General features: G+C 39.8%; 50 protein-coding genes and 7 tRNA genes (2 of these 57 only partly in view). 11 read left to right on the forward strand and 46 right to left on the reverse strand.

The features are described from left to right. From rnr to tsaE, 12 genes are all read right to left on the reverse strand, one after another. Nucleotides 1-612 carry the start of a ribonuclease R gene (gene rnr, locus NBG71_RS16740; protein ID WP_219495390.1) on the reverse strand. It extends 1,884 nt beyond the left edge of the window, so only the first 612 of its 2,496 coding nucleotides appear in the window; the start codon lies at nucleotides 610-612; its stop codon lies off the left edge, out of view. Between the two features lie 39 nt (nucleotides 613-651). Then, nucleotides 652-1,080: a nitric oxide-sensing transcriptional repressor NsrR gene (nsrR, locus tag NBG71_RS16745; protein WP_036914714.1), complete on the reverse strand. Its 429-nt coding sequence runs from the start codon at nucleotides 1,078-1,080 to the stop codon at nucleotides 652-654. Between the two features lie 428 nt (nucleotides 1,081-1,508). After that, nucleotides 1,509-2,807 carry an adenylosuccinate synthase gene (locus tag NBG71_RS16750; protein WP_072069601.1) on the reverse strand — a complete coding sequence of 433 codons (1,299 nt, stop codon included), beginning with the start codon at nucleotides 2,805-2,807 and terminating at the stop codon, nucleotides 1,509-1,511. A 102-nt stretch (nucleotides 2,808-2,909) separates the two neighbouring features. Next, a complete protein-coding gene (locus NBG71_RS16755; RefSeq protein ID WP_164530206.1) occupies nucleotides 2,910-3,080 on the reverse strand; it encodes a hypothetical protein in 171 nt (56 codons plus the stop codon). 183 nt (nucleotides 3,081-3,263) lie between these two features. Next, entirely contained in the window at nucleotides 3,264-4,268 is a 1,005-nt protein-coding gene (gene hflC, locus NBG71_RS16760; RefSeq protein ID WP_075672791.1) for a protease modulator HflC, read from the reverse strand. Between the two features lie 2 nt (nucleotides 4,269-4,270). After that, complete coding sequence (gene hflK, locus NBG71_RS16765; RefSeq protein WP_075672790.1) at nucleotides 4,271-5,545, reverse strand: FtsH protease activity modulator HflK; 1,275 nt, start codon at nucleotides 5,543-5,545, stop codon at nucleotides 4,271-4,273. 92 nt (nucleotides 5,546-5,637) lie between these two features. Then, complete coding sequence (hflX, locus tag NBG71_RS16770) at nucleotides 5,638-6,921, reverse strand: ribosome rescue GTPase HflX (RefSeq protein WP_075672789.1); 1,284 nt, start codon at nucleotides 6,919-6,921, stop codon at nucleotides 5,638-5,640. 94 nt (nucleotides 6,922-7,015) lie between these two features. Beyond that, the gene (hfq, locus tag NBG71_RS16775) at nucleotides 7,016-7,303 is read right to left on the reverse strand and encodes an RNA chaperone Hfq (protein ID WP_075672788.1); all 288 of its coding nucleotides are present in this window, start codon (nucleotides 7,301-7,303) and stop codon (nucleotides 7,016-7,018) included. A 109-nt stretch (nucleotides 7,304-7,412) separates the two neighbouring features. Further along, complete coding sequence (gene miaA / locus NBG71_RS16780; RefSeq protein ID WP_069369879.1) at nucleotides 7,413-8,354, reverse strand: tRNA (adenosine(37)-N6)-dimethylallyltransferase MiaA; 942 nt, start codon at nucleotides 8,352-8,354, stop codon at nucleotides 7,413-7,415. Next, on the reverse strand, nucleotides 8,323-10,335 hold the full coding sequence (gene mutL / locus NBG71_RS16785; RefSeq protein WP_250917031.1) for a DNA mismatch repair endonuclease MutL: 2,013 nt from the start codon (nucleotides 10,333-10,335) through the stop codon (nucleotides 8,323-8,325). The genes miaA and mutL overlap by 32 nt, the downstream gene beginning before the upstream one ends. A 23-nt stretch (nucleotides 10,336-10,358) precedes the next feature. Further along, nucleotides 10,359-11,684: an N-acetylmuramoyl-L-alanine amidase gene (locus tag NBG71_RS16790; RefSeq protein ID WP_250917032.1), complete on the reverse strand. Its 1,326-nt coding sequence runs from the start codon at nucleotides 11,682-11,684 to the stop codon at nucleotides 10,359-10,361. A 13-nt stretch (nucleotides 11,685-11,697) separates the two neighbouring features. Next, nucleotides 11,698-12,165, reverse strand: coding sequence for a tRNA (adenosine(37)-N6)-threonylcarbamoyltransferase complex ATPase subunit type 1 TsaE (gene tsaE, locus NBG71_RS16795; protein WP_250917033.1), 468 nt, complete (start codon nucleotides 12,163-12,165; stop codon nucleotides 11,698-11,700). A 225-nt stretch (nucleotides 12,166-12,390) separates the two neighbouring features. On the opposite strand from tsaE, the gene queG reads away from it, so the two are divergent. Beyond that, nucleotides 12,391-13,545 carry a tRNA epoxyqueuosine(34) reductase QueG gene (gene queG, locus NBG71_RS16800; RefSeq protein WP_075672784.1) on the forward strand — a complete coding sequence of 385 codons (1,155 nt, stop codon included), beginning with the start codon at nucleotides 12,391-12,393 and terminating at the stop codon, nucleotides 13,543-13,545. A gap of 717 nt (nucleotides 13,546-14,262) precedes the next feature. Here queG and NBG71_RS16805 read toward each other — a convergent pair. The 4 genes from NBG71_RS16805 to orn all read right to left on the reverse strand — a co-directional run bounded on the left by NBG71_RS16805 (nucleotide 14,263) and on the right by orn (nucleotide 15,273). Beyond that, nucleotides 14,263-14,338, reverse strand: a tRNA-Gly gene (locus tag NBG71_RS16805). A gap of 35 nt (nucleotides 14,339-14,373) precedes the next feature. Further along, nucleotides 14,374-14,449 (reverse strand) — tRNA-Gly (locus tag NBG71_RS16810). 36 nt (nucleotides 14,450-14,485) lie between these two features. Continuing rightward, nucleotides 14,486-14,561 (reverse strand) — tRNA-Gly (locus NBG71_RS16815). Nucleotides 14,562-14,727: 166 nt separating this feature from the next. Continuing rightward, entirely contained in the window at nucleotides 14,728-15,273 is a 546-nt protein-coding gene (orn, locus tag NBG71_RS16820) for an oligoribonuclease (RefSeq protein ID WP_006535770.1), read from the reverse strand. 115 nt (nucleotides 15,274-15,388) lie between these two features. Here orn and rsgA point away from each other — a divergent pair, with 115 nt between their 5' ends. The 3 genes from rsgA (at nucleotide 15,389) to mscM (ending at nucleotide 20,790) form a co-directional block, all read left to right on the forward strand. After that, nucleotides 15,389-16,447 carry a small ribosomal subunit biogenesis GTPase RsgA gene (rsgA, locus tag NBG71_RS16825; RefSeq protein ID WP_075672783.1) on the forward strand — a complete coding sequence of 353 codons (1,059 nt, stop codon included), beginning with the start codon at nucleotides 15,389-15,391 and terminating at the stop codon, nucleotides 16,445-16,447. An 88-nt stretch (nucleotides 16,448-16,535) separates the two neighbouring features. After that, nucleotides 16,536-17,432 (forward strand): archaetidylserine decarboxylase, encoded by an 897-nt coding sequence (gene asd, locus NBG71_RS16830; protein WP_099660287.1) that lies wholly within the window; start codon nucleotides 16,536-16,538, stop codon nucleotides 17,430-17,432. 22 nt (nucleotides 17,433-17,454) lie between these two features. Continuing rightward, nucleotides 17,455-20,790 (forward strand): miniconductance mechanosensitive channel MscM, encoded by a 3,336-nt coding sequence (gene mscM, locus NBG71_RS16835; RefSeq protein WP_099660288.1) that lies wholly within the window; start codon nucleotides 17,455-17,457, stop codon nucleotides 20,788-20,790. A 71-nt stretch (nucleotides 20,791-20,861) separates the two neighbouring features. On the opposite strand, the gene yigL is transcribed toward mscM, so the two are convergent. The 4 genes from yigL to pldA form a co-directional block, all read right to left on the reverse strand. Next, nucleotides 20,862-21,662, reverse strand: a complete 801-nt coding sequence (gene yigL, locus NBG71_RS16840) for a sugar/pyridoxal phosphate phosphatase YigL (protein WP_075672781.1) — start codon at nucleotides 21,660-21,662, stop codon at nucleotides 20,862-20,864. A gap of 12 nt (nucleotides 21,663-21,674) precedes the next feature. Then, nucleotides 21,675-22,679 (reverse strand): lysophospholipase L2, encoded by a 1,005-nt coding sequence (gene pldB, locus NBG71_RS16845; protein WP_099660289.1) that lies wholly within the window; start codon nucleotides 22,677-22,679, stop codon nucleotides 21,675-21,677. An 18-nt stretch (nucleotides 22,680-22,697) separates the two neighbouring features. Further along, a complete protein-coding gene (gene recQ / locus NBG71_RS16850; RefSeq protein WP_075672779.1) occupies nucleotides 22,698-24,527 on the reverse strand; it encodes an ATP-dependent DNA helicase RecQ in 1,830 nt (609 codons plus the stop codon). Nucleotides 24,528-24,641: 114 nt separating this feature from the next. Continuing rightward, a complete protein-coding gene (gene pldA / locus NBG71_RS16855; RefSeq protein ID WP_075672778.1) occupies nucleotides 24,642-25,517 on the reverse strand; it encodes a phospholipase A in 876 nt (291 codons plus the stop codon). Nucleotides 25,518-25,749: 232 nt separating this feature from the next. Here pldA and NBG71_RS16860 point away from each other — a divergent pair, with 232 nt between their 5' ends. Beyond that, nucleotides 25,750-26,217, forward strand: coding sequence for a thioesterase family protein (locus NBG71_RS16860; protein WP_075672777.1), 468 nt, complete (start codon nucleotides 25,750-25,752; stop codon nucleotides 26,215-26,217). Between the two features lie 145 nt (nucleotides 26,218-26,362). Then, on the forward strand, nucleotides 26,363-27,256 hold the full coding sequence (gene rarD / locus NBG71_RS16865) for an EamA family transporter RarD (protein ID WP_075672776.1): 894 nt from the start codon (nucleotides 26,363-26,365) through the stop codon (nucleotides 27,254-27,256). Here the strand turns inward: rarD and NBG71_RS16870 are convergent. The 7 genes from NBG71_RS16870 to lptM all read right to left on the reverse strand — a co-directional run bounded on the left by NBG71_RS16870 (nucleotide 27,253) and on the right by lptM (nucleotide 33,518). Next, on the reverse strand, nucleotides 27,253-27,663 hold the full coding sequence (locus NBG71_RS16870) for a hypothetical protein (protein WP_143484147.1): 411 nt from the start codon (nucleotides 27,661-27,663) through the stop codon (nucleotides 27,253-27,255). The two genes, rarD and NBG71_RS16870, sit on opposite strands and share 4 nt — an antisense overlap. Nucleotides 27,664-27,811: 148 nt before the next feature. After that, nucleotides 27,812-29,968: a DNA helicase II gene (uvrD, locus tag NBG71_RS16875; RefSeq protein WP_250917034.1), complete on the reverse strand. Its 2,157-nt coding sequence runs from the start codon at nucleotides 29,966-29,968 to the stop codon at nucleotides 27,812-27,814. Between the two features lie 144 nt (nucleotides 29,969-30,112). After that, nucleotides 30,113-30,829, reverse strand: coding sequence for a 5-amino-6-(5-phospho-D-ribitylamino)uracil phosphatase YigB (gene yigB, locus NBG71_RS16880; RefSeq protein ID WP_075674322.1), 717 nt, complete (start codon nucleotides 30,827-30,829; stop codon nucleotides 30,113-30,115). Continuing rightward, nucleotides 30,829-31,752, reverse strand: a complete 924-nt coding sequence (gene xerC / locus NBG71_RS16885) for a tyrosine recombinase XerC (RefSeq protein ID WP_075674323.1) — start codon at nucleotides 31,750-31,752, stop codon at nucleotides 30,829-30,831. The genes yigB and xerC overlap by 1 nt, the downstream gene beginning before the upstream one ends. Then, complete coding sequence (locus NBG71_RS16890; RefSeq protein WP_250917035.1) at nucleotides 31,749-32,459, reverse strand: DUF484 domain-containing protein; 711 nt, start codon at nucleotides 32,457-32,459, stop codon at nucleotides 31,749-31,751. Before NBG71_RS16890 ends, xerC begins: the two co-directional genes overlap by 4 nt. 25 nt (nucleotides 32,460-32,484) lie before the next feature. After that, complete coding sequence (dapF, locus tag NBG71_RS16895) at nucleotides 32,485-33,309, reverse strand: diaminopimelate epimerase (RefSeq protein WP_075674325.1); 825 nt, start codon at nucleotides 33,307-33,309, stop codon at nucleotides 32,485-32,487. 41 nt (nucleotides 33,310-33,350) lie between these two features. After that, complete coding sequence (gene lptM, locus NBG71_RS16900; RefSeq protein WP_075674326.1) at nucleotides 33,351-33,518, reverse strand: LPS translocon maturation chaperone LptM; 168 nt, start codon at nucleotides 33,516-33,518, stop codon at nucleotides 33,351-33,353. A 79-nt stretch (nucleotides 33,519-33,597) separates the two neighbouring features. On the opposite strand from lptM, the gene cyaY reads away from it, so the two are divergent. After that, nucleotides 33,598-33,915, forward strand: coding sequence for an iron donor protein CyaY (cyaY, locus tag NBG71_RS16905; protein WP_088494024.1), 318 nt, complete (start codon nucleotides 33,598-33,600; stop codon nucleotides 33,913-33,915). An 81-nt stretch (nucleotides 33,916-33,996) separates the two neighbouring features. Here the strand turns inward: cyaY and NBG71_RS16910 are convergent, their stop codons facing one another. Beyond that, complete coding sequence (locus NBG71_RS16910; protein ID WP_075674328.1) at nucleotides 33,997-36,591, reverse strand: class I adenylate cyclase; 2,595 nt, start codon at nucleotides 36,589-36,591, stop codon at nucleotides 33,997-33,999. A 996-nt stretch (nucleotides 36,592-37,587) separates the two neighbouring features. Between NBG71_RS16910 and hemC the strand changes: the two genes are divergently transcribed. The 4 genes from hemC to hemY are packed head-to-tail and all read left to right on the forward strand — an operon-like array spanning nucleotide 37,588 to nucleotide 41,777. After that, a complete protein-coding gene (hemC, locus tag NBG71_RS16915; RefSeq protein ID WP_075674239.1) occupies nucleotides 37,588-38,529 on the forward strand; it encodes a hydroxymethylbilane synthase in 942 nt (313 codons plus the stop codon). Then, nucleotides 38,526-39,263 (forward strand): uroporphyrinogen-III synthase, encoded by a 738-nt coding sequence (hemD, locus tag NBG71_RS16920; protein WP_075674238.1) that lies wholly within the window; start codon nucleotides 38,526-38,528, stop codon nucleotides 39,261-39,263. Before hemC ends, hemD begins: the two co-directional genes overlap by 4 nt. 20 nt (nucleotides 39,264-39,283) lie before the next feature. After that, on the forward strand, nucleotides 39,284-40,552 hold the full coding sequence (hemX, locus tag NBG71_RS16925) for a uroporphyrinogen-III C-methyltransferase (protein WP_075674237.1): 1,269 nt from the start codon (nucleotides 39,284-39,286) through the stop codon (nucleotides 40,550-40,552). Between the two features lie 4 nt (nucleotides 40,553-40,556). After that, the gene (gene hemY, locus NBG71_RS16930; RefSeq protein WP_075674236.1) at nucleotides 40,557-41,777 is read left to right on the forward strand and encodes a protoheme IX biogenesis protein HemY; all 1,221 of its coding nucleotides are present in this window, start codon (nucleotides 40,557-40,559) and stop codon (nucleotides 41,775-41,777) included. 82 nt (nucleotides 41,778-41,859) lie between these two features. Here the strand turns inward: hemY and NBG71_RS16935 are convergent, their stop codons facing one another. From NBG71_RS16935 to rho, 18 genes are all read right to left on the reverse strand, one after another. Then, nucleotides 41,860-42,177, reverse strand: coding sequence for a hypothetical protein (locus NBG71_RS16935; protein ID WP_075674235.1), 318 nt, complete (start codon nucleotides 42,175-42,177; stop codon nucleotides 41,860-41,862). A 909-nt stretch (nucleotides 42,178-43,086) separates the two neighbouring features. Beyond that, nucleotides 43,087-43,163, reverse strand: a tRNA-Pro gene (locus NBG71_RS16940). 28 nt (nucleotides 43,164-43,191) lie between these two features. Next, a tRNA-Leu gene (locus tag NBG71_RS16945) sits at nucleotides 43,192-43,278 on the reverse strand. A 22-nt stretch (nucleotides 43,279-43,300) separates the two neighbouring features. Next, nucleotides 43,301-43,376: transfer RNA gene (locus tag NBG71_RS16950), tRNA-His, on the reverse strand. Between the two features lie 64 nt (nucleotides 43,377-43,440). Further along, a tRNA-Arg gene (locus NBG71_RS16955) sits at nucleotides 43,441-43,517 on the reverse strand. A 227-nt stretch (nucleotides 43,518-43,744) separates the two neighbouring features. Beyond that, nucleotides 43,745-44,482, reverse strand: a complete 738-nt coding sequence (wecG, locus tag NBG71_RS16960; RefSeq protein WP_250917036.1) for a lipopolysaccharide N-acetylmannosaminouronosyltransferase — start codon at nucleotides 44,480-44,482, stop codon at nucleotides 43,745-43,747. After that, nucleotides 44,482-45,849 (reverse strand): ECA oligosaccharide polymerase, encoded by a 1,368-nt coding sequence (gene wzyE / locus NBG71_RS16965; RefSeq protein ID WP_250917037.1) that lies wholly within the window; start codon nucleotides 45,847-45,849, stop codon nucleotides 44,482-44,484. The genes wecG and wzyE overlap by 1 nt, the downstream gene beginning before the upstream one ends. Further along, entirely contained in the window at nucleotides 45,846-46,931 is a 1,086-nt protein-coding gene (locus tag NBG71_RS16970) for a TDP-N-acetylfucosamine:lipid II N-acetylfucosaminyltransferase (RefSeq protein WP_219410451.1), read from the reverse strand. Before NBG71_RS16970 ends, wzyE begins: the two co-directional genes overlap by 4 nt. Continuing rightward, a complete protein-coding gene (wzxE, locus tag NBG71_RS16975; RefSeq protein WP_250917038.1) occupies nucleotides 46,928-48,184 on the reverse strand; it encodes a lipid III flippase WzxE in 1,257 nt (418 codons plus the stop codon). Before wzxE ends, NBG71_RS16970 begins: the two co-directional genes overlap by 4 nt. A 2-nt stretch (nucleotides 48,185-48,186) precedes the next feature. After that, nucleotides 48,187-49,317, reverse strand: a complete 1,131-nt coding sequence (rffA, locus tag NBG71_RS16980) for a dTDP-4-amino-4,6-dideoxygalactose transaminase (protein WP_075674230.1) — start codon at nucleotides 49,315-49,317, stop codon at nucleotides 48,187-48,189. 1 nt (nucleotide 49,318) lies between these two features. Next, the gene (gene rffC, locus NBG71_RS16985) at nucleotides 49,319-50,032 is read right to left on the reverse strand and encodes a dTDP-4-amino-4,6-dideoxy-D-galactose acyltransferase (RefSeq protein WP_159242208.1); all 714 of its coding nucleotides are present in this window, start codon (nucleotides 50,030-50,032) and stop codon (nucleotides 49,319-49,321) included. Next, the gene (rfbA, locus tag NBG71_RS16990; protein WP_075674228.1) at nucleotides 50,010-50,891 is read right to left on the reverse strand and encodes a glucose-1-phosphate thymidylyltransferase RfbA; all 882 of its coding nucleotides are present in this window, start codon (nucleotides 50,889-50,891) and stop codon (nucleotides 50,010-50,012) included. The genes rffC and rfbA overlap by 23 nt, the downstream gene beginning before the upstream one ends. Before the next feature lie 21 nt (nucleotides 50,892-50,912). Beyond that, nucleotides 50,913-51,980: a dTDP-glucose 4,6-dehydratase gene (rffG, locus tag NBG71_RS16995; protein ID WP_098944023.1), complete on the reverse strand. Its 1,068-nt coding sequence runs from the start codon at nucleotides 51,978-51,980 to the stop codon at nucleotides 50,913-50,915. Continuing rightward, nucleotides 51,977-53,239 (reverse strand): UDP-N-acetyl-D-mannosamine dehydrogenase, encoded by a 1,263-nt coding sequence (gene wecC / locus NBG71_RS17000; protein WP_099660299.1) that lies wholly within the window; start codon nucleotides 53,237-53,239, stop codon nucleotides 51,977-51,979. The genes rffG and wecC overlap by 4 nt, the downstream gene beginning before the upstream one ends. Next, nucleotides 53,236-54,366, reverse strand: a complete 1,131-nt coding sequence (gene wecB, locus NBG71_RS17005) for a non-hydrolyzing UDP-N-acetylglucosamine 2-epimerase (protein ID WP_069369918.1) — start codon at nucleotides 54,364-54,366, stop codon at nucleotides 53,236-53,238. The genes wecC and wecB overlap by 4 nt, the downstream gene beginning before the upstream one ends. 126 nt (nucleotides 54,367-54,492) lie before the next feature. Then, a complete protein-coding gene (gene wzzE, locus NBG71_RS17010) occupies nucleotides 54,493-55,551 on the reverse strand; it encodes an ECA polysaccharide chain length modulation protein (protein WP_250917043.1) in 1,059 nt (352 codons plus the stop codon). A 24-nt stretch (nucleotides 55,552-55,575) separates the two neighbouring features. After that, complete coding sequence (wecA, locus tag NBG71_RS17015) at nucleotides 55,576-56,664, reverse strand: UDP-N-acetylglucosamine--undecaprenyl-phosphate N-acetylglucosaminephosphotransferase (RefSeq protein WP_036939595.1); 1,089 nt, start codon at nucleotides 56,662-56,664, stop codon at nucleotides 55,576-55,578. Between the two features lie 407 nt (nucleotides 56,665-57,071). Beyond that, nucleotides 57,072-57,671 carry the end of a transcription termination factor Rho gene (rho, locus tag NBG71_RS17020; RefSeq protein WP_023583649.1) on the reverse strand. 660 nt of this gene lie beyond the right edge of the window, so only the last 600 of its 1,260 coding nucleotides appear in the window; its start codon lies beyond the right edge, outside the window; its stop codon occupies nucleotides 57,072-57,074.

Below are 57,671 nucleotides of genomic sequence, written 5' to 3' on the forward strand. Positions count from 1 at the left end.
CGTGCGTCGAGTTGGTCTTGTCGTGATCTCAACCACCACCACATTTCCCATACGCGCGCCCATGATATCCTCTTTAGGGATAAGAATATCAAAGCTTAAACGACTATCATCAGGTACAACAAATCCCATACCTGACTCAATAAAATAACGACCTACAATTTGGTTATTTCTTGGTTCAATAACACGAACAACACGACCTTCACGACGACCTTTTCTATCCATACCTAAAGGTTGGGCAAGGATAACATCACCATGCATGGTTTTTTTCATTTCATCTTGTGAAAGATAAAGGTCATCTTTTTGACCTTCTGCACGTAAAAAACCATAACCATCGCGGTGACCGATTACCTTACCTTTCCATAAATCAAGACGTTCAGGTAATGCATAGCACTGGCGACGGGTAAAAACTAATTGACCATCACGCTCCATCGCCCTTAAACGGCGACGTAACGCTTCTAAGTCTTCTTCACCTGAAATTTTTAACGCCTGTGCTAAATCGTCACGGCTCATTGGTGCCGTGCGTTTTTTCATTTCTTCTAAAATATATTCGCGACTAGCAATTGGAGAGGCGTATTTTTCTGCTTCTCTATCCTGAAAAGGATCTTTTGACATTATGACCTCCAAGCTATCAGATTTGATGAAATAGTAGACTCAAACATCTTCTAATAACAATTTATATAAGGAGCTATTATTCTCAACTAGCTCTGCGAGTGTGTGACGGTCTAACTCTTTCAAAAACTGCTCGATTGCCTGATTCAACACCAGTTTTAGTCGACAAGCTGGGGTAATGTGGCAAAACTCAGCACTACAGTTTACTAATGAAAGTGGCTCTAAAGCACGAACAACCTCACCCACAATGATATCTGTTGCAGGCTTGCCTAAACGGATCCCTCCATTTTTACCGCGAATAGCCTCAACAAAACCTAAATGGCTAAGTTGATTAATAATTTTCACCATATGGTTACGTGAGACGCCATAGACTTGTGTCACTTCAGTGATACTTGTCATCTTGCCTTCTGGCAATGAAGCCATATATATCAATGCCCGCAATCCATAATCTGTAAAACTGGTTAATTGCACAATGACCTCTGAAAAGTGGTTTTCCCTATTAAAGTCGTTAAGGGATAAGTAATTATTAATGAGAATATCATTTTATTAAGCAATATTATGTTTAATTTTTGGACATTTAGCAAAGATATGCTCAAAAGTGGGTTATTTCCATATCTCACTTGACTATTAGCAAAATAATAGCGACATCGCAGGCAAAGAAAAAGCGATACTGTCGATTTTCAACAGATCGCTTTTCTATTTCTGACTCTACAACAATAACATTGTCTTATTGTTTTTTACGCGTTACCGATAAAACAGAAGCAAAACCGAGTGTAAAGCTGTCTTATCTTGTATGTGTAACACGTATTTTTATCTCAATTTAACCAACAAACAGATACGAAAAAATCGCCCCTGTCATTTTCAGGGACGATTTTCACATCAAACCAATTTAATGCAGATTATGCATCAAATGGATGACGGAGAATGATGGTTTCTGAACGGTCTGGGCCTGTAGAAACGATATCAACAGGAACACCTGTTAACTCTTCTACGCGCTTGATGTAGTTCAGCGCTGCTTGTGGCAGTTGAGCGTGATCTTTCACACCAAACGTCGTTTCGTTCCAGCCTGGCATTGATTCATAGATAGGCTCGATACCTTCCCAATCATCAGCAGCTAAAGGTGTTGTATCAATCACTTCACCGTTTGGTAAGCGATAGCCTACACACAATTTCACTTCTTTCAGACCATCTAACACATCCAGTTTAGTCATGCAGAAACCAGACAGTGAGTTGATTTGAACAGCGCGGCGAATAGCGATGATATCTAGCCAGCCAGTACGACGACTACGGCCTGTAGTTGCACCAAATTCTTGGCCTTTCTCACGTAAGAAGTCACCCACTTCATCAAATAATTCAGTTGGGAATGGACCTGCACCTACACGAGTAGAGTAAGCTTTGATGATCCCTAATACATAACCAACATAGCGAGGGCCTAGACCTGAACCTGTTGCCACACCACCAGCGGTTGTGTTTGAAGAGGTTACATACGGATAAGTACCGTGGTCGATGTCTAATAAAGTACCTTGTGCACCTTCAAACATCACTAACTCACCGTTTTGTGTTGCTTTGTACAGTAAGTCAGAAACATCAACAACCATACCAGTCAGAATATCAGCGATTGCCATGATATCGTCTAAGGTTTTTTGGTAATCAACAGGTTCAACTTTGTAGTAGTTCACCAGTTGGAAGTTATGGTATTCGATGATTTCTTTGAGCTTTTGTGCAAACGCTTTTTTATCAAACAGATCGCCAACACGTAAACCGCGACGAGCAACTTTATCTTCGTAAGCAGGACCGATACCACGGCCTGTTGTACCGATAGCTTTTTCGCCACGAGCTTTCTCACGCGCATTGTCTAATGCGATGTGATAAGGAAGGATTAATGGGCAAGCTTCAGACAGAAGTAAACGAGAACGAACAGGAATACCACGATCTTCAAGTTGGGTCATTTCCTTCATCAGCGCTTCCGGTGATAAAACGACACCGTTTGCTATGATGCTAACAACATTTTCACGGAGAATGCCTGATGGGATTAAATGAAGAACGGTTTTTTCACCGTCGATGACTAGAGTGTGACCCGCGTTATGGCCACCTTGGTAGCGAACAACATATTTAGCGCGTTCTGTCAGCAAATCGACTATCTTGCCTTTGCCTTCGTCACCCCACTGGGTGCCCAATACGACAACGTTATTACTCATTTCAAAATACACTCGGTTGCTTAAAAAAGGATTCTACCATCTCAATTCAAGAGTTACAGTAGATTTTATCTAATTATGTCATCCCCGCTTTTAAGCAATAGATTATCTTGCCATTGTCAATATTTTTGCCCGAAAAATCCGCATCACAAACGTATTGTGATTTTTATCAACAGTTTTGATCGCAAAAACAGGAAGCAGAGTGACATAAAAGTGAAAACGGCGAAGAAGACGCTTCGGAATTGCCGAAGGTTTATCTTGAAATGCAATTTTCACTTTATACTATCCCAGCTAAAACCATTTTGGAAACCATTAAGCGTAAATTTTCATCTTTTTATGCACAATTATTTATTTCTTAGCTTGATTGCTATCTTTATCTTATTGATATCAAAAAAAATCCCCCACTTTTTAAGGTGGAGGATTTTATTATTTACTCAAACGGTTTAACACGTTTAGAAATTACTCTTCAATCGCTCGCGCTTTTGTTGGTGCTTTCATATAGCGTAAGAAGTCGCTATCAGGGCTTAACACCATGACGTCATTGCCGTCTTGGTTAAAGCTCTTCTCATAAGCACGTAAGCTACGAATGAAGGCATAGAAGTCTGGATCTTGGTTGAATGCATCAGCAAATAGTTTAGTTGCTTGTGCATCACCTTCACCGCGAAGACGTAATGATTCACGCTCAGACTCAGCCAGTGTCTCTGTTACAGTCTTATCAGCAGCTGCACGAATTTTCACCGCTTGCTCTTGACCTTGTGAACGGTGACGACGAGCAACGGCCTCACGCTCTGCACGCATACGCTGGTAAATCGCTTCAGAAACTTCCATAGGTAAGTTGATTTGTTTGATTCGAACGTCAATCACTTCAATACCTAAAGCCGCCATACTGTTCATATTGATAGCTGGAGCTTGGCCTTTAGTTTCTTCGGCCACTTTTTTAGCTGCAATCGCAATTGCATCATCAGCAGCGCTTGAATCACGAGAAGGAGTACCTTCATTCAGTGCATTACGAACATCAATGGTTAAACGACCACGAGAATCCGTAATAATTTGGTTTACGCTCATACGACCAATCTCAGAACGTAAACGGTCACTGAACTTACGACGCAGTAAAGTTTCAGCTTGCGTTGTATTACCACCACCTGTTGCCAGATAGTAAGTACTGAAATCACTGATACGCCATTTTAGATAAGAATCGACTAATAAGTCTTTGTTCTCACCTGATAAGAAACGGTCTTGCTGGATATTCATAGTTTGAATACGCGCATCCAGTTTTTTCACATTCTCAATGAATGGAATTTTAAAATGAAGACCTGGTTCATAAACAACAGGTTTATTTTCAGCATCACGCACAACTTTCGCAAAGCGTAAAATGATACCACGCTCATATTGTTGAACGACAAATACAGAGGAGTACAACAACGCTAAAATAATAACTGCAACAACAGCGATAACTTTACGCATGATTATTGTCCTCCTTGATTATTGCCGTAAGGCTGACCATAACCGCCATTATTACTACCATATCCACCATTACCATAAGTCGTTGTTGCTGGTTTTTGTGCCGGTGCTGGATTTACAGTTGGAGCGGGTGTGTTGATACGAGCAGGTGCCTCAAATGTATTTGATGGTGCAGATTGAGATTGCTGACGTAACATTTGCTCTAAAGGCAGCACTAACATGCTATTGCCTTTATCATTAGCGATGACTTTACGTGTTTTTGATAACACTTTTTCCATCGTTTCAATGTAAAGACGCTCGCGAGTAATTTCAGGAGCAGCACGATATTCAGGTAAGATTTTAGCAAAGCTCGCTACCTCACCTTCTGCTTTCATCACCACACTAGTTTTATAAGCGGTTGCTTCTTCAATCATACGTTGCGCGTTACCTTTTGCTAACGGTAACACTTCGTTTTTATAAGCTTCAGCTTGGCGAATTGTTTTTTGTTCTTCTTCACGAGCAGCAATTACGTCATCGAATGCCGCTTTTACCGCTTCTGGTGGGCGAGCCACTTGGAAGTTGACGTCCACAATCGAGATACCCATGTTATAAGGGCGGATAGTCTCTTCTAATTCTTGACGTGTTTGGTCACGAATTTCTGAACGGTTAGAAGTCAGAATTTTTTCCATTTCTGAACGACCAATAACGCCACGTACTGCGCTGTCAGTTGCCTGACCTAAGCTGTTAATTGGTGTTGTCAGGTTAAATAGGAATGTTTCTGGATCAGAGACAACATACTGTACGTTTATCTCGACTTGAACCATATTTTCATCTGACGTTAACATCATGCCACCCGTGGTTAAATCACGGATAGTTTTTACGTTAACAGGCTGAACTTCATCAATAAAAGTCGGTTTCCAGTTCAGACCAGGTTCAACGATTTGGTAAAATTTACCAAAACGAGTCACAACGCCTTGTTCTGCCTCTTTGATGGTATAAAAACCACTTGCAGCCCAAACCACGACAACCGCACCTAATGCAAGAGAAATCAAAAGATTTCCAGCATTGCCACGAGGACCGCCATTTTGCCCAGAAGAGGAGTTTCCACCTTTTTTACCGCCGAAACCACCAAGCTTTTCACTCAGTTTACGGAACATATCATCGAGATCTGATGCTCCACGATTCCGACCTCCTTGATTACCGTTGGAGTTACCGTTGCCATCGCCATTATTATTGCCGCTGTTTCGGTTACCCCACGGGTCGCGGTCTTGTCCGTTGTTACCGGGCTGATTCCACGCCATGTTCTAGCTCCATTATTATGATTAGATTTATCAGGCTTAAGAGCCGATTTCGTCGCCAGCTCTCAGTTAATGTTCATTATTATGGCCGAATATCAGACCACGTAATCCAATAAATTTGGTTCCTGCTTGCAAAGGCGGCGCCAGTCTACCATAGGCATACGTATGATTAGCCCAACTTTACCGTCTTTTTCAATCCATTCACGTTCTATTGACTGTAATTGATAAAAACGACTACGTAAGCGCCCTGTATTTTCTGGCGGTAAACGTAATTCAAAGTGTGCGATCTCACCTGAAAGACGTTCTGTCAACGCCTGATACAACAGAGGAATACCTTCGCCTGTTTGTGCAGAAACCCAAACCCTAACGGGTAAGTTTTCTTCATTTCGATCAATTCTTGGGGTGAAGTCTTCAAGAAGATCAATTTTGTTCATAATATGCAGTGTTGGTATTTCTTGAGCATCAATCTCTTCTAATACACTTTCAACTGCATGAATATTTTCCTCAAAACGGCTATCTGCTGCATCAATCACATGAAGAAGTAGGGTAGCTTCTCGTGTTTCTTGCAAAGTGGCTTTAAAAGCAGCAACAAGATCATGAGGTAAATGTCGAATAAATCCAACCGTATCAGCTAATACAACGGTTCCCACATCATCGACCTGAATACGTCTTAATGTCGGATCTAGTGTTGCAAAGAGCTGATCTGCTGCATACACATCAGAACAGGTAATATGATTAAATAAACTCGACTTCCCTGCATTTGTGTAACCAACAAGGGATAATGTTGGAATATCAGCTTTACTCCGCGCTTGCCGTCCTTGTTCGCGCTGACGCTCAACCCTACCCAATCGCATTAGAATTTGACTAATTTTACCTCGGAGTAAGCGACGGTCTGTTTCTAGCTGAGTTTCACCTGGTCCTCGTAACCCAATCCCCCCTTTTTGTCTTTCTAGGTGAGTCCACCCTCTGACTAAGCGAGTTGATAAGTGACGTAACTGGGCGAGTTCTACCTGTAGCTTTCCTTCATGGGTTCTTGCTCTTTGAGCAAAAATATCAAGGATAACTCCCGTGCGATCAACCACACGGCATTCACAAAGTCTTTCCAGATTTCGTTCTTGTGCAGGTGTTAGTGCATGATTAAATAAAACAACATCTGCACCACTTGCTTTTACAGCTTCGGCAATTTCTTCTGCCTTACCTTCACCCACATAATATTTAGGATGAGGCGCTTTGCGATTTCCTGTAATAATCTGAACTGGTTTAACACCCGCAGATGTCACCAAAGATTCAAATTCTTGCAAATCATCAACGTTCTTTTCTTGAGAAAAGAAGACGTGCACTAAAACGGCTAATTCGCCACCTTCATAACGATCAAACAAAGGCGAAACCTCTTGGACTTTATAAAAACAGGAAAAAACATAGGTAAAGTCTCCCTACCTATGTTTTTCTTATATCTAGAATAATATTAGATTATTATTCTGCAACATCATCCTGCTGAGCAGCGCCACCATTGTAGCCTGTACCAGTTTGGTTCGTGCCTGTGTTGCTATGATGAGAAACAGGACGCGAAGGTACCACGGTAGAGATAGCATGTTTGTATACCATCTGACTTACTGTGTTTTTCAGCAAAATAACAAATTGGTCAAAAGATTCGATCTGACCCTGCAATTTAATGCCGTTTACCAAATAGATAGAAACGGGAACCCTTTCACGACGTAATGCGTTCAGGAAAGGATCTTGCAAAGATTGCCCCTTAGCCATTCTATGTTTTCCTTATTTTGTTGTTTTATATTAGAACCCAATTGGTTCGAAAAATGAACTACTCAAAAATTGCACTTTGGCAACTATCAATTTTACACAAACCTACCATCTATGCACTAACTACCTGCAAAACAGTGTCAAGAGATTGTTTTGGATCTTCACTATCAAGCCAGTGAATGTCATTCCAGCCTCTTAACCAGGTGATTTGTCGCTTCGCTAATTGCCGGGTAGCGCAGATCCCTCGATAAACCATCTCATCATAATCTATTTCGCCTGATAAATATGACCACATCTGGCGATAACCGACACAACGTACAGAAGGTAGATCTTCATGCAGATCGCCCCGTTCATATAACGATTTTACTTCATCTTCAAATCCACACGTTAACATCTGTTTAAAACGGGCTTCAATGCGTTGGTGAAGAACATTTCTATCTTTCGGAGCAATCGCAAACTGATAAACATCATAGGGCAAAGACTCGCCTGATATTTTTGTCAATTCCGTCATTGTCTTACCTGAAATCAGGTAAACTTCTAGCGCGCGAGAAAGTCGTTGAGGATCATTAGGGTGGATCCGTTGTGCTGCTACGGGATCAACCAATGCTAACTCTTTATGTATTGCCTCCCACCCTTGTTCTGCTGCTTTTTTTTCTATTTCAGCACGAACATCCGAATTGGCACTGGGTAAAGGCGATAGACCTTCAAGTAACGCTTTAAAATATAGCATAGTCCCACCCACTAATAGTGGAATTCGCCCAGCCGCAGTAATTTCTTCCATTGCATTTAGTGCATCACGTCGAAAATCTGCAGCTGAATAGGGAAATGCGGGATCTAGAATATCAATTAATCGATGTGGAGCAAGCGATTGCTCATTCGCATCCGGCTTCGCTGTACCGATATCCATACCACGATAGATAAGAGCTGAATCCACGCTAATAATATCTACAGGCAGTTTCTGTCTCAGTGCAATTGCTAATGCTGTTTTACCTGACGCTGTAGGTCCCATTAGAAAAATTGCTTTAGGTTTTATTTGCGTGTTCACATCGCTCATTATTTAATGCCACTACCACCGGTTGTAAATCAATTAATTGTAATAAGTTTTTTGCTGGCTGTCTGACATATTGAGGGCAGAGTCTTTCAATATCAGCCAATAATCCTACTGCTTGAGCTTGCGACCATTGCGCCTGCTCTGCCCCTAATTGTTTTGCCAACCATTGCCCAAGTTGTTGCTCAGTACAAGATTTTTCTGCTGACAAATAGGCTAATAATTCGGTCAGCAACACAGGTAAATTTTGCTGGCGCAAAGGTAACGACACCGCATGTATTGTTGCTTTACCGTGAGAAATTTCGATAACGATCCCGAAATGACTAATTAGCGATTGAAACTGATTGAATACACTAATTTCTTCTTTGTTCAATACCAATTTTAAAGGCACTAACAAAGGTTGTGGCTTCAATATTTCATCTTTAGGCAGTAATTGCGCACATTTTAACAGAAAATCAGCTTCTTCCAATGATAACAGCCCAAGACCTTGTGAAGATTCTATTAACGCATATTTGTGCTGATAAATTGCCAATACTCGCCCAAAAGTATAATCAGTTTCTCCATCTTTCGCATTGACGGAACGAGGCATCACCGAAATAACATTTTCTTCGATATTATTAGTTGTATGAACGATTTCACCTAAATTCAATGGGGCACGATCAGGAAATAGTGGTATTTTTTCTTTATCTTTTGATGTGGATACACTTTCTTGCATCATTTTTTGATAAAGCTCACCTTGTGTCCGTTGGTAACTTTCACCAAATTGACGATGATCTCCAAATTGAGAGCCCTGTTTTTTTTGATGAAGGTTATTGTTGTTCTCTCGTTCATTGGCGTTGTGTGATGATGTATTTGGTGGAGTTTGAGCCACTGGTACTTGATAAGGCTGAGAAAATACGTTTTCGCCTGCAACTTGACGGTTTTCAGGAAAATTTAACGCTATTTCGTGTTCTTCTTCGTCATCTGACGTCAGTGATAAAGGCTCTTGCGTTGCTTGTCGTAAAACACTCAATACACCTTGATAAATAAAATCATGAACCAAACGAGATTCATGAAAACGAACTTCATGTTTCGCAGGATGCACGTTTACATCGACTTGGTGAGGATCAACACTTAAGTACAAGATGTAAGAAGGTTGCTGCTCTCCTTGCAAATAACCTTCGTAAGCTTGACGAATAGCATGATTAATCAACCTATCACGCATCATTCGTCCATTCACATAGCAATACTGAATTTCACTACTTTGCACTGGTGATAAAGGGTGTTCTACCCAACCCTTTATTGCTAAATCACCATGTTCCCACGATAAATGCATTGATTGATTGACAAAATTATTACCACAAATCGCACTCAAACGGCGATTTTGCTGACTTTCATCCTTCACTGCACGGTATTGCCGAACTCGCTTACCGTTATGGGTAAGGTTTATAGAGATATCAAAACGCGATAATGCAATGCGGCGTACCACTTCATCAATATGTGCAAACTCTGTTTTTTCAGTACGTAAGAATTTACGTCTTGCTGGCGTGTTATAAAAGAGATCAAGCACTTCTACCGTACTTCCGACAGGATGAGCGGCAGGTTTAACAGTCACCGCCATATCTCTGCCTTCAGCGTAAGCTTGCCATGCTTCTTCTTGATCTTGAGTACGTGATGTCAGTGTTAAACGGGAAACTGAGCTAATACTCGCTAATGCTTCACCACGAAAACCCATACTCATTATGGCTTCGAGATCGTCAAGACTTGATATTTTGCTGGTTGCATGGCGAGCAAGTGCTAACTTCAAATCATCACGATTGATACCACATCCATTATCACGAATACGAATAAGCTTGGCGCCACCTTTATCGATATCAATATCAATTGAGGTCGCGCCTGCGTCTAAACTATTTTCCAGTAACTCTTTAACGACAGAGGCTGGTCTTTCAACAACTTCCCCTGCGGCAATTTGGTTTGCAAGCTGAGGAGGTAATAAATTTATCGCCATTACCTTTATTCCATTTTACTCAATCAATTAGGCGCGTTTTGTAAAGGATGAGCCAGAAAATAATTTCTTAAACCCGCGTGAATAGATGTCGCAAGTTTCTCTTGATAAGCATCAGATATCAGTAATTGCTCTTCTGCTGCGTTGCTGATAAAGCCTGTTTCAACTAAAATTGAAGGGATATCAGGTGAACGTAACACACCTAAGCTCGCATGTTCTGGTGTTTTCTTATGTAGTGAACCCACTTTTCTTAGTTCAGACAATACAGCAACAGCAACGTCATAACCTACTCGCTGCGAATTACCAAACTGCAAATCAAGCACTGTTTGACTTAAATAAGGATCAGCACCATCCAATGCGTCGCCGGCACCACCGAGTAATTCAGACTGTTTCTCGCTTTGTTCAAGCCACTTACCTAACTCACTGTTTGCACGACGATTAGAAAGCACCCACACAGAAGCACCCCTTGCGCTACGATTTGGCGCTGAGTCTGCATGAATAGACACTAACATATTCGCACTTTGCTTACGGGCAACTTCAGAGCGCCCGGCAACTGAGATAAAATAATCGCCACTACGTGTTAGAACAGGTTTAAACATAGGATCATTACGTAAACGCACTTCCAACTTCCTTGCCACACTTAGCGTTACGTCTTTTTCACGATTACCTTTCTGACCAATTGCTCCCGGATCTTGCCCACCATGACCCGCGTCTATCGCAATAATAATTTGGCGAGAGCCCGCTTGTGGTTTTGATGGTGTATTACGTGGCTTTACAATAGGAACAACAGGTGTGACTTCTGCTGTCGGCTTGGTCATTAAAGGCGCCATTTCCCTATTTGTATTTGCAGTTGATGTAGTTGTGGTTGCTGTCGGTGATAACGTAACAACACTGACTGCCGATTGAGCATTGCTATTTTGTCGACTATTTATAGCTTTGATAGTAAGCACTAACTTATAGCCACCACTTACATTCATTAAACTCTCAGTTACGACAACAGGCTGGGCAAGCTCCAGTACTATACTTTGGTATTGGCTATCTTTTGATTGCGTTGTACGAATTTTATGAACTAATAGGCCGTTACCTAATGTTGCAGGTAATCCTGTAATTTTTGTGTTCTGTTTAAAATCCATCACCAAACGGTCAGGGCTTTTTAATGAGTAATATCGATAACTCGGCTTCCCATCACTAAAAGTGAACGTGAGAGTTGTTGCTGAAATACCGTTTTCTGCTTTTACTTCTGTCACAGTCGCGGCTTGTGCTATTTGCACAAAAAATAAAGACAAAACAACCAACAGAAAGGCAACAACATAGCGCTGACTTTGACTCACAATGGTGATGAGACTCGACATAATCAATATTCCTTTATGCAGACTGAATACGGGATAAAACAGTATTCCCTCTTTGTGAAAGGGCAACAAAACGCGCTTTTCGACCTTCATCTTCGTAACTTAAATGAAGTTCTAAATCAGCGTTTGGTAAAAAGCCTTCGCCTTGCGATGGCCATTCAATAAGGCATAACGCGTCTTGCTCAAAATAGTCGCGTATTCCCATAAACTCCATCTCTTCAGCAGAAGCTAAACGATAAAGATCAAAATGATAAACAGGATTTGGCGAAAGCATATAGGGCTCAACTAATGTATATGTTGGGCTTTTAACATGCCCTTGATGACCAAGCGCTTGCAAAAAGCCTCGGCTAAAGGTTGTTTTTCCAGCACCAAGATCGCCATATAAATAAATGATCAATCCGCTATGATTAGTCGCCATTGCAACAGCACGCCCGAGTTCAACTGTCGCCGCTTCATCTTCTAATGTAACAACCCATTCTTTCATATTTAATATAATCTATTGTTAAGTTATAACGGCTTAATAAAGAGAGATCATTGGAGAACATCAAATACTAAGCTTTATATGTTTTCTTAAGGCAAATAGTTATCGAAATCACTATCAAATAACCATACCATAAATCTATTTATTGCGAGGATTTTTCCTACTGCCTCACTATGATACACTGCGCGCTCTTAGGACTCACCTCTTACCTATTAATTCGGTTTATTCATGTCATCACTCGATCTTAATCTTCTCGCTCAAAACATTAAATTATGGGGTTCTGAGCTAGGTTTTCAACAAACAGGGATATGTGATACTGACTTATCACCTGAAGAACCTCGCCTGCAAGCGTGGTTAGATAAGCAATATCACGGTGAAATGGCGTGGATGGAAAAGTATGGAATGACACGAGCCAGACCTCATGAACTGGTTCCGGGTACATTACGTATTATCAGTGTGAGAATGAATTATCTTCCTACGGATGCTGCTTTTGCACGAACCCTAAATAATCCAGAACAAGGTTATATCAGCCGTTATGCACTTGGTCGGGATTATCACAAAGTATTAAGACAACGTCTTAAAAAACTCGGCGAAAGAATTTCACAATATTGTCAGCAATTCGAATATCAAGGGGTAGTCAACTTTCGTCCTTTCGTTGATTCAGCACCTATTATGGAGAGACCATTAGCCGTTAAGGCAGGTCTTGGTTGGGTTGGTAAACACTCACTTGTTATTAACAATCAAGCAGGCTCTTGGTTTTTCCTTGGTGAATTACTGATTGATTTACCTTTACCTACGGATAACCCAGTTGAAGAGCAATGCGGTAAATGTGTCGCCTGTATGACAACCTGCCCGACAGGTGCCATTGTTGAACCTTATACTATTGATGCTCGTCGCTGTATTTCTTATCTCACTATCGAACTCGATGGCGCTATTCCTGAAGAATTTCGTCCTCTGATGGGTAATCGTATTTATGGCTGTGATGATTGCCAGCTTATCTGCCCTTGGAATCGTTTTTCATCACTGACTGACGAAGAAGATTTCTCTCCAAGAAGAGCGCTTCATACCCCAGAATTACTCGATCTTTTCCAATGGAATGAAGATAAATTTCTGCGTATTACAGAGGGTTCACCGATCCGCCGTATTGGCTATTTACGTTGGCTTAGAAATATTAGCGTGGCGTTAGGAAATGCACCTTATCAAGATAAAATTATACTTGCCTTGCAAGAACGCTTTGGATTGAGTGATGTTTTAGATGAACATTTAAACTGGGCGATTGCACAACAGACAGCAAAGAGAAATGAGAAAGAAGTAAAAATACAGACTTCACAACAAAAACGCTTAGTAAGGGCGATAACTAAAGGCTTACCTCGTGACGCTTAATTTTTAACAGAATAAACGCATTACGAGTAACCATTAATTTCCTCTGTGAATAAAATAAAAATCCCTTGCCTATCAACATGAACAAAAAATTCAAGCGAACTAAGACTCAAAATTTAAAAAATTAAAATAAACTTAGTTATCAATTAGATATAAAATACAATCATTTTATTGAAGAGAATAATATCCTAATCACTTAATGATACGTGCTTGTGGATAACTCTGTGCAGTAAAAAAATAAATAGCGCTTAGATGCGATGGTTATCAGCATCTCACTGTGGATAAATCGGTTTGGGAAGATTTAAAGAATAGTAGAATATATATCACGTTTTTTTAAAGAAAAGCCTGAAAAACCCTTTTCTTTTTCTAAAATACTATTCAATGCATGTTTAACAGAATAAAGGCCTAAATCCTAAAAAATGATCTTACCTCTCGTTTCCCCCTAAATGAGGAAAGGCGCACATTCTAGTGCTGTCAAAATAGAAATGCAAGCAAAGATCAAAGATAGATCACAAAAAAATAGCTTGATCTTACATGCAGTAATGCCATTTTCTTTTTTGAGCAAAAATCCTACACACTCTCTTTGCGCGTATTAAGTAAAATTCCTTAACCTGCACCCTAAAACAGTGTAGTCGATATTTAAAAAAGCGAGAGAAAAAATTAAAATTTTCTTTATGGAGATTAAAAAATGAGATTTTATGAAGCAGAAGAGAAAAAACTTGGAGCGGGAAACGAGACTCGAACTCGCGACCCCAACCTTGGCAAGGTTGTGCTCTACCAACTGAGCTATTCCCGCATTTGGTAAGTTTTGACAATTATAAGTGAAAGATTTGGAGCGGGAAACGAGACTCGAACTCGCGACCCCAACCTTGGCAAGGTTGTGCTCTACCAACTGAGCTATTCCCGCGTCGCATAATACTACTAATAATTGTCTAAGAAAGATTGGAGCGGGAAACGAGACTCGAACTCGCGACCCCAACCTTGGCAAGGTTGTGCTCTACCAACTGAGCTATTCCCGCGTCTTTCTTACACCCGTACAAACAAAATTCTTCATCGGTACGGGAAGCGCATTATACGAGAAAAATGCTTAACCGCAAGCCCTTATCAACAAAAAAATACGTTTTTTTGATTACATGTCGATAAAATCATCATAGTGATGCAATATCAATCATCAATGCACGCTTTTTACTCTTTAATAAAGGTTTTACGATAATAAGCAAGCTCTGCAATAGATTCACGAATATCATCTAATGCCTGATGCGTATTCTTTTTCTCAAAACCTTCTAAAATTTCAGGTTTCCAACGACGAGCTAATTCTTTTAATGTGCTCACATCAAGATAACGGTAGTGAAAATATTGCTCTAGCTCTGGCATATAACGGTATAGAAAACGTCTATCTTGCCCCACACTATTACCACAGATAGGTGATACACCTTTTGGTACCCATTTTTCTAGGAATTCAATTGTCGCTTTTTGTGCTGAATTATCATCATACGAACTGGCTTTTACCCGCTCAACTAAGCCACTACCAGTGTGGGTGCGTGTATTCCATTCATCCATTAAACTTAATTGCTCATCTGATTGATGTACTGCAATTACGGGGCCTTCGGCTAAAATATTAAGTTGAGGATCTGTCACGATAGTGGCAATTTCGATGATACGGTCACATTCAGGATCAAGACCGGTCATTTCCAGATCTATCCAGATCAGATTATTCTCGCTTTTTGACATAATATATCCTAGCTGTTTCTAAGTGTGAGACATGATATTTTAGCGTTTATCATAGCGCGTTTACTCAATAAGCACGACAGAAGAACATCTAACCGAATAATACAAGTGAGGATCGGTGACAAAACGTAAATTATCTAAAGGCCAGCAACGCCGAGTACAAGAAAATCATAAAAAGCGTTTGCAGAGCAAAGAGAAAAAAAACCACGTTGAATTAGACGATACGCAATTAGGCGAAGCGACCGAAGGTTTAGTGATCAGCCGTTTTGGTCAACATGCAGATATCGAAGCTGCTGATGGCACAATTACACGCTGCAATATTCGACGCACAATTTCATCACTGGTCACAGGTGATAAAGTTGTTTGGCGTCCTGCGCTACAAACACAAGAAAATGTCCGCATAAATGGTATTGTAGAAGCTGTGCACGAACGAACTTCCGTGCTTACTCGTCCTGACTATTATGATGGTATTAAGCCTATTGCCGCTAATATTGATCAAATTATTATCGTTTCGGCTATATTACCTGAACTTTCTTTAAATATTATCGATCGTTACCTTGTTGCATGTGAAACCTTAAATGTTGAGCCTCTAATTGTGCTCAATAAAATCGATATGTTAGATGAAGAAAGCCGTAAGACAGTTAGTGAATGGATGCAGACTTATAAAGATATTGGTTATCGTGTTCTTGAAGTTTCTAGCTATACCAAAGAAGGATTAGACGCGCTGACTCAAGAGCTTATCGGCCGTATCTCTATTTTTGCAGGGCAATCTGGTGTCGGTAAATCAAGCTTACTTAACACGCTGTTACCTCCAATGGAAGAAAGCATTGTTGTTAATCAAGTCTCTGACAACTCAGGTTTAGGCCAACATACCACAACCGCATCACGGCTTTACCATTTCCCACAAGGCGGAGATGTGATTGACTCTCCAGGGGTACGTGAGTTTGGTTTATGGCACTTAACGCCAGAGCAAGTAACAAAAGGTTTTATTGAATTTAGACCATACCTTGGTGGTTGTAAATTCCGTGATTGTAAGCACTTAGATGATCCGGGTTGCTTAATTAGTGAAGCGGTAAGAAACAACGAAATCGCAGAAACGCGATTTGAAAACTACCATCGAATTCTAGAAAGTATGAGCCAGGTGAAAGTTCGTAAGAACATTAATTTAGACTCTTAATAATTGATTCACTGACAACCCTATTAAGGGTGGGTACAATAGACCCCTTTTGTCTATTTTTTATCGTTTAATCCCAGAGGTTGCCATTTTGGACAAGCTAAAAATTAAACTACAGTATTTATTGCCTAAATTATGGCTGACACAGTTAGCAGGTTGGTTCGCAAATAAAAAAGCGGGTGCCATCACCCAGTTTGTTATCAAGACTTTTGCGAAAGCGTATAAAGTCGATATGAATGAAGCAAAAGACAGCCAGTTCCAAGCTTATTCTACATTCAACGATTTTTTTATTCGTGCTTTAAAAGACGGTGTTCGCCCTATCGTTGAAGGTGATGACAAACTAGCATTACCAGCTGATGGTGCAGTAAGCCAACTTGGTCTAATTCAAGATGATCAAATCTTGCAAGCCAAAGGGCATCACTACACCCTTGAAGCATTACTTGCTGGTAATTTTATGTTGGCAGATCAGTTCCGTAATGGTCAGTTTATTACAACATATCTTTCTCCTCGTGATTACCACCGTGTTCATATGCCTTGTGATGGTTTATTAAAAGAGATGATTTATGTTCCAGGCGATCTCTTCTCTGTTAATCCATTAACAGCCGCCAATGTCCCTAATCTATTTGCACGTAATGAACGTATTATCTGCCTCTTTGAAACTCAATTTGGCCCAATGATACAAATTCTGGTTGGTGCAACAATTGTCGGCAGTATTGAAACAGTTTGGTGTGGCATGGTAACCCCACCTCGTGAAGGTATTATTAAACGTTGGACATATCCTCAAGCAGATAAAGCAGGAGCGATATTCTTGAAAAAAGGTGAAGAAATGGGCCGATTTAAGTTAGGCTCAACAGTCATCAACCTTTTCCCAGAAAATACTGTTCAATTGAATAAAGATCTTATGAATGGCTCCGTTACATTAATGGGGGAACAGCTGGGTTCCATCATTAATGTCGCTGGTAATGACAATAATGCCATCAGTGAATAACACGTAATTCGGAGTAACCTTTGTGCGCCTGATAATCAGTCTTTTCTTCTCGCTCTTTTTGACACTTTCGTTAAGCACATCTGCAATATCTGCGGATGTGGAGAAATTACGTCAAGACATTAAACAACTTGAAGGAAGCACCAATCCTCAAGATATTGAGGCAATTCAGGCGCTACAAGGTACTATCAACTGGATTAATGATGGTGAAAAAGCGCAAACAAACGCAGATAGCTATCAAAAAACCATTGATGATTATCCTCAAATTACGCAAGAGTTAAGAACCAAGCTTCTTGAAGAAAGCCACGCTGTTCCTACTATTCCTGAAAAAATTAGCATCCCTGATTTAGAACAGAAAATTATTCAAATCAGCAGCCAATTAATGGAACAAGCGAGGCTTCAACAACAAGAACAAGATAAAAGCCGTGAAATCAGCGAGTCTTTAAATTTATTGCCTCAACAACTCTCTGAAGCACGTCGTTTATTAAGTGATGCAACAGCAAGACTTGCCTCTGTCAGTGCATCAACAACACCGTTAACAGAAGCACAAAATAAGCTCACACAAGCTGAAGTCACCGCACGTAAAGCGATGGTTAATGAGCTTGAAATGGCACAGCTTTCCGCTAATAACCGCCAAGAAATCGCTCGCCTTCGCTTAGAATTATTTAAAAAACGCTATCAGCGTCTTGATGTACAACTACAACAATTGCGCAGTTTATTAAATATAAAGCGCCAAGAAGTGGCTGATCTCGCATTAGAAAAAACAGAAATGTTAGCGGAGAAAGGGGGCGAGCTTCCTGAGTTTCTGACAAAGCAAATCCAAACTAACCGTGAACTCTCTCAGATCCTGAATAGACAAACTCAAGAAATGAGCGAGCTATCAGAAAAACAGCGTATTACTACACAACAGACACAACAAGTTCGTCAAACCCTCACCACTATACGAGAACAAGCACAGTGGCTAAGTGGTTCTACTGCATTAGGTGAAGCATTAAGAACACAGCTTTCTCGCTTACCGGAAATGCCTCGTTCACAAGAGCTTGATAGAGATATCATTCAGTTACGTGTTGAGCGTTTAGGTTATGAGGATATGCTGGAAAACCTAAGTAAGATCCAGCCACCAGAAACTGCCGATGGCTCTAAATTGCCTGAAGCTCAACAATATATTTTTGATTCTCTTATCCAAGCACGTCATGAATTATTGAATTCATTACTATCCGGTTATGATTCTCAAATTCTTGAATTAACAAAACTAAAAGTTGCAACAACACAATTAGCGGATGCTTTAAAAGAAACAAAAGATGCAACAAACCGTTATATGTTCTGGGTTGCTGATATCAGCCCTATTAAATTTAATTATCCGGTTTTATTAGTCAAAGATATCACTCGACTGCTTTCGCTAGATACCTTTTCACAATTAGGTCATGCAGCGGTCAGCATGCTTAAAAATCAGGATACATTCCTATTCTTATTTGTCACTTTATCGATTGTGGGCTTTAGTCTGCGTACTCGAAAACATTACAACGCATTTCTTGAAAGAGTCAGTAACCGTATTGGTAAAGTCACACAAGATCACTTTTCACTGACGATACGCACTGTCTTTTGGTCTATTTTAATTGCGTTACCATTACCTCTGTTATGGTCTGCTGTAGGTTATGGCTTACAAAGTGTTGAATGGCGTTATCCAATGGCAGGAGCGATTGGATATGGGGTAACAGCCGCGGCACCGGTGCTGTGGTTATTTATGATCAGTGCAACCTTTGCACGTCATAACGGTCTATTTATTGCTCAATTTAAATGGAAAGAGAGCCGTGTTAAAAAAGCGATGCGCTTTTACCAGCTTTCTATTTTTGTCATCGTTCCATTAATGATGTCATTAATTACCTTTGAATATTATAGCGATAGAGAGTTTGCACCGACAGTTGGTCGCTTCTGCTTCTTATTGCTCTGTATCGCTCTAAGCTTTATTACGTCTAGCCTTAAAAAAGCCCACGTTCCGCTTTATCTTGATAAACATGGATCTGGGGATAACCTGATCAACACCATTTTATGGTGGTTCTTGCTGCTTGCCCCGGTAATTGCGGGTTTAGCCGCGGTGTTAGGTTATCTTTCTACATCGATTGTCTTACTCGGTCGTTTAGAAATGTCTGTCGCCATTTGGTTTGCTCTACTGATTATTTATCACATTATTCAGCGATGGATGCTTATTCAGCGCCGGAAATTAGCCTTTGAACGCGCTAAACAAAAACGTGCAGAAATTCTGGCTCAGCGTGCAAAAGGTGAAGATGAAAATACGATTATTGGGAGCAGTGGTGAAAGCACAGTAGGGCTTGAAATTGAAGCGCAAGAAATAGACCTTGATGCTATCAGTGCCCAATCTATTGGTTTAGTTCGCTCAATTCTGACAATGATTGCATTAGTTTCGATGATCTTATTGTGGTCCGAATTAAACACTGCGTTCTCTTTCGTCGATAATATTCGACTTTGGGACGTCACCTCATCGGTGAATGGTGTTAACACAGTGCAACCTATCACGATGGGCTCTATTTTAGTGGCGATCCTCGTCATTATCATCACAACCCAATTAGTTCGAAACCTTCCTGCTTTACTTGAGTTAGCTATTTTACAGCACCTTGATTTAACACCAGGTACAGGTTACGCCATTACTACCATGACCAAATACACCATAACTTTAATTGGTAGTATTGTGGGCTTCTCTTTATTAGGGATTGAATGGTCAAAATTACAGTGGCTAGTAGCAGCAATGGGGGTTGGGTTAGGTTTTGGTTTACAAGAAATTTTTGCCAACATCATTTCTGGTTTAATGATCTTATTTGAAAAACCAATCCGTATTGGCGATACCGTTACCATTCGTAATTTGACCGGAAATATTTCTAAGATCAACACACGGGCAACTACGTTGACCGACTGGGATAGAAAAGAAATTATCGTACCGAATAAAGCCTTTATTACAGAGCAATTTATTAACTGGTCGCTATCAGATTCCGTCACCCGTATCGTAATGACGATCCCTGCTCCTGCTGACTGCAACAGTGAACAAGTGACCAATGTGCTATTAGAAGCCTCAAAACGCTCTACGATGATTTTAGAAAACCCAGCACCTGAAGTTTATCTGGTCGATTTACAGCAAGGTATTCAGATTTTCGAATTACGTGTTTATGCTGCAGAGATGGGGCATAGAATGCCAGCAAGACACGAGATCCACCAAAATATTCTCTTAGCCTTTGCAGAGCACGGTATCCCATTACCGTTCCCGCCATTCCAAGCAAGAGTGGATATGATGGGTAATACAATTCGTAGCTCAATGCGAGCAACACCAAGAGAAGTAGGCGGATTATAAGTTTCACTTCAATGAATGTAAAAATACAAAAAGGCGAACAACATGTTGTTCGCCTTTTGCTTTAGAGAAAATCACACTTGGTATAGTTTGCGTAAATAATGAGGAACGGCTTCATCAGCGTTCGTACCAATCACTTCCATATTAGGTAGTAGATCCTTTAATGTCTGATGTGCATTTTCCATAATGCAGCCTTTACCTGCCACCTGTAGCATTTCTTTGTCATTCATACCATCACCAAATGCGATAGCATCTTTTGCAGAGTGTTGCATCAGTTCAGCCACTTTCTCTAGTGCCTCACCTTTAGATACGCCCCCAGCCATCACCTCTAAGCAATTACGCAGTGAGAAACTCACATTGACCTTATCACCCCAGCGCTGATTAATTTCATTCTCTAGCTTCAGTAATAGTTCATGATCATCAGAGGTGAAGAAGACCTTACACACATTGGTGGTTGGAAATCCTGTTTTGCAATATAGCTCATAGCCAAAGTCTGACTCTCGAAAAAACTCACAAGCCCCAGGCATCTCTTTATTAACGTACCAGTAGTCACCAGCATAGATATTAGTTTCAATTTCAGGGTGATCAAAAACCATAAGAGCCAAGTCATACGCAATTTCAGGCTCAAGATCTTGGCTAAAAATAAGATCACCATGCGTGTTATGCACTCGCGCACCATTAGAGGTTATCATATAAGCGTTAATGCCTAATCCATCACGAATTTGAGCAACATCAACATGATGACGACCTGTTGCAAATACAAAATGCACACCTTTATTAATAAGTAGATGCAGGGTTTCTTGCGTATAGGGAGTTAATACATGATTAGGTGATAACAGTGTGCCATCAAGATCTGAAGCGACTATCGAATACATACACATTCCTGATTAAAATAAATGCTTATCATAAAACTCACAGATTTCATTTAATGCTTGTGAGCGTAGCTTATCTATTTCGAACAAGATTTCATGATGCGCACCCTCAATCACCAGTGGCAGTTTTTGCTTTTCTTCTCTTGTTCTGGACTGACTATAACGTTCACAGAAAGCCCTTAGCTCTTGATTATCTACCACTTTATCAAGCTCTGCTTCGAGCACTAATAGAGGGGTATTAATCTCTCCCGCATGTTCAATTAACCAATCTCCCATTTTTAGACTTTCCCCCATCCAATGATAAGTAGGTCCGCCTAATCGTAGTTCTGGAAAATCAGCATAATAACGTAAATACCGACGATATCGCTCATGGCTATGTGTTAACACATTAAGGATAAATGGCAGTGGAAACCATTTACCTGTTGATACCGCGTAGTTATTTCTTTCAGATTGACTTTGTTCTGCTCGGTTAACTAAAAAATTAGCTACCCAGCGAGGTATAGGTAATTTAATACCAAACATCGGCGCACTTAATGCAGCGGCTTTAAAAACATGAGGTTGCTTTAGAAGATACCCCGCTAAGATAGCACCGCCCATTGAGTGAGCTAACGCAAAATAATGTGGGTATTGAAAAGGCAACACTACCGTATCAACGAATGTCGAGAAATCATCGATATAATCACTGAATTTCTCTACATGCCCTTTTTGCGTATCTTCTAATAGTCTGTCAGAAAGCCCTTGTCCTCGATGGTCGAGAAGAAAAATATCATAGCCTGAGTGAAAGAAATCAAATGCAACTTCAGGGTACTTTACATAGCTTTCACTACGGCCTGAAGCAATAACCAGTGCTTTATTGTGCGATGGTGAGCGCCAATGAACATAGCGAATTTTTGCCCTATCAACACCAACAAATTCACCTTCTTCACGTTGCCCCCAAAAATCCAATAAGAGACCGTTCGTAAATGCAGAAAACTGCTTTTCACGCGATAACCACGAATATTTAAACAGAGTGGTTGTCATTGGCTCTCCTTATTGGCGTTATTCGAAGCCCTCAATATGGTCACGAATGAGTGTCATAAAAGCGGGTCCAAATCGTTCTAATTTTCGTTGTCCAACACCATTTATTAATAACAGTTCATCTGGATAAACGGGGCACTGCTCTGCCATTTCAATCAATGTGACATCATTAAAGACGACAAATGGCGGAATGTTTTCTTCATCAGCAATAGATTTACGTAATTTACGTAGTTTCGCAAATAATTTTCTATCGTACTGTCTATGGGCATTTTTTGTTTGTTGATTACGGCTTTTGGTCGGGCTTAATAATCTCGGTACGGCTAATTGTAATGGTACTTCACCACGTAAGATTGGCCTTGCCATCTCTGTCAGTTGTAATGCTGAGCGATGAACAATATTTTGTGTCACCATACCTAGGTGAATAAGCTGACGAATAACACTCACCCAATGTTCATGACTTTGCGCTTTACCAATACCATAAACAGGTAATGTATCGTGTCCTGAATCTCGAATACGCTGATTATTCGCGCCTCTTAAAATTTCAACAATATAACCAATACCAAAGTGCTGACCAGTGCGATAAATACAAGACAGTGCCTTTTGTGCATCCACTAAACCATCATATTGCTTAGGAGGATCAAGGCAAATATCACAGTTACCACAAGCATTTTGTCGATGTTCATCGAAGTAATTTAGTAACACTAAGCGTCGGCATGTTTGAGCTTCAGCAAATGCTCCCATTGCATTAAGCTTATGCATTTCAATGGCTTTTTGATCGCTTTCTGGCTTTTCATCTAAACAACGACGCAACCACGCCATATCGGCGGGATCGTAAAATAATACAGCTTCTGCAGGTAATCCATCTCGCCCTGCACGCCCTGTTTCTTGATAATAAGATTCAATATTTCGCGGAATATCAAAGTGAACAACAAATCGGACATTGGGCTTGTTTATTCCCATACCAAACGCGACAGTCGCTACCACAATTTGTAAATCATCACGCTGAAAAGCGTCTTGTACTTTAGCACGTTGTGCAATTTCCATTCCGGCATGATAACCCGCGATGCTTAATCCTCGCTTACTCAGGCGCTCTGCTGTTTCTTCGACTTTATTGCGACTATTACAGTAAATAATGCCTGACTTTCCTTTCTGACCACGAATAAATAACCAAAGCTGATCAAGTGGTTTATACTTCTCTACTAAAGTGTAGCGGATATTCGGTCTATCGAAACTACTGATATGGATTAACGGATCACGCAACACTAGCTGATTAATAATATCGTAACGTGTTGTATTATCTGCAGTTGCCGTCAGAGCAATAATGGGAACATCAGGAAGATATTGTCTTAATAACCCTATGCCACGATATTCAGGACGAAAATCATGTCCCCATTGTGAAATACAGTGCGCTTCATCAACAGCGAGTAATACGGGTTTCCATTGCACTAATTGATGAAGAAAACTCTCCATCATTAAACGCTCAGGGGCAATATACAGCAGTTTTATTTCACCCTTTTGACAACGTATTTGAACATCAAACTGCTCTTCACGCGTTTGGGTTGAATTTAAATAAGCAGCTTCAATACCATGAAGGCAAAGTTGATCAACCTGATCTTTCATCAGTGAGATGAGTGGCGAAACAACCACGGTCAACCCATCGAGTAATAATGCGGGGATTTGATAACAAAGGGATTTTCCACCCCCTGTCGGCATCACAACTAGACAATCTCTCCCAGTGGTAATGGTATGGATGATTTCTTGCTGACCAGGACGAAACTGCTGATAACCAAAGGTTTCTCGCAAAATAGCCTGTGCCGATGGCATTGAATTAAGAACTTCTGCTGTGGACACACCGTTCCTCTGAAAAGCTGCTGATAAAAACTATGATGAGGAGTAAAAGAAAAGGCACCAATATGAAGGTGCCATCATCATTTATAGCGCTATGCTACCTCAGAATGGGGAAAATTACAGCATATCATTAAGCATCACACCAACACCGACCCGAGTCTGACGAAAGTTATAATCAATCATTGATTCGCCATAACCACTAAATACTTGGGTATAAAAGCGCACATGCTTAGTAATTGGGTAGCTCCAACCCAATTCAGCCGCACCATAACCACTATTCCAGTTATAACGTCCGGTCGCAGTGATCACACTTTCACCTAATCGATAGCCCGCTTTTAATCGGTAATAACCCATATAGCGATTAATCTCTGGATTATCATCACGTTGAGCACTTTCACTAAAGCGATACCAAGGTTTTAGATCAAGCTGTAAATTACCTTTTTGTACCATAAAACGTGCATAAGCACGGTTCCAACTACGAGATGTAGGATCAGAACGTCCATTCGACTCGTGGTTAAAGCCCGTTTCTATTTCACGAAGAGTCCATCCCGCAAATTTATAGTCTGTTGCCCAACCTAGAAAAAGTTGCGGTTCGTAGTTTGTCTCACGAAAAGGGGCTGATTCTTTCTTATTACTTAATTGCCACCAAGAACGTTGAGTATAAGATGCTGCTAAAACAGAGTTTTCACCCGCAATGCCTCGCCATAACGGGAAAGCCAAACTAAGCTGAAATTTCACCTCATCTTTTTTAGCCTTATTCCCCCAATCATAGCTTTGAATAGCCTCTTTATTCATATCAGAGGTATCTGTGTAAATAATATAATTGGATTCATAAGGATAAAGAACAAAAGGTGAATCGTACTCTTGTAATAAACCAGAAATGATACTGCCCTGAACAAGCGGTGCAGGAGATGATGATGCTTGTATTTCGGATGCAAATCCCCATGCTGAATAGAATAAAGTCACCGCAAGTAAAGAACGGATGTAACGCATAGTTAATTATCCTGTTTCATTATTGAATAGTATAAAAGTTAGTACTTACTTTAAAATTAGTTCTTATATATATGCTTTATTACACTTTAGTGCCCATATTTTACACGTAATCGCCATTAAATCTCGTATATTTTCACACCATTATATTTATAGCACGAATGTGCAATTACGATTTTGTCATGTATTATTAACATAACATTAACTTAATGACGTGATATCAGGGGTTCTAAAAATGGAAAAACAGTTAACATTAGAAGAGGCTCAAACACTAATTGGTCATGTTTTTGTTTATAAGATGCCCTTTAACCAATTAATTGGCTTAGAGCTAGTTCGCTTTGAACAAGACTACGCTGAAATTCAATTTCGGTATCAAGATAAACTTGTTGGCAATATTGCCCAGCGCATCTTACATGGTGGACTCATTGCTTCTGTACTTGATGTCAGTGCAGGACTAGTTTGTGTCGGTAACGCATTAACACGTTTGGCACCAATATCCCAAGAGCAACTCGAACAAAAACTCGCTAATATGGGCACAATCGACTTACGTGTTGATTATTTAAGACCAGGACGTGGAGAATGTTTTACAGCGAGTAGCCATATTTTACGCAGTGGCAATAAAGTGTCTGTTGCTCGTGTTGAATTACATAATGAAAAACAAGTTCATATTGCCAGTGGAACAGCAACCTATATTGTAGGTTAAGCCTTTATTAAAACCCATTGCGCACGATGATACTTGGATTAGTATTAATTACTTGTAAAAATACATGCCTAATGACACAGTAGATAATGTCATTGGGTATGATAACCCCGTCACACATTTCCTTTCCATCAATTCCAGAGATAGCATGAGCCAGAAAAACACGATGAAAGGCGTTTTATGTGCCTTAGGCGCCTATTTGATCTGGGGTATTGCCCCTGTTTATTTTAAAAGCATTCAAGAAGTGCCTGCAGAAGAGATCTTAACGCACCGTATTTTATGGTCGTTCTTTTTTATGTTGATTTTAATGACGATTAGCCGTCATTGGCCTTATTTACGCCAATTAATACGTCAACCTAAAAAAATTCTTCTTTTAGCACTGACCGCCGTCATTATCGCAACTAACTGGCTTACCTATATATGGGCGGTTAACCACGGCTATATGCTAGAAGCCAGTCTTGGTTACTTTATTAACCCACTGGTTAACGTACTGTTTGGTATGCTTTTCTTAAGTGAGCGTTTCCGTCGTATGCAATGGGTAGCAGTAGGTTTAGCATTTACTGGTGTATTTATTCAACTCTGGCACTTTGGTTCAGTACCTGTGATTGGATTAAGCCTCGCCGTGACTTTTGGTCTTTATGGCTTACTGCGTAAAAAATTGGGTGTTGATGCACAAACAGGCATGCTGGTAGAAACATTATGGCTATTCCCTGTCGCATTAGTTTATATCTTATTTTTCACACATTCGCCGACTAGCAATATGCTTGCAAATAGTTGGTCATTAAATACTTTATTAATTGCGGCCGGTATTATTACAACAGTACCACTATTGCTCTTTACAGAAGCGGCTCACCATCTGCGTTTATCAACCTTGGGCTTTTTCCAATACATTGGCCCAACCTTGATGTTTATTCTTGCCACAATGGTATATGGCGAAAAAATTGACGCGGAACGATTAGTCACCTTTGGCTTTATTTGGGTTGCGCTGATCCTCTTTACGCTTGATGCGCTCTATACACAACGTCGATTAAGACGTAACTAACCTTCTAAAATACGCTCTTCCGTTAAATTACTAATTTGTATAAAAGCGGAAGAGAGTTTTTTCTTCTTATTTTTCCTCAATGAATTAGCACTCCTTGATATCTCCTCAACAGAACGATGAGAACGCCTAAATAACGTAGATATTACATTATTAATCAACTGAATATGGTTAGTGACAGCACTGTAATAGAGATTGAACCGGGGAATAAAATCACGCTGATGTCTCAATAATTTACAGTACAAATCTTCTTCAGATTTATTGATAGGTTTACTGGGATGATAAGTATCACAAAGAACTTCCTCAGTATTTTCGATCAATAATTCATTACTAGAAAAAGAGACAGGCGAAGTTCGCGAGCAAGTTATGGCAAAAGAGTAGGTATGAAAGAAGACACTAGAGAGCTTCATCAATTAATCCCATTAAGCAAGAATAGATAACGAGATTATTAAGTAACCAACGTGAACTTCCCTTAAAAAAACACCCCCAGCTTATCTATCAAATAAGCAAGGGTGTTTTTTTATATTGGGATAATGCTAGTTCACTTTAAATCAAAGCTTATTCCAGTCGAGCAAATGCTGCCACCAGCCATTTAATCCCTTCACCATTAAAAGCGATTTGTAGTCGGCAATGCTCACCGCTACCTTCAATATTGATAATGGTGCCATCACCAAATTTAGGGTGCTTCACACGTTGCCCAAGTGAATAGCCACTATCATTGCTGATAATAGGAGTGCCTAAACGACTATGATTAACAGGACGTGAAACTGTCGCACGTAAACGGACTTCTTCGACACACTCTTTAGGTAACTCACCAATAAAACGAGAAGGCCTATGGTTGACTTCTTTTCCATATAAACGGCGGTTTTCAGCGTAAGTAAGTGTTAACTTTTTCATTGCTCGCGTGACACCGACATAAGCCAAGCGACGTTCTTCTTCCAAACGCCCCCCCTCATCTAACGACATTTGACTTGGGAACATCCCTTCTTCGACACCCACAATAAAGACTTGTGAAAATTCGAGCCCTTTAGCAGAGTGAAGTGTCATTAACTGCACGGCATCTTGATATGCATCGGCTTGGCTTTCGCCTGATTCTAATGCGGCATGTGAAAGAAACGCTTGCAAAGGCATTAAATCTTCGTCTTCATCTTGATAACTAAATTGGCGAGTCGCGGTGACTAGCTCTTCTAAGTTTTCAATACGAGCTTGTGCTTTTTCACCCTTTTCTTGCTCATACATCGCTTTTAAACCTGAATCACGAATAATTCGGTCTGTTTGCACATGTAATGGCATATCTGCTGTTTCAGAGGCGAGTGTTTCAATCAGTTCTAAGAATCGTTGAATTGCAGCAGTTGCACGTCCTGCCAACATTTTATGTTCGATAACCTGTAATGCGCTTTCCCATAAGGTAATTTGGTTATCTCTCGCGACTTGGCGAACAATATCTAATGTTCTATCACCAATACCCCGTGTTGGTGTATTCACAACACGTTCAAAAGAAGCATCATCATGGCGATTCGCCGTTAATCGCATATAAGAGAGGGCATCTTTAATTTCTTGACGTTCAAAGAAACGCTGACCACCATAGATACGATATGGCATAGCGGCTTGTAATAACGCCTCTTCCATTATACGAGATTGGGCATTGCTACGATAAAGAATGGCACAGTCTGTTAGCGCACCACCTTCTTCTTGCCAGCGCTTAATTCGGCCAACAACATAACGCGCTTCATCTAAATCATTAAAAGCGCAATACAGCGAAATAGGCTCGCCTTCTGCACCTTCAGTCCACAAGTTTTTACCTAATCTGTCACTGTTATTGGCAATAAGCGCATTCGCGGCTTTTAAAATGTTACTTGTAGAACGATAATTTTGCTCTAACCGGATAGTCTCTGCGCCAGGAAACTCATTTAAGAAATTTTGAATATTTTCAACTTGCGCACCACGCCAGCCATAAATAGATTGATCGTCATCACCAACAATCATTACTTTACCCGTTTGACCTGCGAGCATTCTTATCCATGCATATTGAATGCGGTTAGTATCTTGGAATTCATCAACCAAGATATTGGTAAAGCGATTTTGGTAATGCTCTAAAATTTGAGGTTTATTAAGCCAAAGTTCATGAGCGCGTAATAAAAGCTCAGCAAAATCCACCAGCCCTGCGCGATCACAAGCTTCTTGATATGCTTGATATACTTTCAACCACGTTGTTTCAACGGGATTACCATAGGTTTGAATATGTTGTGGTCGTAAACCTTCATCTTTTTTACCGTTGATATACCACATACCTTGACGTGCAGGCCATTGTTTATCATCAAGATCCATTGACTTAACAATACGACGAATAAGGCGATATTGATCATCACTGTCAATAATTTGGAAGTCTTGTGGTAAATTCGCATCAAGATAATGTGCGCGTAATAAACGATGAGCAAGGCTATGGAAAGTGCCAATCCACATACCGCCTTGACTTGTACCAATTAAGTCTTCAATACGATGGCGCATCTCTGCGGCAGCTTTATTGGTAAACGTCACAGCCATAATCGAAAAAGGAGAAGCTTGTTCAACAGATAATAACCAAGCAATACGATGTACCAGTACCCGTGTTTTACCACTACCTGCACCAGCTAACACCAACATATTAATACGAGGTGCGGCTACTGCTTCGCGCTGTTTATCGTTAAGGCCTTCTAGCAGATATGAGACGTCCATAATTACCAATCATTTAGTGAAGAAAATACTGTGGATATATACAGAAATAGAGAGTAAGCAACAAACTAACAGGAATTCACGCGCTATGCAAAATAAAGCCTTTTTTAACCACGTGTATCTGTGCCATTCTTACCGAATATCACATTAAACGAGTTCTATCAGTTTGCTTAAATCTGTAATTTCAATATGTGGCATTACTCTGGTTTCACCTTCTTCAAACAAACTACGGTTATCAAGGTTAATCCAGCACGCTTGTAATCCACTATTAACGGCGCCCTCGACATCTGTTACAAGGTGATCACCCACATGTAGGATTTTCTCATGTGGAAGATTTAACAGTGAAGCAGCTTTATCAAACATATCAGGATAAGGCTTAGAGCGACCATCCGGGCCAGCTTTTAAAATATGTGAAAAATACTGCCCTAGACCACAACTTAATGGGTTTGCATTACCATTTGTAATCGCAATTAATGGTATCTTCTGCGCCAACTCTGTGAGAACTTGGTGGGTATTTTTAGGTACATTAATGCGACTACGCCAATAAGCAAAGTGCGCCATAATTTCATCAGCACCTTGTTGTGCTTTGGCTTCACTGTAGTTGTAATCTAACAGCATATTTCTCGCCGCAAGCCAACGCCACTGCGTAATATCATGAAAAATATCAGGATTGTTTTCTATAAGTGGCTTTTTATAGGCATTCACATCTTTTTCTGTGAAATGATTAAAACGTAGATCATATTGACGAATAAAATCCATCGTCTCTTTTTCAGTTCTGTCCATTACTGGCACATTGTCATACAGTGTGTCGTCTAAATCAAAAGTCATCGCAGCAATTGGCGTCAGAGTTCTGTAAAAGCGCATTATGATTTTTCTCTCTTAGCTCTCGGATGAGCAGCATCATAGACTTTCGCTAAATGCTGAAAATCTAAGTGGGTATAGACTTGCGTGGTCGATAAATTAGCGTGCCCTAATAATTCTTGTACAGCACGTAAATCACCACTCGATTCCAATAAATGCGTAGCAAACGAGTGACGTAATTTATGAGGATTTACATGGCTACTTAGTCCTTGTTTAATACCCCAAAGTTCAAACCGTTTTTGTACACTGCGCACAGATAAACGCTTACCGCTTTGGGTTGAGATAAAGACAGCTTTATCCTCAGGTGCATAGAGCTCTCGCATCGGAAACCAATTCTGTAACCACTCTATCGCTTTTCTTCCTAACGGTACTTTTCGTTCTTTACTTCCTTTACCTAAAACACGAACCTCACCTTCATTCATGTCGATATCGCTCATGTTTAAGTTAGTCAATTCTGATAGACGCAATCCTGCACCATACATCACTTCCAGCATGGTTCTATCTCTAACAGAAAGAGGATCTTTTAAGTCGATATTCATCAATTGGCTAACTTCATCGACATCCATATTTTTAGGAAGATGACGACCAGATTTAGGTGTGCGAATACCTTTTGCTGGATTAACCTCTAACATTCCCTGTGCCACTTGCCAATCAAGAAAGCTACGTAACGCCGAAAAGCGCAAAGCAAGACTAGTCGGTTGTAACCCACTACGATGACTTTTCGCTAGTAACATACGTACATGTTGGCTTTCAAGTGATACCCATTGTGTGATTTTCATCGCTATCATCATTTGCGCTAATGCAGTTAGTTGTCGATGATAATTTTCTACGGTGACAGGACTTAATCGGCGTTCAACTTGAATATAACGCAGGAATTGTTCGATAGAGACAGAGAGTGTTTCTGGAATGTCTATTGGCTGGTTCATTGCCTTGCAACCCAACGAAGTAACAATTCTGGTAAAATATGAGCGAGCTTATCAAGCATTACAGTTCCCATTCCTTCCTGAAAGTGTTGGTTATCTCGGCTATTAAAAATAATCACCCCCAAATCACCATAATGCCCTAGCAATGAGAGTGCAACAGAACCTGAGCGTCGTACCTTAGGCATCAATAACATGATCTCTTGCCCGTTTAATGTACCTAAATAGTGATTATCATCGCCCATACGCTGAATGCGAAAATGTTCAAACGCTTGGCGAGATAATGGTAGGTCTTGTGCATCCAAAGGTGGCTGTAATTGCCAGCGATCGGTAAATAGGCGTAATTGAACTGAATAAAGCCCTAATCCCTTAGCCCACAGGTTTAAGCGTTCTAGCATTTCGTGAAGAGAAGCACTGTTGGATAGTTCAGAAATTAATAATAAGAGTTGGCTAAACAGTGCTTCATTTTCAGAGGCTTGTTCTATCAACAAACGCATATCTTCTTCAAGATAATGGATGCGGTTACGCTGGCGCGACATTATCCATTCGACTAAAGAAACGGTTCCTCTGACGGGATGAGGAACTTGCATTTGCTCAATATAACTTGCATTACGGATAAAAAAGCCAGGATGCTCCCTGAGGTAACGGATCACTTGTTGATCATTAAGTTCGTTTGTTTCAGGGCAACAGAACTGCTCATTTTTATCCGTCATACAGATAGCCTCTCAAAAAATAATATTATAGCTGAATGATCCCATCATAAATATGCGTCGCAGGCCCAGTCATATAAAGAGAGTTACCCTCTCCTTTCCATTCAATTAGCAACGATCCACCCGGTAAAGTTACCTTCACTCGTTTATCTAATAAACCTTGTGAAATACCAATTGCAACTGCTGCACAAGCCCCGCTACCACAAGCTTTCGTTTCGCCAGCACCACGTTCAAACACCCGTAAATGAAGGTTACTTCTGTCTACGATTTGCATAAAACCAATATTAGCACGTTCAGGGAACCGTTCATGTTGCTCTAACACTGGCCCTAACAACTCAACTTCTGCTGTTTTAATATCCTCAACCTGAATAACGCAATGAGGATTTCCCATTGAAACGACACCGCACAATACAGTGCGTTCCATTGCCCTGATAATATAGGTCTTTTCTGCCTTTTGTGCACGGAAAGGGATTTTTTGAGGTTCGAACTCAGGTTCGCCCATATTGACGCACACATCATCATTGTCCATAACATTCAAAGTCATTCTGCCAGACTGTGTACTGACTTTTATCTCTCTTTTGTTTGTAAGGCCTTTTAATCTCACAAATCGAGCAAAGCAACGAGCACCATTACCGCACTGTGCAACTTCACTTCCATCTGCATTAAAAATGCGATAATGGAAATCGAGTTCGGGATCATAAGGTGCTTCAACCACCAACAATTGATCAAACCCAACACCAGTATGGCGATCTGCTAATCGACAGATTAATTCTGGTGAAAAATAAACATTTTGAGTCACAGCATCGACCACCATAAAGTCGTTGCCAAGACCATGCATTTTTGAAAATTGCATCTTGCCCCTGCCTGAAACGAAGTTACCGTTTCTAAGATTGACTAATTGGTCTGAGTTGAGACGCTCTCAACTTGCTGGGTTGGCTGGGATGACTGTGTCATTTTTGCCTGAGTATCTTCAGGAGGGAAATAAAGAGGGCCTTTCAAGCCACAACCAGAAAGAGAAATCAGTGTTATTATAGCAAGAGTGCAACGTAAATACGTTTTCATTCGAAATCTGCCTGTCATTTATTTGGTTAATATCCTCTATAATCGCAGTTAGATCTCGAAAAGCAAATAGGAAATGAAGATGAACGACAGTGAATTTCACCAATTAGCTGACGAACTCTTGTCAGAAATAGAACAAACTATTGATAATTATGAAGGTGACGCAGATATTGATTGTGAAATCAATGGCGGTGTAATGACATTAACCTTTGAAAATAATAGCAAAATTATTATTAATCGTCAGGAAGCGTTTCATCAAGTTTGGTTAGCGACACGCTCTGGTGGATATCACTTTGATTGGAAAGATGAACAATGGATTTGTGATAGAAGTGGCGGTGAATTTTTAACCATGCTAGCGCAAGCGATAACAGAACAAAGTGGGGAAGCGTTTTCTTTCTAAGAAACGCAGTTAGCCACAACAGTTAACTACAATAATGGGAGCTATCAAGGCTCCCATTTGTATTAACTGATTTGTACTCAATTAAGAGTGTTGCACCGCTTTATAATCTGTAAATCCGTGGGCAATAACATTCATCTCAGGTTGGGCTTCTTTACTTCCCAGATCGGATAATTTACCAAAGGATCCACCCGCAAAAGGTAACACTTGTGTTGATCCTTCCACTTTCACAATTTGATAAAACTGTGGCAGATTAAAATTAATAAAGCTTGAGCCGTATGTGAATCGGTCATGAGATGAAGAGTAGAAACGGCTAACATCTTTCACTAACTCTTCTTTACTTCCCTCACAATGGGAATAAATTTCAACGCGATTTGCTTCATCTAAGATATAGATATTAAAGACATTATTATCTTCTGTGGTTTCAAAGAAAAATTGAATAATCCCTTCGCAAGCAAAACCATCAATCACCGCAGGTAAATAGCGAGCATCTTTATCTAATTTAACCGGCAATCCATGAAGTTTGTTATATGAAATTGCACCATAAAACTCGATCGCATTTTCTAATTTTTGTACCGACACATTGAGGCGTTCAAAAAACAATCCCCACGTTTGCCCAGCAATACGTAAAGCTTTAAAACGTCCTGGCTCTAAACGATTTGTTGATAACCGCAATTCAATACATTCCGAGACTAACTGCTGAACACGAGTACGAATTAAACCCCGCAAATGTTGGCTATAACAAAATACTTCAACAGAAGCAGGTGGAGCCGCATCTTGGTGCATTTTACCTAAAATCGTTTTTAGCGATTCCAACATAGATTGTGTACCACTGAAATGGAGAGTTCTGACCTCATTCCAAGAGTTACGATACAACAAATCAATGCTACCAATAAGACACTGCTCTTTTTCACCGAAACTAAAGACATCGAGTTTTCTAAAATCAAAGTGAACCACTTGATCAGAAAAACTCTCTGTTGGGTCAGTTTCCAAATTAACAATAATCGCGAGGTGTCGAATTTCACAAGGGCTATACAGTGCTTTCGGTGTTGGTGCAGGTAAACGAATTGGGAAATGGCTCGACATATCCCTAACTAATTCATGCAGTTTAATTTCATCACAAGAGGATTCTCCTTGATGAATATAAACTCGAGACTCTTTCGTTAACAACCCATTAAAGTAAGACCATGCCACTAATTTATTTAAATAGCGGTTATATTCTAATGGTTGATGTCCAACGATATTTTCAAAATCAGGGGCACGATTATATAGATACCATCCGCTACGATTTGCTCGACCTTGTGGCACATAAATAAAGGTTAAATGTGACTCTGATAAATCAGGTGATATCTGTGGATTAACCAGTGTAACTTTACCGGGTAATGCCTCAAACGCAGCGTAAAGTTTGCGAGTTAAGACACCAATATCTTGTGGACTTGCGCTAACACTTAAATTATTACGACGTGCAAAACGAATAAGATTACGATAGCTTTGCATCATCGTATCTAATAATTCATTGTGTGCATCGCGCACTCGCTCGATTTTCCAACTATCACGCGTATCAAGTACGGTTAAGCGTTCATTATCCCATTGCCATTGAGTAACCAATTGCGATAAGACTTGTCGTCTCCAGCCTTCTGGCTCGTTTTGTGTTTTTTCGTTAGATAATTTTTCACACACTTTCAGATAGAAGCAACGACGGATAAGATCAAGGCGAGTTAAATCATTGATAGAAACCAAATAGCGAGTGACACGCTCAAGCATCATACAATAAGCATCTAAACCGTAATTGACGATTTCACCACGATGTAGATGTTGCTTCATTTCTAATGCCAGCAATTTCCCATTAGGATAATCCGCTGAATAGGCTTCTAATAAAATACTTTTTAGTACCGCTTTATAAGGCGAATCGACACTTTTATAGAGTTGCCATAAACTTGCGCCAAAATACTCTTCAGCAGAAAGTTCACCTAACCCCCCTAGATCTAGCCATTCATTTGGCGTTAAGACACCTTGAGCATAAAGGGAGTTAACATATTCGTCATAATGATGCTCTTCTTCAATAGGCACCATCGTCCATAGTAAGCGCTTGCCTGCTAAACGTACCGCTGTACGATAAAACTCATCAAGTAAAAGAATATGTTGGGTAGAGCCACAATCTTCTCCACCTAAGCTACCGCTTGCATGATGACGAAATCTATTTTCATCAATTAAGAAAAACGTAACATCAATACCAAGTTCGCCAGCCCATTGCTCAATTAATTGGCATTTGCGTTGTAAAAGTGCACGTTCACCTTGATCTAGCCATGATTGATGGCAGACCCAAATATCAATATCAGAGCAGTGACTTTGACCAATAGAAGAAGTACTCCCCATTGAATAGATACCAGTAATTGGTAACTCTCCATTGGCGTATCCATCCATCGGATTATCACATAATGCGTTAACCAGCTTATTCGCCCATTGACGTTGCATGTCATCAGGTTCAAAGAAACATGTACCGTGAGGAACATTTCCTTGTATGTAGCCGGGCAACTCAGGATGGTGGTAATGTAATAAAACAGGAATTAAACCATAGACCTGTTTAAAAACATCACACATCGATGCAAATGCTCGTTCCAGTCTGAGTTGATTAATCGCATCCAGCCGTTGCTTCAGTGTTTCAATATAAAGATACAAGAGTTTCGCCTGAACAATACTAAGAAGATAGTAGAATCTGAGTTTATAAGTGACCAAGGTTGAGTTAGGTATATTAATAGATAAAACTTTACTAACAAAATCTCGGAAACGTGATCAATTTAACACCTTGAGCGCAAGGCGTAAAGAGGAACTCAAAATATAGCACCAAGATCTAAAAGTGATATTTAAGCGCTTAATCGTGTAAAGCCAACAGATAAATATCTTTATAATCATAAGGATAAATTATTCCACCCATAAAAAAAATGATAAAAAAAATCTCTCAATCCTCCCTTTACCCCACAAAAACCCCTGTTTACTTGATGATGAAACTAAAAATAAATTTTGACAAAACATAAAAAATAGATAAAAAAGTAAAAATAAAAGCAACCAATTGATAATAATAGATTATTTCTATTTTTTGATTATTTTCTATATTTCCGATTAAAATAAGAATTCTATTTTTAATATTGCGATAATAATATTTAAAATAATATTTAATTTTTATTAATTATTTATTTAATCCAAGAATAAATTCTTTTCTTTATTTTAATTATTTCTCCTTCTTTTATTTAATAATATTTTTGTTAAAATTTATCGTGTTTTTATATATAAAAAAATAATAAGGAAGATAAGAGGATTTAAAATAATGGTTGTTTTATCAATATGTTCAGATTAAATATGATATTTACATCATCTTCCACTTACTGAATGTTAAAAAAATTAACCTGATGTTTTATTTTTGTAAATAACCACACTTTTTATATAGATATAAGAAGAATAAAATTCTAAAAATAACTAAACTCAATAGTATTCATTGATAATTTACTTATTTTCTATTTCCTTTTTCTTTTTTTCTTTTTCGATAATGACCTCATTTCTTTCGTTATAATCACGACACAAAGCGCCTTAACTGGAAAATTGGGCCTTAAAGTGTTAAAACAATGCCTTATTTCTAAACAAAAATATCGCTAATCGCTCGGAAGAGATAATACTATTATGCCAAAAAGTACCATCCGTATTGCTACCCGCCAAAGCCCTCTTGCTATGTGGCAGGCACTTTATGTGAAAGAACAACTACAACTTACTCATCCAGGTTTAGTCGTCGAATTAGTACCGATGGTCACTAAAGGTGACATCATTCTAGATACACCTTTAGCTAAAGTAGGTGGTAAAGGACTATTCGTAAAAGAATTAGAACTTGCTCTACTTGAATCGCGGGCAGATATTGCCGTTCACTCTATGAAAGATGTTCCTATTGATTTTCCAGAAGGTTTAGGGTTAGTTACTATTTGTGAACGCGAAGATCCCCGTGATGCTTTTGTCTCTAATCATTATGATTCTTTAGACGAACTGCCAGCAGGTAGCATTGTAGGTACATCCAGTTTACGCCGCCAATGCCAATTAAAAGCACAACGCCCAGATCTAATTATTCGTGATTTGCGAGGCAATGTAGGTACTCGCTTAGGAAAATTAGATAATGGCGATTACGATGCCATTATTCTTGCTGTTGCTGGCTTAAAGCGCCTAGGTCTTAACGAGCGTATCCGTACACCATTATCTGCAGAGCAATCCTTACCCGCGGTTGGACAAGGAGCTGTTGGTATTGAGTGTCGCTTAGATGACAATGAAACTCGCCAGCTATTAGATGCTCTCAATCACACACGCACCGCAGTTTGCGTTAAATCGGAGCGTGCAATGAATACTCGTCTTGAAGGCGGTTGCCAAGTTCCTATTGGAAGCTATGCCATTTGGCAAGATGACAAAATTTGGTTACGTGCTTTAGTCGGTTCTCCTGATGGTGAAACTATTTTGCGTGGCGAACGTTTAGTTACCCCAGAAGAGGCAGAAACTGCGGGTATCTCATTGGCTGAAGAGCTTTTAGATAAAGGTGCGCGAGCTATTTTAACCGCCGTGTATCAAGGCAGCACACCTGCATGAGTATTTTAATCACTCGCCCCAATCCAGCAGGAGAGGCATTAACTCAGCGCTTAATTGATGCGGGGAAAACAGCCTTTCAAGCACCTTTAATCGAGATCACTGCGGGTCGTGAACTCCCTTTATTAGATGCTAAACTAAAAGGATTAAGAGCGGGTGATTGTATATTTTTACTTTCCAAAAATGCGGTGTCATACGCAAACTGGCAGCTAAATCAATTACAACAATCATGGCCAGATACGCTATCCTATTATGGAATAGGCCAAAGCACAGCGAAAGATTTCCAACATTTAAGCAGTCTTCCAATTTGCTACCCTGAGCAAGGAGAAACCAGTGAAGATCTTCTCCAACTTCCTGCACTTAATCAGGTGAAAAACAAACGAATATTACTGCTTAGAGGTAACGGTGGTCGTGATTTACTCGCAACAACATTGAGTCAACGAGGTGCGATCGTTGATGAATGTGAATGTTACCAACGTCTATTTATTAATTATTCCCCTGAAGACTTTGCGCTTCAATGGGAAAAAGCGCAGGTTGATACGCTTGTTGTCACTAGCGGTGAAATGTTACAACAACTCTTTGATCTGGTCGCTGAATCTAAAAAAGCATGGCTGTTAAACTGCCATTTACTTGTGGTCAGTGAACGATTAGCAACAATAGCAAAAACATTAGGGTGGGAAACCGTCACCGTTGCTGAAAGTGCCAATAATGATGCTTTATTTCATGCATTAATATAGAACCTAAATGAGACGCCGATATGACGGAACAGAAAAATACGAATGATAATGACTTGCCAAAAGATGCAGCTAAAGCTGATGAGAATGTCCGCTATCAGGAAGTCAAACCTGTTAATAACAAGCGCTCAGGTCTAATTGGAAGTGCTGTTGCTATCCTTGTTATTTTAGCAATCGGTGGTAGCCTTTATTATTACACCAATCAACAAGCATCAAAGCTGAGTGTAGAAAATCAATCACTCAAATCTGAGCTTGCCCAATTACAACAACTCCAAAATACTTATCAACAACGCTTTGACAATATTGATAGCATGTTTAACTCACAAAAACAGACTATCGATAAATTACAAAACGAGCGCCAAACGACAGAGCGTCAAATTCAAGATCTACAAACACGATTTGCTGCTATTTCCAGTGCAGACGTCAAAAGCTGGTTATTAGCTCAAGCCGATTTTATGGTGAAAATGGCTGGTCGTAAGTTATGGAATGATCAAGATGTCGTGACCGCTGTAAGTCTACTAAAAGGTGCTGACAGTAGCTTAGCGGAAATGAACGATCCGAGTTTACTTGAAATCCGTCGTGCTATTAATGAAGATATCAGCAGTTTAGCCGCACTCACCAAAATTGATAATGATGGCATCATCTTACAATTAAACCAGTTAGCGAATCAGATTGATAATCTCCGTTTAGCCGGTTTAGAGCGTAACGGCTCACCAATGGATAAAAACGACGAAACCATTTCAGGTTCACTTTCTGATTGGAAACAAAATCTAAGTAAGAGCTGGAAAAGCTTTATGGATGATTTTATTACCATTCGTCGCCGTGATACCGCATCAGTTCCTTTATTAGCACCTAATCAAGATGTCTATTTACGTGAGAATATCCGTTCACGTTTATTAATTGCTTCTCAAGCCGTGCCTCGTCACCAAACTGAAACTTATCAGCAATCTCTGGAAGCGGTATCCACTTGGGTACGAGCTTATTTTGATACCTCTGATCCAAGTACAACCGCATTTCTAGATACGGTATCTGAATTAGAGAAGCAACCTATTACGCTTGCAATGCCATCAGAATTGAAAAGCCCGACACTGCTAGAGAAACGTGTAGAAAAGCAAATTCGCAATTTACTGGCACAAAATGAGTATGCAGAGCCACAAGTGGCTGAAGCGCAAGCTGTTGAAGCCCAAGATGCCCAACCCGTAGAGGCTGAGCATAATGCATCAGAGAACGTGCAAGATGCTGCGGCTGATAGTGCAACGACTGATACACCAGTAACACAACAAGGAGAATAAGCTTATGTTAAAAATACTGCTCCTTTTTGTGGTGCTTATTGCCGGCATCATTTTTGGTCCACTCTTGGCAGGCCACCAAGGTTATGTGCTTATACAAACTGATGATTGGGATATTGAAACCAGTGTAACCAGCCTTGTTATTATGTTTGTTTTATTGCAATTAGCACTGTTACTCATTGGTTGGAGCTATCGCCGTTTTATTGGTACAGGGTCAAAAGCATATAGTTGGTTTTCTTTCCGTAAACGTAATCGTGCACGTAAACAAACCAGCATGGCATTAATGAAATTAGCGGAAGGTGATTTTAAAGAAGTTGAAAAACTGATGAGCCGTAATGCAGATTATGCAGAACAGCCCGTTGTAAACTACCTATTAGCCGCTGAAGCCGCACAGCAACGTGGTGATGAATTCCGAGTTCAGCAACACCTTGAACGTGCAGCTGAACTTGCCGATACCAATCAGCTTCCTGTTGATATCACACGAGTGCGTATTTTATTAGCACAAAACGAAAATCATGCAGCACGTACTGGAGTTGATGAATTATTAAATCAAGCACCACGCCATCCTGAAGTGTTACGTCTTGCAGAAGTCGCTTATACACGAACAGCAGCTTGGCAAGCATTGCTTGATATCATTCCTTCTATGCAAAAAATTGCATTACATACGGATGATGAACTAGAGCAATTACGCCAAAAAGCCTATATCGGTATTATGGGACAGAAAATGTCCGAAAATGGCTGTGATGGGTTGAAGAATTGGTGGAAAGCACAACCGCGTAAAGTACATCACGATAATGCATTACGTGTCGTTTTAGCTGAACACCTTATTGAGTGCAACGATCCAGAGACTGCTCAAACGATCATCTTAGACGGCGTTAAACGTCAGTATGATGAACGATTGATCTTACTATTACCTCGTTTAAAAAATACAGATGCCAATGTTATTTTGAAAGTACTCAATTCATTAATTAAACAACATGGGCCAACGCCATTACTCAATAGCACATTAGGTCAGATTGCAATGCAACAAGGACAATGGGCTCAAGCTGAAGAAGCTTTCCGTAATGCGTTAAAGCAACGTCCTGATGTCCATGACTTTGCGTGGCTTGCTGATGCATTAGATAAACAGAAAAAATCTGAAGAGTCTGCGAAAGTACGTAAAGATGCTTTATTAATGACACTGAAAAAAGATTCTGTCATTTTTGAAGAGCCGAAAAAAAGTAAATAAACTCATTCGATAAGAACGTGATCATAAATTGTTTGAGCGACTGATTTAAAAACCCTCTTTATTGAGGGTTTTTTTATTTGATTTAAAAGCCATGTTGAAATAGCAATACCACTTCTACACATAAAGTCAAAAATACATACACCCAAGCAATTCGATAAAAACGAGTGGGTATTCCCTTCTCATTTTCTTGCTTAAATGACAGGTAATGTTTTCTCGCCTGATAAAACACAACAATATAAATCAGAGCGATCCCCTGACAAAGAAAAGCCACATATTTTGCCCATGATTTACCACCAATAATGAGCACGATAAGAGGGATCAAAAAGAATAATAGTGGGCCAAACTTCTCTATAAGAAAGAGTTTTTCTTGTGCAAGATATGCTTTTTGTTTATTTATCATAATGATGCTATCTCCAATCTACCCTTGAGCTGGATAATAGCGTGATAATGCGATGAATACAAAATGGATGTGTGGTTGGTATATAAAAAAACGCCTGTATAAAACTATACAGGCGTATAAATATACAATCAGGTCTACAGACGGATGGTGCCTCACTCAACGTTTCGTCCTGTTGATGATGAATGATGTTCATCGTTAACGTGGACGTAGGCACCGAATAATCGGCTCTGCATCATTCCTAGGTTTATGAAGCCATACGCTGTCATAAGGAGTGGAATGAGCATCTACAAAATAGATAGTGCATTAAGCATGCCAATTTTTCATTTTTTATGAAAAATATTCTCTCTCTAAAAAAGCATAAGGTAACTTATTGAATTTTAGTTTTCCTTTCTCGCTTCACTCATTTTCAATGATAAAAAATCTATAGCCTGTGCTTTCATCATGCTATTGCTAAATAGAAAAGAAAATATAGGGTCTGATATACGTCTCTTTTTCACGACAAGAAAAACACACCAACTATTTAACCACTTAAAATCAATGGGTTAAATGTCTCCTATTGGAGACAATAAAAATGACGAGTGTTGGCATTTACCGACAAACAAAATAAAAGCCTTATATTTCATATAATTACGGCCAATTATTTTACGTATTTTACCTATCTTTTTATGAAGATTAAAATTCGGCAATAAATTAAATTATTAATAGCCCTTAAGTGTCAAGGATGGCATTTTTGTTAAAAACGTCATTTGGGCTTTCTTATCTGGAACACATAACAATAAATAAAAATATGAAAAGAGTAACGAATTATAGAAGTAGAAGTAGAAGTAGAAGTAGAAATGGTGTTACGACTTTTAAAAAGGCAAATCGTAGATACGAAAAAGCCTCGATATAATCGAGGCTTTTTCTTATTGGTCGGCGAGAGAGGATTCGAACCTCCGACCCACTGGTCCCAAACCAGTTGCGCTACCAGGCTGCGCTACTCGCCGTCTGCATTACTGCTCTTATCTTGTTTATTGGTGCGAAGGGGGGGACTTGAACCCCCACGTCCGTTAAGACACTAACACCTGAAGCTAGCGCGTCTACCAATTCCGCCACCCTCGCATAAACAATAACTAAGATAAGATGGGGTGGCTAATGGGACTCGAACCCACGACAACTGGAATCACAATCCAGGGCTCTACCAACTGAGCTATAGCCACCATAACAGCTATCTTATTACTTCTTACAACAACGTTCTTCACCGTAACTCTTAGCACGCTTTAATGGCGCGCCCGACAGGATTCGAACCTGAGACCTCTGCCTCCGGAGGGCAGCGCTCTATCCAGCTGAGCTACGGGCGCTTCACGCCGTTGCGGGAGAGGATAGTACGGATTTACGCTCTGTCTGTCTAGTGCTTTTTGAAAAAAAAAGTTTGTTTGACGATACTTTGTGCATTTCGTCGATAAATGGAGCGTTTTTACACGCTAAACGCCCCATCAGTATAATAATTAAACAATAAAGATGCTAGATAAAAGCGTGAATAAATCATTTACTCAGTCACACCTAACAAAAAAAGAGGCAATCCCTATTACAATTTATTGGAATAGTAATACCCAACGAATTTTAACAGCTTAAATTGACGCTTAATTCGGCTTGGTTGTGATAACAAACGATATAACCACTCTAATCCAAGATTTTGCCATGCTTTCGGTGCTCTTTTAACATGGCCTGTAAATACGTCATAAGTTCCACCAACACCCATGTATAAAGCATCAGGGTAAATTTCACGACATGCACAAATAAATAACTCTTGCTTAGGTGATCCCATGGCAATAGTTACTATCTTCGCACCAGAGGCCTTTATACGCTCAAATAACGCCTCTCTATCTTGTGGCGTAAAATAACCGTTCTGGCTACCTACAATATTTACATTCCACTGTGCTTTAAGCTTATCTTCGGTTTGAGAAAGAATTTCAGGTTTACCACCAACAAGAAAGACAGGAGTTCCCTCTTTACCCGCTCTTTCCATCAACGCTTCCCATAAATCCGCACCAGCAATACGAGAAACCGCTGCATCAGGGTATTTACGACGAATACCTCGCACCACACTAATACCATCCGCATAAAGATAATCAGCTTCATTGAGTAATTCATTAAGTGCTGAGTCTGTTTCTGCTGTGAGAATTTTTTCTGCATTAATGGCAATCAGAGAGCCATTTTTTATTTGTGCTCCTTCATAGAGATAATCCAGAAAATGAGCCATATCGCGAAATCCCCAGATATTATGTCCGCGGATTGAATACTTCGGAATTGAATTGGATCCCATTACTTTTCCTTTTTCTCTAAACAACGAGGTTCACTTTGTATTTGACGAGTCACGTAATTACGCACTAATCCCGCGCTTTCAAATAACCAATAAAGCAGTTTGGCAACCACCAAACATAAACCAAAAATTAAACAGAAAAACACAACGCGAGAAACGAAAGAATCAACACCTTCTCGTGCCAAAACAATCATATTAAAAATAGCCCCAAAGCAAAAAGCTTGCAAAATAGCCGATTTATAACGATTGCTTTCATTGAGCCCTTGCTGATATAGCCAATCAAACCACTTAATAATCAGTCCTACAACAATCGCGCCCAATGGGATGAAGGCAATGCCCCCCATAACAACCAGAGAGCCTATTAAGGTCGGCGAAATAGCAAGACCCGCATGATAATTAAGCACTTTCCATGTAAAGTAGTTTGCTGAATTCAGCACGACATCTGGGCGTTCTGGCCATACCCAAGAAGGAATAAAGACATAAAAATCACGAATAATCGGTGCAAGTCCTTGAAACTCAATCTTGTCATAATTATTAAGTAATAAAGCTAGATTTTCCCAAGGAGAGAACGTATCACGAGTGAGGTATAAGAAAGTATAGAATGCCTCTGCACCACTCACATCAAGGCCATAGCGTTTTAATGCCAACCAGAACATTCCAACAATACTCATAACCCCTGCGGCAACCAGCATCCATAAGGTTATCCAGCCTCGGACAATACCGATAAACAAAAACAGCGCAAAAGCGATGATGATATTAGCGCGGGTTCCACCCACGATAATATAGGTTAAGATCCCAAAACCCACCGTTGCACAAAGGAAGAAAATCCATCGTTGTTGAGTGGGTTTTAAGAAATAAACCACCAGCATTGCTGGGATAAAGAAATAGAAAAAGCGCTTAAGCGCAACACCTGACACTTGGCTTGAAAAAATTTGGCTATACGTTTTAAGCTTAAAGAGTAAAAAGCCATTTTGTAGAAAGAAAATTCCCACAGTTACAAACGCAATTAATGCCAATAAAATCCAAGTAAGGTTGGTTTCTACTCTATTCATCGTAAATAGCGACCTAGAAGGGCCGTCAACCGCTTTTCTCAGTCTTACCTTATAGGTTACATAATAAATGGCATAGAAGCTGGTAGAGGCTAATAGCGCGTATAATAATGAATCAACGGGTACAACTGCGACATCAAATTGGAATACCAACATACAAGTCAGCGGGAAACCAAAATAAAAGGTCAACAGATAGAGCATTGAGAAAAAAACATTAAAATTAAAGCGAACTCGACGAAACTCTTGATAAGTCAGCAATAAAATAAAACTTAAAGAGATAAAATAAACAAGTGCTAAGCCACCCAGTTCCGCCAATGTCATTGCGGCTCTCCTGTACTCATCTCAACTAACTCTTTCCAACCATCCGTGAAGTTAGGCGCAAAGAAGGCAATATTTTGACGATCAAGCATCAGCAATTGACGTTTAGCCTCTTCAATCAGCGCAACATCTAATTTGTCCCCTGAGAAAAAAACAGGAACACTTTGCTCAGTTAAGTCCTGCCAAAATGGATTTTGACGACTAATAACAAAAGGGATCGCAAATTGAATAAGCAGACAAAGCGTGCCAATACCTTGTTGACGGTGGAAAATAAAATAGCCTAAGTCACATGTTTTCAATAACGCGAGATAATCATCAAATGCAAATTTGTCACGTAATATTTCAACCTGATTATAGGGAAGCAATTGGCTAGCTGCTTGGGCTACTTCATTAATATAAACGTGATTATTTTCAGGATATCCCATTGGAATAATCACTTTTGCTCGCGTTCCATATTGCTCGGCAATTGCCTGTAAAGCTTCAATATGGCGATTCGATCTATCCCCTGAATTACCCACAATAATGGTGATCTGTTTTTCATCAATAGGCGCTTTTTCTGTCACCGTAAGCGCAGGATCCATTCTTGTTGGGAAATAGAGCAAACTGGCTGGAATATTAACGTTAAATTGTGCGAAGTAATTCAGATCCCCTCGTGTACCAAATACTCGACCCACACGTTTTTGAGCGAGTTTACGAAGAAGATAGAAGAGTTTAAATTTTAACTGTTTAGAATCCTGATATAAATCAGCACCCCAAATATGCCACCAAAATTGATGACGTTTGATCTTGCCAGTTAATAATGCCAACCAAATAGGCGCATTAAACTGACCTAAAAAAAGGAATCGTTGGTGAGTATCGGCTTTGGCCAATGTGACCACTCTCTGTGCAACCTGCTTTTTATCAGCTAAACACTCAATATCTAAAGCTGGGTAGCTTTCTTGCAGTGAAGTATTTTTACTGGCAACGATAAAACGAGGTTTATACGTTAATCCCGCCTCAGTCACGAGGTGGTCGTTAAAAAACCGTAACATTGTGTTGTTATGATGCACAATGTCTGAACCTAGTACGTAAATCAAAGTTGTCATTTGCGCCTGCAATAAATCACGAAAACAGAACTACAGAGAAGGAAGTAAATAATATACGTTGCCATGTAGGCTTGAGCGGCACCTAATGCACCATGCTCAGGAATAAGCCAACGCGAAAATAGCGTCAATAGGGCAAACTGACTTACTTCTGTAAGGATATAAAAACGTAATGCCGCTTTTGCGATGACCAGATAACCAAAGACATAAGCGCCTACTTTTAAAACATCGCCAACAAGCTGCCATGCAAATAAATCACGCATAGCGACAAATTTATCTGAAAACAGTAACCAAATCGCAAAACCACGTAATAACCACACCATAAAACTCGCAACGGCTACTGCAGGTAATACAAACTTCAGTGATTTAACGATCTCTTTGGTAATATCACTCTTTTGCGTTAATCGAGAGAGTGTTGGCAATAAATAAACAGAAAAAGATGCGGTAATAAATTGCAAATAAGCATCTGAAATACTGGTCACTCCTTGCCAAATCCCTACGTCTTCCCAGCTATAGTGCTCAGCAAGTAAGTTACGCATCATGATATAAGCAACGGGTAATGTAATCGATGTTAATATCGCCATAATGGTAAACTTACCAAGATGACCTGCTATCGCCTTATCCCAATGAGGTTTAAGCTCGCTTAAAGCGAAGCGCTTACGCTTTGCTACTAAAAATGTAGCAGGAAATAAAATAAGTGCAGGTACTAATGCAAGTCCAATTAATGCACCGTGATAACCCGCAAATAAATAGCACAAATAATAAGCAATAACACCAATAATGCTACCAGCAATCACTGATAAGGCATTACCTGCCGCATCACGATAACCTTTTAAGATGGCAAGAAAATAGTTGCTATATGCTATCCCCATTTGAATAAAAGCAACGGCTCTTACAATATCCTGATATTGATGATAACCATCACCAAATAGCACTTGGCTAATGGGAGCAGAAAAAAGAAGAAATAAAATAGCTAATAGTGTAGAAAACAGCAAAATCATGGATGATGAAGTACCCAACACTTTTTTGCGTTGAATATCATCATCTTGATATTGTGCGATTAATTTTGTCACACCATTAAAAATACCCGCACCAGATAAGACACCTAGTACGGTGATTAATTGACGAAAGTTACCTGCTAACCCGACCCCTGTTGGCCCAAAAGAGACTGCAAGTAACTTGACGACAAGCAGACCAGCCCCGATTTTTATCAGGGTTGATCCGGCTGTCCAAATTGATGCTTTGGCTAACGACATAATTAAGCAAAGAAGTCGCGGATATGGCCAATAACAGTCTGCTGTTCTTCTTCTGTCATGTTATAGAACATAGGTAAACGTACTAAACGCTCACTTTCTTGCGTTGTGAAAATATCTTCACCATCAAAGCGGCCAAACTTCATACCTGCTGGGCTGGTATGTAATGACACATAGTGGAACACTGTTAAAACGCCGTGTTCTTTCATGTAGTCATTAAATGCGGTACGTTGCTCGATATCTTTCAGTTTGATATAGAACATGTGCGCATTGTGTTCTAAACCTTCAGGAACGACTGGAAGCGCTAATAAGCCTTTTTCCGCTAATGGAGTCAATGCATCATAGTAAATCTGCCAAAATGCTAAACGACGCTCATTAATTTTTTCAGCTTCTTCAAGTTGAGCCCATAAATAAGCTGCTTGTAAGTCTGACATCAAGTAACTAGAACCAATATCACGCCAAGTATATTTATCTACCTGACCACGGAAAAACTGGCTACGATTGGTACCTTTTTCACGGATAACTTCTGCGCGATTGATTAAATCAGGATCGTTAATCAGCGTTGCACCACCCTCACCGCCTGATGAGTAGTTTTTAGTTTCATGGAAGCTATAGCAACCAATATGACCAATTGTGCCAAGAGCCTTACCCTTGTAAGTTGACATGACACCTTGTGCAGCATCCTCAATAACAAACAGATTATGTTTTTTCGCAATCGCCATAATCGTATCCATTTCACACGCAACACCTGCGTAATGAACGGGAACAATAGCGCGGGTTTTATCTGTGATTGCCGCTTCAATTTTTGTTTCATCGATATTCATGGTATCTGGACGAATGTCGACGAAAACAATGGTTGCGCCACGTAATACAAACGCATTAGAGGTCGAAACAAAGGTAAAACTTGGCATAATGACTTCATCGCCAGGCTTGATATCTAATAAGATAGCAGCCATTTCAAGCGATGCTGTACAAGATGGTGTTAACAGCGTTTTATGACAATGAAATTGTTCTTCTAACCACTTTTCACATTTCTTTGTGAAATTGCCATCACCACAGAGCTTGCCACTTTCCATAGCTTGTTTCATATATTCTAATTCTGTGCCGACAACCGGTGGTTTATTAAACGGAATCATATTATCCCCTGTATAACCAATAAGTGGTGCTCTCTATTAGGCCCCCACTGTGTGTGTATAAACGCGAAGCTGCAATATTGCTGATCTGTGTTGCAACATATAAGGTCGAAACACCTTGTTGTTGACACCAAAACTTCGCGGCCGACATCAGTTGTTTACCAATGCCTTGTCCTATTCTGTTGGGCATTACCGCTAGTAATCCCACTCTTGCTTCATTTTCAGATAGACGGCGTAAAGTGACAAAACCACTGACATTATTTTCAGCATCATAAGTCAGTAAGCAAATATCATCGAATGTGCCTAACACCGCTTTTTTAACCCATAATGCATAAAAACGACTGCTATCACCTTCTTGATACCAAGGTGTTCTAAAACGACTTTGTACAAAAGCCTCTGAAGCCGTTGCCATCAATAAATCGATATCATCTTCATTGGCTTTTCTAAAACAATATTCCGTCGTTTTCTTACAAGCATTTTCTGTGCCAATTGAAAGTTTAAAATCAATTTCACCTTCCGCAAATTGAAAACCTAATTGGCTAAGTTTATCGATGAGAAAAAGCTCATGAGATGCGACTTTTGCTTGAACCACAGCAAAAACATCAAGCTGTTCGTCTGTTAACACGGGCGCTTGTGTATCAAACTCAAGACGCCCTGTTTTGAGGGAAAAATACTCACTTTCCCACTCAAGATAATTAATATTGGCGAGGACGGACATGTAATAAATCCAATAAATAGCGACCATAACCGGTTTTAGACAGTGATTTTGCGCTTTCTCTTACTTGATCATCACTGAGCCAACCATTACGCCAAGCAATCTCTTCAAGACACGCCACTTTAAATCCTTGGCGTTTTTCAACAGTTTGAACAAAGGTACTGGCTTCAATTAAACTATCGTGAGTTCCGGTATCTAACCATGCAAAACCACGCCCGAGTAGTTCAACATTAAGCTCACCACATTCAAGATACATCTGATTAATCGACGTAATTTCTAATTCACCACGAATCGAAGGTTTGACTCGTTTGGCAAAATCAACCACTCGGTTATCGTAGAAATACAGCCCCGTGACAGCCCAATTAGATTTAGGTTGTTCTGGTTTTTCTTCAATCGATAACACTTTAAAATCATCGTCAAATTCAACAACACCAAATCGTTCAGGATCCATAACTTGATAACCAAAGACTGTTGCACCACGTTCACGTTGTGCAACTTGTTTCAGTTTTGGACTAAACCCTTGACCAAAATAGATATTATCGCCTAAAACTAAACAGCAATGATCATCACCAATAAATTCCTCACCCAAAATAAAGGCTTGGGCTAAGCCATCAGGAGATGGCTGAATTTTATATTGAAGATGAACACCAAATGCAGAACCATCACCCAATAAACGCTGAAATGAGGTCATATCATCTGGTGTTGTAATGATCAAAATATCTCGAATACCAGCGAGCATCAGAACTGAAAGCGGATAATAGATCATGGGTTTATCATAGATAGGCAATAATTGCTTCGATACCCCTTTGGTTATCGGATGCAGTCGTGTACCCGAGCCACCCGCTAAAATAATACCTTTCATCATTTATCCTTCTTTACTTAATCAGTTCCCAAGCCCTAGACGTTCACCTGCATAAGAGCCATCTAACACTCGTTTCCACCAAGTTTCGTTATTTAAATACCACAAAACAGTTTTACGAATGCCAGATTCAAATGTCTCTTCTGGTTTCCAACCTAATTCAGCTTCAATTTTCGCTGCATCAATTGCATAGCGCAGGTCATGACCTGGTCTGTCTTTCACATAAGTGATGAGATCGACATACTGAGCAACACCTTCTGGTTTTGCTGGATATAACTCTTCTAACAGCGCACAAATCGTTTTAACAACATCAATATTGCGACGCTCATTGTGTCCACCAATATTGTAAGTTTTACCCGGTGTTGCTGTTGTTGCGACTAAATAGAGGGCACGAGCATGATCTTCAACATAGAGCCAATCACGGATCTGTTCACCTTTACCATAAACAGGTAATGGTTTTCCTGAAATCGCATTTAAGATAATTAATGGGATTAACTTTTCAGGAAAATGGTAAGGGCCGTAGTTATTCGAGCAGTTCGTGATCACAGTTGGTAAACCGTAAGTACGCAACCAAGCACGAACTAAATGGTCACTTGAAGCTTTAGACGCAGAATATGGGCTACTTGGTGCATAAGGCGTAGTTTCAGTAAAGAAATCATCTGTACCTTCTAAATCGCCATACACTTCATCTGTTGAAATATGGTGGAAACGAAATGCCGTTTTCTTCTCTTCAGGTAGCACTTGCCAAAAATGGCGAGCTGCTTCCAATAAGGTGTAAGTACCCACAATATTGGTTTCAATAAATGCAGCGGGGCCATCGATAGAACGGTCAACATGGCTTTCTGCCGCTAAGTGCATAACAACATCTGGTTGATATTGAGCAAATAAGCGATCAAGCTCAGCTCTATCACAGATATCGACTTGCTCAAAGGCATAGCGTTCACTGTCAGCTACGGTTGCTAATGACTCTAAATTACCGGCATAAGTCAGTTTATCCACCACAACAACGCTATCATTGGTGTTATCAATAATATGTCGAACAACAGCAGAGCCGATAAAACCGGCTCCACCTGTAACTAGAATGCGTTTCAACGCCATACTCCTTTAGTATCTACAATCCATTTTTGAGTAACTTTACTACCGGGGATCGCTTTAAACTGTTGATGATCAACTAACATTAAGACAATATCCGCATCTTTCAATGCTTGCTCTATTGATACTAATTCTGTGATCCCTTTCAATTTTGTTGGTAATTCATGAATATTAGGTTCAACTGCGAATGTCGTACCACTGTGCCAATCAGCGACTTGTTTAGTGATATTCATTGCTGGGCTTTCACGTAAGTCATCGATATTAGGCTTAAAAGCTAAACCAAAGCAGGCAATCTTAATTTCGTTTGCACGTTTACCTGTTTCAGTAAGGCAATCAGCAACAGCGGCTTTAACTTGATCGATAACCCACACTGGTTTGCCATCATTGACCAAACGGGCAGTGTGAATTAAACGAGATTGTTTTGGATTTTGTGACACGATAAACCAAGGGTCAACGGCAATACAATGCCCGCCAACGCCTGGGCCTGGTTGTAAAATGTTGACGCGAGGATGGCGGTTCGCCAAACTAATTAGCTCCCACACATTGATATCTTGGTCAGCACAAATCAGTGATAATTCGTTAGCAAACGCAATATTAACATCACGGAAACTATTTTCAGTTAGCTTACACATTTCTGCGGTACGTGCATTAGTAATAACACATTCACCTTCAAGGAAGATTTTGTATAACTCGCTTGCACGCTCTGATGATTTACGATTCATACCACCCACAACACGGTCATTGCGGATAAGTTCAATCATCACTTGACCCGGTAATACACGCTCAGGACAGTAAGCTACATCGATATCAGCATCTTCACCTTGTTGATGAGGGAATGTTAAGTCTGGGCGAGCTTCCGCTAACCACTCAGCCATTTTTTCAGTAGAGCCAACTGGTGAGGTTGATTCTAGAATAATAAGATCACCTTTTTTCAATACAGGTGCGATAGAGCGTGCTGCTGCTTCAACATAAGCCAAATCAGGCTCATGCTCACCTTTAAATGGTGTAGGTACAGCAATAAGGTAAGCATCTGCTGGCTGTGGCGTGGTATAGGCTTTTAAATGGCCTTCTTCAACCGCTTGTTTAACGACTTTATCAAGATCAGGCTCAACAATGTGAATTTGACCTTTATTTATCGTATCAACTGCATGCTGATTAACATCAACACCGATGACGCTTTTTTTACGAGAGGCAAAAGCTGCCGCTGTAGGTAAACCAATGTAGCCGAGGCCGATAACAGAAATAGTTTCAAAACTCATAATGTCACCTGATTTTTTTTCAATGCTTCAAGAATACGTTGGCAGGCATGACCATCACCATAAGGGTTTGTCGCCTTACTCATTTGGTGATACGCGTTTTCGTCTGTCAATAAAGAGGTTACTTCGCTAACAATACGTTTAGTATCTGTTCCCACTAAGCGAACAGAGCCCGCTTCAACAGCTTCTGGGCGCTCCGTTGTGTCTCGCATTACAAGAACTGGCTTACCTAATGAAGGGGCTTCTTCTTGAATTCCACCAGAATCTGTCAAAATAAGGTAAGCATGATTCATTAAATAAACGAATGGGAGATAATCTTGTGGCTGTATTAATTTAATATTATCAATACCATGAAGGATACGTTGAACCGGTTCACTCACATTAGGATTTAAGTGAACAGGATAGACAACTTCTACATCTGGGTGTGCTAATGCAATTTCAGCTAAAGCTTGGCAGATACGTTCAAAACCACCACCAAAACTTTCTCGACGATGCCCTGTTACCAAGATCATTTTCTTATCAGGCTGAATAAATGGATAGTTTACAGCAAGCTCATTTAAGAGTGTTTGATTGCCCATCACTCTGTCACTTACCCAAAACAACGCATCAATTACCGTATTTCCTGTGACAAAAATATTTTTATCCGCAACCGCCTCTCGCACCAAATTTAATTTTGCAGTTTCTGTTGGTGCAAAGTGATACATTGCAAGATGCCCTGCAATAGTACGGTTTGCCTCTTCAGGCCAAGGGGAATAAAGATTGCCAGTACGTAACCCAGCTTCCACATGGCCAACAGGAATTCGTTGATAGAATGCGGCTAAACTTGCTGCCATGGTCGTTGTTGTATCACCATGTACCAAAACAACATCAGGTTGAAATGACGCTAATACTGGTTTTAACCCTTCTAAAATACGACAGGTAATATCCGTTAAATCTTGTCCTGGTTTCATAATATTGAGATCGTAATCTGGTTTGATCTCAAAAAGATTTAATACCTGATCAAGCATTTCTCGATGTTGGGCCGTAACACATACCTTCGCTTCAAACGAATCATCATTTGCTAAAGCGTGCACTAAAGGTGCCATTTTTATCGCTTCAGGGCGTGTGCCAAAAACAGTCAACACTTTCACAGTGGCTCTCTTTTTTTCATTGTTATATCGCTTATTTTTGGGAAAGCAATATGCCCTTATACTTAGTACATCAGGTGCCGAAACACCTGATGTCTCGTTATTGTCATTAATGACAAAATTTAATTATTATTTTTTTAATGAACTGCGTCTTACTAATGCAACACCTGCACCCGCTAAAACACCAATAGCGCCCCAAAGTACCATCATAAATGCACGACGAGGACTATCACGTTTCACAGGATCTTCAGGAGTACGTAGAAAACGGTAAGTTTGGAAGTTATCTTGTAATTTTGCGCCCACAGCAAGGGTCGCTAACATTGCCGTATTTTGATCATAATCACTATCAAAATCAGCACCTGTTGCCACTAAAGTTTCTAGCTGTGATTGCAACAGAGGAACACCTAACAGAAACAATTTAGAATCTGGTAACTCATCAATTGCAATCGATGTTTGTTTTTGAGAAATACCTTGTTTCTCAGCTACTTTGATTGATTGCTCTAATAAGTTAACTTGTCGTTGATACGCAGATTGAGCCGCCATTTCTTGGCGTTTAACTAGTGCTTTCATTGATTGAGTTCTAGTTGCCCAAGCAGTTATCACTTCATCATTAAGATGAACAGATGCTCTCTTATTAGCAAAAGCAATATACTCATTTAATAATTGACTCGCTTCTTTTGATGTTTCCGCAATGAGTTTCAGTTGATCATTAACTAATTTTTTCTCATCAGCAGGCGTAAATTGAATATTGTTAATTAACTCATCCAATAACGCGGCATTAGCCTGTTCATCACTCTCTTTGCGCTGTTTGAAATAATCCGTTTGCAACCAAAACTCACGACGTGTATCAAACGCCGCGATTTGAGTAATAAACTCTTGATAAGCTTCATCTGAAATAGTTAAAGCTGGGGTTTGTGCTGATGGATTAATCTGTGTATCAAGATTGCGCAAGAACTGAGATTGAGAATAATAACTGCCTAAGTTATTAATCGTTGGTTTCTCTGTCATTGCGATTGCGCTCCATTTAGGTTGCATCAAATAAGATGCACCGAGTGCAATCACTGCAAAAAGCAGAGCGAACCCTATAATCCAGCTTTTGCCTGACCAAAGTGCACAAAAAAGACCTCGAATATCGAGTTCATTATCTGGCTGTTCACCCTGTCGGGAGGCGTTATTTTCCGAGTTCATCACGTTAAAAAACCTCTGCTTATATTAATGCTGTTGTGTTGCTCTACGTAAGCGACGCTTATGTCGTTTAATAAAACGAGCGACTCGCCACGCGCGTTTAATGCAATAACCATACATAACAAATGCAAGCAAGAATAATGCCAACATGAACCATTCAGGGACAAATGATAGGTTTTGACCGATAATACCAATCGCGGCTAATAGCGCAGCAGCCACAGTAATTAAAATAAAGGCTTGGCGAGAGGTAAAACCTGCACGCATGATCAAATGGTGAATATGTTGACGGTCTGGAGAGAAAGGACTCATCCCTTTGCGTAAACGACGATACATAATTGCCACCATATCCATAAGTGGAATAGCAATTATCCATAATGCAGTTACTGCCTTAACAGGACGGGGCTGAGTTTGTGTTGACGCGACCAATAACCAAATAATGGTAAATCCAATCAATGTACTTCCCGCATCTCCCATAAAGACTTTGAATTTTTTACCACAGACCCCTAAGTTTAAAAGGATATAAGGTAAAATTGCCGCGATAAATGAGAAACACCAGAATGCGAGAGCTGAATTACCGCCTTGATATAATAAAATACCAAGCGCGCCAAAAGAGACACAAGAAAGGCCACCTAATAACCCATCAATACCATCAACCATATTAAAGGCATTGATTGCTGCCCAAACAGCGAAAAGTGTAACAATATAGCCAAAAGGCCCTAAATGCATTTCCCAAGGACCAAAAGCATGACCCAGAGTGTCAAGTTTTAATCCTGCTCCTACCATCATCACGATCCCAACAAAAGCTTGGATTGTTGCTCTAATTTTGACGCTAATATCGAAGCGATCATCTAATGCGCCAATAAAAACAAGAAGTCCCGCACATGCCAGATACAATTCCTTATGAGGAATATAAATATCTGAAATATAAAATGCGAAAACAATACCAAAATAAACTGATATTCCTCCGACTAGAGGGATCAATCCATGATGTTTCTTACGATAATTCGGTTTATCCACGAGTCCAATTTTCTTTGCAATTTTACGAGCCAAGAATAAAAATGCGAAAGAAAATAAGAACACATAAAAAACGCTTGTGCTCATTTTTAGTATATCCACAGTACGGTTCTCTATAATAAATATAGCTGGTTATTTTACGCTTCCATGTGTTTTTATTATTTTTTCCAGCCTCACCACGACGAGTTTATTCAAAACCCACCACCCTTCATCAATTATAAGTTTTCCTTAACTATTTTTATTGATGCCATCGCTATTTTTATCAATTACCAAAACATGCAATATATATACCAACATCCGGTTAAAATATTGCAATCTAAAATTAAATTACACCCATAAAAAACAAAAAACGCCACAAACTATTGTGGCGTTTTCATCATATCGTCATTCTTACAAAGTAAACGAGCTTAACAGCATATAAATTAAGGTGATATTACTTATTCTGTAACAGAGCACACTATTTTAATATTTTAATCCTATTCTCAGCTCAATCACTTTGTTAATACACTTTATGAACGTTTCATAAAGTCGAAGAATTCTTCATTTGTCTTAGTCATTGCTAACTTATTAATGAGGAATTCCATTGCGTCAATCTCACCCATTGGATGAATAATTTTACGCAGGATCCACATTTTTTGTAACTCATCTTGAGACGTCAGTAACTCTTCTTTACGTGTACCAGAACGATTGTAATCAATCGCAGGGAAAACACGTTTTTCAGCAATTTTACGAGACAGGTGTAATTCCATATTACCTGTACCTTTAAATTCTTCGTAGATAACTTCGTCCATCTTAGAACCCGTATCGACTAATGCTGTTGCAATGATAGTTAAGCTACCACCTTCTTCAACATTACGAGCCGCACCGAAGAAACGTTTAGGACGATGTAATGCGTTTGCATCCACACCACCTGTTAACACTTTACCTGATGAAGGAACAACGGTGTTATAAGCACGCGCTAAACGTGTGATGGAGTCTAACAGGATGATAACGTCTTTTTTATGCTCAACTAGACGCTTCGCTTTTTCAATCACCATTTCTGCAACTTGTACGTGACGAGAAGCTGGTTCATCAAAGGTTGAAGCAATAACTTCACCTTTTACTAAGCG

The sequence above is a fragment of the Proteus sp. FZP2095 genome, from assembly GCF_023701425.1.
In the GTDB taxonomy this organism is placed as follows: Bacteria; Pseudomonadota; Gammaproteobacteria; order Enterobacterales; family Enterobacteriaceae; genus Proteus; species Proteus cibarius.

Bases quoted from the DNA above. Each gene is read 5' to 3' on its own strand.
- NBG71_RS16750 (WP_072069601.1), bottom strand. From the start codon at position 2,807: ATGAGTAATAACGTTGTCGTATTGGGCACCCAGTGGGGTGACGAAGGC.
- hflC (WP_075672791.1), bottom strand. From the start codon at position 4,268: ATGCGTAAAGTTATCGCTGTTGTTGCAGTTATTATTTTAGCGTTGTTG.
- hflK (WP_075672790.1), bottom strand. From the start codon at position 5,545: ATGGCGTGGAATCAGCCCGGTAACAACGGACAAGACCGCGACCCGTGG.
- hfq (WP_075672788.1), bottom strand. From the start codon at position 7,303: ATGGCTAAGGGGCAATCTTTGCAAGATCCTTTCCTGAACGCATTACGT.
- miaA (WP_069369879.1), bottom strand. From the start codon at position 8,354: ATGAGCGATGTGAACACGCAAATAAAACCTAAAGCAATTTTTCTAATG.
- mutL (WP_250917031.1), bottom strand. From the start codon at position 10,335: ATGGCGATAAATTTATTACCTCCTCAGCTTGCAAACCAAATTGCCGCA.
- NBG71_RS16790 (WP_250917032.1), bottom strand. From the start codon at position 11,684: ATGTCGAGTCTCATCACCATTGTGAGTCAAAGTCAGCGCTATGTTGTT.
- tsaE (WP_250917033.1), bottom strand. From the start codon at position 12,165: ATGAAAGAATGGGTTGTTACATTAGAAGATGAAGCGGCGACAGTTGAA.
- queG (WP_075672784.1), top strand. From the start codon at position 12,391: ATGTCATCACTCGATCTTAATCTTCTCGCTCAAAACATTAAATTATGG.
- orn (WP_006535770.1), bottom strand. From the start codon at position 15,273: ATGTCAAAAAGCGAGAATAATCTGATCTGGATAGATCTGGAAATGACC.
- yigL (WP_075672781.1), bottom strand. From the start codon at position 21,662: ATGTATTCGATAGTCGCTTCAGATCTTGATGGCACACTGTTATCACCT.
- pldB (WP_099660289.1), bottom strand. From the start codon at position 22,679: ATGACAACCACTCTGTTTAAATATTCGTGGTTATCGCGTGAAAAGCAG.
- pldA (WP_075672778.1), bottom strand. From the start codon at position 25,517: ATGCGTTACATCCGTTCTTTACTTGCGGTGACTTTATTCTATTCAGCA.
- NBG71_RS16860 (WP_075672777.1), top strand. From the start codon at position 25,750: ATGGAAAAACAGTTAACATTAGAAGAGGCTCAAACACTAATTGGTCAT.
- rarD (WP_075672776.1), top strand. From the start codon at position 26,363: ATGAGCCAGAAAAACACGATGAAAGGCGTTTTATGTGCCTTAGGCGCC.
- NBG71_RS16870 (WP_143484147.1), bottom strand. From the start codon at position 27,663: ATGAAGCTCTCTAGTGTCTTCTTTCATACCTACTCTTTTGCCATAACT.
- uvrD (WP_250917034.1), bottom strand. From the start codon at position 29,968: ATGGACGTCTCATATCTGCTAGAAGGCCTTAACGATAAACAGCGCGAA.
- yigB (WP_075674322.1), bottom strand. From the start codon at position 30,829: ATGCGCTTTTACAGAACTCTGACGCCAATTGCTGCGATGACTTTTGAT.
- xerC (WP_075674323.1), bottom strand. From the start codon at position 31,752: ATGAACCAGCCAATAGACATTCCAGAAACACTCTCTGTCTCTATCGAA.
- NBG71_RS16890 (WP_250917035.1), bottom strand. From the start codon at position 32,459: ATGACGGATAAAAATGAGCAGTTCTGTTGCCCTGAAACAAACGAACTT.
- dapF (WP_075674325.1), bottom strand. From the start codon at position 33,309: ATGCAATTTTCAAAAATGCATGGTCTTGGCAACGACTTTATGGTGGTC.
- lptM (WP_075674326.1), bottom strand. From the start codon at position 33,518: ATGAAAACGTATTTACGTTGCACTCTTGCTATAATAACACTGATTTCT.
- cyaY (WP_088494024.1), top strand. From the start codon at position 33,598: ATGAACGACAGTGAATTTCACCAATTAGCTGACGAACTCTTGTCAGAA.
- hemC (WP_075674239.1), top strand. From the start codon at position 37,588: ATGCCAAAAAGTACCATCCGTATTGCTACCCGCCAAAGCCCTCTTGCT.
- hemD (WP_075674238.1), top strand. From the start codon at position 38,526: ATGAGTATTTTAATCACTCGCCCCAATCCAGCAGGAGAGGCATTAACT.
- hemX (WP_075674237.1), top strand. From the start codon at position 39,284: ATGACGGAACAGAAAAATACGAATGATAATGACTTGCCAAAAGATGCA.
- hemY (WP_075674236.1), top strand. From the start codon at position 40,557: ATGTTAAAAATACTGCTCCTTTTTGTGGTGCTTATTGCCGGCATCATT.
- NBG71_RS16935 (WP_075674235.1), bottom strand. From the start codon at position 42,177: ATGATAAATAAACAAAAAGCATATCTTGCACAAGAAAAACTCTTTCTT.
- wecG (WP_250917036.1), bottom strand. From the start codon at position 44,482: ATGGGATCCAATTCAATTCCGAAGTATTCAATCCGCGGACATAATATC.
- wzyE (WP_250917037.1), bottom strand. From the start codon at position 45,849: ATGACATTGGCGGAACTGGGTGGCTTAGCACTTGTTTATTTTATCTCT.
- NBG71_RS16970 (WP_219410451.1), bottom strand. From the start codon at position 46,931: ATGACAACTTTGATTTACGTACTAGGTTCAGACATTGTGCATCATAAC.
- wzxE (WP_250917038.1), bottom strand. From the start codon at position 48,184: ATGTCGTTAGCCAAAGCATCAATTTGGACAGCCGGATCAACCCTGATA.
- rffA (WP_075674230.1), bottom strand. From the start codon at position 49,317: ATGATTCCGTTTAATAAACCACCGGTTGTCGGCACAGAATTAGAATAT.
- rffC (WP_159242208.1), bottom strand. From the start codon at position 50,032: ATGTCCGTCCTCGCCAATATTAATTATCTTGAGTGGGAAAGTGAGTAT.
- rfbA (WP_075674228.1), bottom strand. From the start codon at position 50,891: ATGAAAGGTATTATTTTAGCGGGTGGCTCGGGTACACGACTGCATCCG.
- wecC (WP_099660299.1), bottom strand. From the start codon at position 53,239: ATGAGTTTTGAAACTATTTCTGTTATCGGCCTCGGCTACATTGGTTTA.
- wzzE (WP_250917043.1), bottom strand. From the start codon at position 55,551: ATGAACTCGGAAAATAACGCCTCCCGACAGGGTGAACAGCCAGATAAT.